At 50.8% G+C, this 57,671-nt stretch carries 46 protein-coding genes, 1 tRNA gene and 1 pseudogene (1 of these 48 running past the window's edge); 31 read left to right on the top strand and 17 right to left on the bottom strand.

Annotated features, from left to right (window positions below; all coding sequences use genetic code 11):
* Both B3A20_RS12980 and B3A20_RS12975 read left to right on the top strand, forming a co-directional pair.
* Positions 1 to 592, top strand: the final stretch of a protein-coding gene (locus B3A20_RS12980; RefSeq protein WP_290765572.1) for a hypothetical protein. It extends 668 nt beyond the left edge of the window; the window shows 592 of its 1,260 coding nt (coding positions 669–1,260); the start codon falls outside the window, past its left edge; its stop codon occupies positions 590 to 592.
* A 162-nt stretch (positions 593 to 754) separates the two neighbouring features.
* On the top strand, positions 755 to 1,996 hold the full coding sequence (locus B3A20_RS12975) for a hypothetical protein (protein WP_290765571.1): 1,242 nt from the start codon (positions 755 to 757) through the stop codon (positions 1,994 to 1,996).
* Positions 1,997 to 2,289: 293 nt separating this feature from the next.
* Here B3A20_RS12975 and B3A20_RS12970 read toward each other — a convergent pair whose 3' ends face one another.
* Entirely contained in the window at positions 2,290 to 3,726 is a 1,437-nt protein-coding gene (locus B3A20_RS12970) for an alanine/glycine:cation symporter family protein (protein WP_290765569.1), read from the bottom strand.
* Between the two features lie 43 nt (positions 3,727 to 3,769).
* Positions 3,770 to 4,987: an enoyl-ACP reductase FabV gene (gene fabV / locus B3A20_RS12965; RefSeq protein ID WP_290765567.1), complete on the bottom strand. Its 1,218-nt coding sequence runs from the start codon at positions 4,985 to 4,987 to the stop codon at positions 3,770 to 3,772.
* A gap of 245 nt (positions 4,988 to 5,232) precedes the next feature.
* Here fabV and gltX point away from each other — a divergent pair, with 245 nt between their 5' ends.
* The 4 genes from gltX (at position 5,233) to queA (ending at position 10,110) form a co-directional block, all read left to right on the top strand.
* Positions 5,233 to 6,693 (top strand): glutamate--tRNA ligase, encoded by a 1,461-nt coding sequence (gene gltX / locus B3A20_RS12960; protein WP_088661279.1) that lies wholly within the window; start codon positions 5,233 to 5,235, stop codon positions 6,691 to 6,693.
* 118 nt (positions 6,694 to 6,811) lie between these two features.
* Complete coding sequence (locus B3A20_RS12955; protein ID WP_290765566.1) at positions 6,812 to 8,059, top strand: BON domain-containing protein; 1,248 nt, start codon at positions 6,812 to 6,814, stop codon at positions 8,057 to 8,059.
* Between the two features lie 18 nt (positions 8,060 to 8,077).
* Positions 8,078 to 9,061, top strand: a complete 984-nt coding sequence (locus B3A20_RS12950) for a helix-turn-helix transcriptional regulator (protein WP_290765564.1) — start codon at positions 8,078 to 8,080, stop codon at positions 9,059 to 9,061.
* A 2-nt stretch (positions 9,062 to 9,063) separates the two neighbouring features.
* Positions 9,064 to 10,110, top strand: a complete 1,047-nt coding sequence (queA, locus tag B3A20_RS12945; RefSeq protein ID WP_290765562.1) for a tRNA preQ1(34) S-adenosylmethionine ribosyltransferase-isomerase QueA — start codon at positions 9,064 to 9,066, stop codon at positions 10,108 to 10,110.
* Between the two features lie 4 nt (positions 10,111 to 10,114).
* Here the strand turns inward: queA and B3A20_RS12940 are convergent, their stop codons facing one another.
* From B3A20_RS12940 to B3A20_RS12905, 8 genes are all read right to left on the bottom strand, one after another.
* On the bottom strand, positions 10,115 to 10,642 hold the full coding sequence (locus tag B3A20_RS12940) for a hypothetical protein (protein WP_290765561.1): 528 nt from the start codon (positions 10,640 to 10,642) through the stop codon (positions 10,115 to 10,117).
* A complete protein-coding gene (hpt, locus tag B3A20_RS12935) occupies positions 10,639 to 11,160 on the bottom strand; it encodes a hypoxanthine phosphoribosyltransferase (protein ID WP_290765559.1) in 522 nt (173 codons plus the stop codon). Before hpt ends, B3A20_RS12940 begins: the two co-directional genes overlap by 4 nt.
* On the bottom strand, positions 11,160 to 13,580 hold the full coding sequence (locus B3A20_RS12930) for a DUF3536 domain-containing protein (protein ID WP_290765557.1): 2,421 nt from the start codon (positions 13,578 to 13,580) through the stop codon (positions 11,160 to 11,162). Before B3A20_RS12930 ends, hpt begins: the two co-directional genes overlap by 1 nt.
* A gap of 65 nt (positions 13,581 to 13,645) precedes the next feature.
* Complete coding sequence (locus B3A20_RS12925) at positions 13,646 to 15,541, bottom strand: glycosyl hydrolase (RefSeq protein ID WP_290765555.1); 1,896 nt, start codon at positions 15,539 to 15,541, stop codon at positions 13,646 to 13,648.
* A gap of 104 nt (positions 15,542 to 15,645) precedes the next feature.
* The gene (locus B3A20_RS12920) at positions 15,646 to 17,448 is read right to left on the bottom strand and encodes a glycosyl hydrolase (RefSeq protein ID WP_290765553.1); all 1,803 of its coding nucleotides are present in this window, start codon (positions 17,446 to 17,448) and stop codon (positions 15,646 to 15,648) included.
* A 210-nt stretch (positions 17,449 to 17,658) separates the two neighbouring features.
* Positions 17,659 to 19,545: a T9SS type A sorting domain-containing protein gene (locus tag B3A20_RS12915; RefSeq protein WP_290765551.1), complete on the bottom strand. Its 1,887-nt coding sequence runs from the start codon at positions 19,543 to 19,545 to the stop codon at positions 17,659 to 17,661.
* Between the two features lie 315 nt (positions 19,546 to 19,860).
* A complete protein-coding gene (locus tag B3A20_RS12910) occupies positions 19,861 to 22,176 on the bottom strand; it encodes a glycosyl hydrolase (protein WP_290765549.1) in 2,316 nt (771 codons plus the stop codon).
* Between the two features lie 121 nt (positions 22,177 to 22,297).
* On the bottom strand, positions 22,298 to 23,296 hold the full coding sequence (locus tag B3A20_RS12905; protein WP_290765547.1) for an aldose 1-epimerase: 999 nt from the start codon (positions 23,294 to 23,296) through the stop codon (positions 22,298 to 22,300).
* Between the two features lie 578 nt (positions 23,297 to 23,874).
* Here B3A20_RS12905 and B3A20_RS12900 point away from each other — a divergent pair.
* From B3A20_RS12900 to B3A20_RS12885, 4 genes are all read left to right on the top strand, one after another.
* Positions 23,875 to 25,368: a tRNA modification GTPase gene (locus B3A20_RS12900; protein ID WP_290765545.1), complete on the top strand. Its 1,494-nt coding sequence runs from the start codon at positions 23,875 to 23,877 to the stop codon at positions 25,366 to 25,368.
* Entirely contained in the window at positions 25,358 to 26,212 is an 855-nt protein-coding gene (locus B3A20_RS12895; RefSeq protein ID WP_290765543.1) for a GRP family sugar transporter, read from the top strand. The genes B3A20_RS12900 and B3A20_RS12895 overlap by 11 nt, the downstream gene beginning before the upstream one ends.
* 137 nt (positions 26,213 to 26,349) lie before the next feature.
* Positions 26,350 to 28,539, top strand: coding sequence for a M6 family metalloprotease domain-containing protein (locus B3A20_RS12890; RefSeq protein ID WP_290765541.1), 2,190 nt, complete (start codon positions 26,350 to 26,352; stop codon positions 28,537 to 28,539).
* 140 nt (positions 28,540 to 28,679) lie between these two features.
* Positions 28,680 to 30,122: a M16 family metallopeptidase gene (locus B3A20_RS12885; protein WP_290765538.1), complete on the top strand. Its 1,443-nt coding sequence runs from the start codon at positions 28,680 to 28,682 to the stop codon at positions 30,120 to 30,122.
* Between the two features lie 98 nt (positions 30,123 to 30,220).
* On the opposite strand, the gene B3A20_RS12880 is transcribed toward B3A20_RS12885, so the two are convergent.
* The 4 genes from B3A20_RS12880 to B3A20_RS12865 form a co-directional block, all read right to left on the bottom strand.
* The gene (locus B3A20_RS12880; protein WP_290765535.1) at positions 30,221 to 31,408 is read right to left on the bottom strand and encodes an NAD(P)/FAD-dependent oxidoreductase; all 1,188 of its coding nucleotides are present in this window, start codon (positions 31,406 to 31,408) and stop codon (positions 30,221 to 30,223) included.
* Positions 31,398 to 31,592, bottom strand: coding sequence for a 4Fe-4S dicluster domain-containing protein (locus B3A20_RS12875; protein WP_014546771.1), 195 nt, complete (start codon positions 31,590 to 31,592; stop codon positions 31,398 to 31,400). The genes B3A20_RS12880 and B3A20_RS12875 overlap by 11 nt, the downstream gene beginning before the upstream one ends.
* A 153-nt stretch (positions 31,593 to 31,745) precedes the next feature.
* Positions 31,746 to 33,218 carry a carboxypeptidase-like regulatory domain-containing protein gene (locus tag B3A20_RS12870; RefSeq protein ID WP_290765532.1) on the bottom strand — a complete coding sequence of 491 codons (1,473 nt, stop codon included), beginning with the start codon at positions 33,216 to 33,218 and terminating at the stop codon, positions 31,746 to 31,748.
* Complete coding sequence (locus B3A20_RS12865; protein ID WP_041260474.1) at positions 33,215 to 34,054, bottom strand: TIGR02147 family protein; 840 nt, start codon at positions 34,052 to 34,054, stop codon at positions 33,215 to 33,217. Before B3A20_RS12865 ends, B3A20_RS12870 begins: the two co-directional genes overlap by 4 nt.
* A 473-nt stretch (positions 34,055 to 34,527) precedes the next feature.
* Here B3A20_RS12865 and B3A20_RS12860 point away from each other — a divergent pair.
* From B3A20_RS12860 to B3A20_RS12770, 19 genes and pseudogenes are all read left to right on the top strand, one after another.
* Positions 34,528 to 35,028 (top strand): annotated as a pseudogene (locus B3A20_RS12860) (NADH-quinone oxidoreductase subunit B); the annotation flags it as partial.
* A gap of 139 nt (positions 35,029 to 35,167) precedes the next feature.
* Positions 35,168 to 35,770: an NADH-quinone oxidoreductase subunit C gene (locus B3A20_RS12855; protein ID WP_290765527.1), complete on the top strand. Its 603-nt coding sequence runs from the start codon at positions 35,168 to 35,170 to the stop codon at positions 35,768 to 35,770.
* Positions 35,767 to 36,960, top strand: coding sequence for an NADH-quinone oxidoreductase subunit D (locus B3A20_RS12850; protein WP_290765525.1), 1,194 nt, complete (start codon positions 35,767 to 35,769; stop codon positions 36,958 to 36,960). Before B3A20_RS12855 ends, B3A20_RS12850 begins: the two co-directional genes overlap by 4 nt.
* Positions 36,957 to 38,018: a complex I 24 kDa subunit family protein gene (locus tag B3A20_RS12845; protein ID WP_290765522.1), complete on the top strand. Its 1,062-nt coding sequence runs from the start codon at positions 36,957 to 36,959 to the stop codon at positions 38,016 to 38,018. Before B3A20_RS12850 ends, B3A20_RS12845 begins: the two co-directional genes overlap by 4 nt.
* 2 nt (positions 38,019 to 38,020) lie before the next feature.
* A complete protein-coding gene (gene nuoF / locus B3A20_RS12840) occupies positions 38,021 to 39,328 on the top strand; it encodes an NADH-quinone oxidoreductase subunit NuoF (protein ID WP_290765520.1) in 1,308 nt (435 codons plus the stop codon).
* 4 nt (positions 39,329 to 39,332) lie between these two features.
* The gene (locus B3A20_RS12835; RefSeq protein ID WP_290765517.1) at positions 39,333 to 40,922 is read left to right on the top strand and encodes a 2Fe-2S iron-sulfur cluster-binding protein; all 1,590 of its coding nucleotides are present in this window, start codon (positions 39,333 to 39,335) and stop codon (positions 40,920 to 40,922) included.
* Entirely contained in the window at positions 40,922 to 42,277 is a 1,356-nt protein-coding gene (locus B3A20_RS12830; RefSeq protein WP_290765515.1) for a complex I subunit 1/NuoH family protein, read from the top strand. The genes B3A20_RS12835 and B3A20_RS12830 overlap by 1 nt, the downstream gene beginning before the upstream one ends.
* Positions 42,277 to 42,843, top strand: coding sequence for a NuoI/complex I 23 kDa subunit family protein (locus B3A20_RS12825; RefSeq protein WP_173563049.1), 567 nt, complete (start codon positions 42,277 to 42,279; stop codon positions 42,841 to 42,843). The genes B3A20_RS12830 and B3A20_RS12825 overlap by 1 nt, the downstream gene beginning before the upstream one ends.
* Positions 42,843 to 43,385: an NADH-quinone oxidoreductase subunit J gene (locus tag B3A20_RS12820; RefSeq protein WP_014546782.1), complete on the top strand. Its 543-nt coding sequence runs from the start codon at positions 42,843 to 42,845 to the stop codon at positions 43,383 to 43,385. The genes B3A20_RS12825 and B3A20_RS12820 overlap by 1 nt, the downstream gene beginning before the upstream one ends.
* Complete coding sequence (nuoK, locus tag B3A20_RS12815) at positions 43,385 to 43,699, top strand: NADH-quinone oxidoreductase subunit NuoK (protein ID WP_014546783.1); 315 nt, start codon at positions 43,385 to 43,387, stop codon at positions 43,697 to 43,699. Before B3A20_RS12820 ends, nuoK begins: the two co-directional genes overlap by 1 nt.
* Before the next feature lie 6 nt (positions 43,700 to 43,705).
* A complete protein-coding gene (nuoL, locus tag B3A20_RS12810; protein WP_290765511.1) occupies positions 43,706 to 45,649 on the top strand; it encodes an NADH-quinone oxidoreductase subunit L in 1,944 nt (647 codons plus the stop codon).
* Positions 45,649 to 47,289, top strand: a complete 1,641-nt coding sequence (locus B3A20_RS12805; protein ID WP_290765510.1) for a complex I subunit 4 family protein — start codon at positions 45,649 to 45,651, stop codon at positions 47,287 to 47,289. Before nuoL ends, B3A20_RS12805 begins: the two co-directional genes overlap by 1 nt.
* On the top strand, positions 47,279 to 48,763 hold the full coding sequence (locus B3A20_RS12800) for an NADH-quinone oxidoreductase subunit N (protein WP_290765509.1): 1,485 nt from the start codon (positions 47,279 to 47,281) through the stop codon (positions 48,761 to 48,763). Before B3A20_RS12805 ends, B3A20_RS12800 begins: the two co-directional genes overlap by 11 nt.
* 183 nt (positions 48,764 to 48,946) lie before the next feature.
* Positions 48,947 to 49,294: a type II toxin-antitoxin system RelE/ParE family toxin gene (locus B3A20_RS12795; RefSeq protein WP_290765507.1), complete on the top strand. Its 348-nt coding sequence runs from the start codon at positions 48,947 to 48,949 to the stop codon at positions 49,292 to 49,294.
* A complete protein-coding gene (locus tag B3A20_RS12790) occupies positions 49,291 to 49,620 on the top strand; it encodes a helix-turn-helix domain-containing protein (RefSeq protein ID WP_290765505.1) in 330 nt (109 codons plus the stop codon). The genes B3A20_RS12795 and B3A20_RS12790 overlap by 4 nt, the downstream gene beginning before the upstream one ends.
* Before the next feature lie 320 nt (positions 49,621 to 49,940).
* Entirely contained in the window at positions 49,941 to 50,696 is a 756-nt protein-coding gene (locus B3A20_RS12785; RefSeq protein ID WP_290765503.1) for a hypothetical protein, read from the top strand.
* Positions 50,697 to 50,751: 55 nt separating this feature from the next.
* Positions 50,752 to 51,240 (top strand): 2-C-methyl-D-erythritol 2,4-cyclodiphosphate synthase, encoded by a 489-nt coding sequence (gene ispF / locus B3A20_RS12780; RefSeq protein ID WP_290765501.1) that lies wholly within the window; start codon positions 50,752 to 50,754, stop codon positions 51,238 to 51,240.
* 187 nt (positions 51,241 to 51,427) lie between these two features.
* Positions 51,428 to 53,137 carry a Na/Pi cotransporter family protein gene (locus tag B3A20_RS12775; RefSeq protein WP_290765499.1) on the top strand — a complete coding sequence of 570 codons (1,710 nt, stop codon included), beginning with the start codon at positions 51,428 to 51,430 and terminating at the stop codon, positions 53,135 to 53,137.
* Between the two features lie 20 nt (positions 53,138 to 53,157).
* Positions 53,158 to 53,391 (top strand): hypothetical protein, encoded by a 234-nt coding sequence (locus B3A20_RS12770; RefSeq protein WP_290765497.1) that lies wholly within the window; start codon positions 53,158 to 53,160, stop codon positions 53,389 to 53,391.
* Between the two features lie 108 nt (positions 53,392 to 53,499).
* Here the strand turns inward: B3A20_RS12770 and B3A20_RS12765 are convergent, their stop codons facing one another.
* Together B3A20_RS12765 and B3A20_RS12760 are read right to left on the bottom strand one after the other, a co-directional pair.
* Complete coding sequence (locus B3A20_RS12765; RefSeq protein ID WP_290765495.1) at positions 53,500 to 55,275, bottom strand: DNA repair helicase XPB; 1,776 nt, start codon at positions 55,273 to 55,275, stop codon at positions 53,500 to 53,502.
* Positions 55,276 to 55,378: 103 nt separating this feature from the next.
* Positions 55,379 to 55,451: transfer RNA gene (locus B3A20_RS12760), tRNA-Thr, on the bottom strand.
* 112 nt (positions 55,452 to 55,563) lie between these two features.
* Between B3A20_RS12760 and B3A20_RS12755 the strand changes: the two genes are divergently transcribed.
* Together B3A20_RS12755 and B3A20_RS12750 are read left to right on the top strand one after the other, a co-directional pair.
* On the top strand, positions 55,564 to 56,250 hold the full coding sequence (locus B3A20_RS12755; protein ID WP_290765493.1) for a tetratricopeptide repeat protein: 687 nt from the start codon (positions 55,564 to 55,566) through the stop codon (positions 56,248 to 56,250).
* Between the two features lie 245 nt (positions 56,251 to 56,495).
* Positions 56,496 to 56,786, top strand: a complete 291-nt coding sequence (locus B3A20_RS12750; RefSeq protein ID WP_290765490.1) for a hypothetical protein — start codon at positions 56,496 to 56,498, stop codon at positions 56,784 to 56,786.
* 24 nt (positions 56,787 to 56,810) lie between these two features.
* Here the strand turns inward: B3A20_RS12750 and B3A20_RS12745 are convergent.
* Positions 56,811 to 57,671: rhomboid family intramembrane serine protease (locus tag B3A20_RS12745; RefSeq protein WP_290765487.1), on the bottom strand; the 861-nt coding region annotated here is incomplete at its 5' end.

Genomic DNA, 57,671 nt, shown 5'->3' with positions numbered 1-57,671 from the left:
TACATTTGCTGAGAAAAAAATCGATTGTGATGATGATTTCCGCGTCTATAAGGTTGAAGTCGAAGAAAGCTCTTCTTCGGAAGAAGAATCCTCGTCTTCGTCTGAACCGGAATCCTCGTCTTCTTCCAAGGCCGTGGTGAAGGGCTATTGCGCTGTTAGCAAGCGTGTGATACCTGCAGGTGAAACGGTGGAATGGTCAATTGTGGATGCCGAAGGCACTGTACTTGAAGGAACGCACAACTGGATGACTTTGGGAGATGCTTCTGCTGAACTCATCGATGGCCAGAAAAAAGGAAGCGGTTCTACAAAGATTGCCGTAAGGTACTCTCAACCGGGAGATATGACTGGTGACAGAGCTCCTATGGCAACTTGGGGAACGCAGACTGTTACCTGTGAATACAATGAGCTGGATGAAAACGATTCGGATCCACTCCTCCGTGTAGAGGCCTTGCCGGAAAGTTCTTCGTCCGAAGAATTGCCTGAGGAAAGTTCCTCGTCCTCGGATGAAAATTCGGATTCAAGTTCGTCTAGTTATAAGAAACCTATAGACTGTGTGGCGGATCCCTATGACCCGGCATGCCAAATATACTGATCTTAAAAAATCCTATAAAATACAATTTCTTGTATAATTAACTTTACAAACGCTCCGAGCCTCGTGTTCGGGGCGCTTTTTTGTGAATTTCCTCAATAAAAAACGCTTACAGTGTTTGCTTATTGGCACGATTTAATTTATTTTTCGTCTAAGAGGTTTTTTATGAATAGAAAGTTTTATGCTGGAATGATTGCATTCGGTGTTGCTACAGGTTTTTGGGCTTGTGGCGATGGTGAAATTGTTAAGGTAGATCCCAATTCGGATTCTGTGATGGCTTATACGGATCCATCTGACCCGACTTATGGTATTGATGTGGGCGCATTTAGAACGTATTGCCCGGAATGTGTGGTTGCAAAGAGCTCTTCTTCTTCTGCAACAACTCCGAGGCCGCCGAGATCATCGAGTTCTCAAAACTATTCGAGGCTATCTTCTTCTAGCCAGGTGATTATTATTAACACGTCGTCTTCTGCTGATGCCCCTGTAGTTTCTTCATCAAGCAATAGCGGTCCGGTTTTCATTTATTCGTCGTCTAGCAGTGCTCCGACTGTTGTGCCGGGTAATGATGCTGGAAAATGTATGCCGGCTAAAGCCTCTTATGAAAGAGGTGATAATGTGAATTGGACCTTTGAACGTGGTGCGGGTCTTGATCCTGCCACAATGCTTAAGTCAAAGTTCGTGTGGACAACCGCAGATGCATCCGTTCCTACAGCAACGGAAACCGGTATGAACGGTCGTACACATGTCGTGAGCTATGCAACTTCCGGAAAGCACTCTGCAACTCTCCAGATTACCACGGCAACTGGCGTTGTGCATAACCTCACCTGCGAGCCAGTGCAGATAAACGGTGCCCCGATTACGGGTTGTAAGTGCGCTGCCGAAGAAAAGAATCCGGATGTTAGCGTTGGCGCCGTGTGGAATGTCACGGGTTGCTCTTCTGTGGGTGCAGATATCGTGAGCTATACATGGGCTGGCGCTGTTGCAGATCCTACTACTTCGACTAAGGCTACTCAGGCTTTTGCCGCTAAGAATCAGGCCGCAGCTCCGATTGTGACTGTAGCCAACAACGACAATACGGAACAACAAGTCCAGTGCGATACGGTCGTTTCCGTGGATGCAACCGATCCGGACTACATTCTCACAGAACAGAATACGAAGATTGAATTGCCGAAGGGTGAATCGACTTTGGTGCTTGACTTGCCGTCTGGTTGGCATGGTGGCACTAATACAGGTACTTGCACCTTGAGATGCGATGATGCTGGTGGCCCTGTTACGATTACGGTCGGTACGCAATCTTCTAAGGCTGATTACTCTGCAACGCTTTCTATCCCTGTGGAAAACACGATGAATAAGAGCGCAATTGTGGTTGGTCTTGATCTTGCTGCAAAGTGCCAGATTGCTTACTAATCAAATAGCTTAGAAACGAATTTAAAAAGACCTCCCGCATAGGAGGTCTTTTTGCATGCTTCGTTATCCTGAGCGAAGCGAATACTACTCAGAAGGCGAGTGTTGCAAAAATGAGTAAACTCTTTTTTATAACCGAGCCAAGGAGTAGGGGCGTAGCCCCATCCAGTCATGTCTAGTTACAAGAAAAAACTGGATATTTCGTGGATTTGTTTTGCTTATAAAATGAAAGCCCGCTTTCGCGGGCCATCATATTAGCGTCTAATAATCAATAACTATTGACTAAAGACCAATGACTACTCTTTATCTCCCTTGAACTTGGCGAGGAACGTCTTTGTTTCGTTTGCCACGATTCCAGAGAGAAGGATTAGTGCAATGAGGTTCGGGAATGCCATCAAGCCGTTGAAGATGTCTGCGCTTGTCCAGACCGCGCTTACCGTGAGGTATGGTCCAACGAAAATCGCGAAGATGTAGAGCCAACGGTAGGTGAGTATTGCCTTCTTGTCCCTGCGACCAATCAAGTACTGCAAGCACTTTTCAGAGTAGTAGGCCCAGCCGAGAATTGTCGTGAAAGCAAAGAACACGAGAGCCGTGGCAAGGAAGTATGGAGCAATTACTGCGCCGCCCGGGATAATGGCAAGGCCGCGGGAGAATGCTTCCATCGTGATGTTCACGCCTTCGAGTCCGAGCTTCGGATCCCAAGCACCCGAGACCACAATGGCAAGGCCGGTCATCGTACAAATGATAATCGTATCGAAGAACGTACCCGTCATGCAGACGAGACCCTGACGTACAGGTTCCTTTGTCTTTGCGGCGGCTGCTGCAATCGGTGCAGAACCGAGACCCGCTTCGTTACTAAAGATACCGCGGGCGATACCTTTCTGCATTGCAATAAAGATGGAACCGACAACGCCGCCGGTGACTGCAGACGGATTAAACGCTGCCTTCACAATCGTTTCGATGGCAGAAGAAATGTGCGAGAAGTTGAGGAGCAAAAGGAGAATGCAGGCAATGATGTAGATGATTGCCATGATGGGGACAATGTACATCGAAACTTTTGCAATGCGCTTGAGACCGCCGATGATGACGGTTGCTGCAAAAATCGTGACGATGAGGCCTGCAATAGCGGTCGTGACGCTCACGGAGTTTCCGCCGATGTTGACAAATTCAGCTGCGTTCGGGGTGAGGCGAGCCATAGCGCTCGTGATGCCGTTGACCTGCGTGATGGTGCCAATGCCGAGGAGGCCTGCGCACATACCGAAAATGGCAAAGATCACGGCGAGCCATTTCATGTTCCAGCCAAAGCGTTCCTTGATACCCGTTTCAATGTAATAGAACGGACCGCCGAGAACCTTGCCTTCCTTATCGACTGTGCGGTACTTGACGGCGAGCAAACCTTCGGCGTACTTTGTTGCCATGCCGAGGAATGCGGCGACTTCCATCCAGAAAAGGGCGCCAGGGCCACCGGTGCCGATTGCGGTTGCCACACCGACGATGTTACCCGTACCGATTGTGGCGGCGAGAGCCGTGCAGAGCGCTCCGAAGCTGGATACTTCGCCTGCGCCGTCTTTTTCGCTGTGCGCCATGAAGCGGAGCGCGTTGTGCAAGTTCATGACCTGCAGACAGCCGAGACGAATGGTGAGGAGGATACCTACAAAGAGGATGATGACAATGAGGGGAACGCCCCAGACGTACCCATCGATAGCATCGAGAATGGAATTGAGTGTTTCCATAAGTTGTCCTTGATGTTAAGGGGTTTTGCCCCAAAAATAGAAACTATATGCTCGTTAGCGTTTGGACTTCGGCTTCATAGTCCACACCATCAATATCGAAACCGTTTGTCGCGAGAAAATCGTGGCGGTATCCTTCGAGGTCGCCCACTTCGGCGAGGTTCTCTTGCGTGACGGTTGCCATGCGCTTGTCCACTTCTGCCTGGACTTTCGGATCTAATTCATAATCGTCGATGCGGATGAGGTGATTCTCGTCCGTCGGGACTTTGGAACCCGTATAAAGTCTTTCGGTCATCAAGCGTTCCATCTGCTCGATGCAACCTTCGTGATTTCCCATTTCCTTCATGACCTTGAAGAGCACGGAAATGTACATCGGGATGATGGGAATGACGGCGCTAGATCGCGTGACAAGTCCTTTGTTCACAGAGACATAGGCTTCGCCGTGGAGGTCGTTTTGCAGTTCCTTGTGGAGTTCAAGAGCGGTAGCTTCGAGATGCTTCTTGGCGCCACCGATTGTACCGTCGCGGTAGATGGCGTGCGAAAGTTTTGGACCGATATATGAATAAGCGACGGTCTTCACGCCTTCGGCGAGAACGCCTGCCTCCTTGAGCTTGCGTACCCAAAGTGCCCAGTCTTCACCGCCCATGACTTTGACTGTGTTGGCCGCTTCTTCGGCGGTGGCGGGTTCTGCGCTGATGTTGCTGATTTTACCGCTGAGGCAGTCAATCGTAGCGCCTGTGAATACTTGACCGATGGGCTTTAAGACGCTGCGGTAGATGGTACCGTTGTCTGGATCAACGCGCACGGAGCTTGCGACACTGTAAACGAGTAAATCGACTTTCTTGCCCATCTTCTTGAGTGTGTCGATAACATTTTGGCGCATTTCGTGCGAGAACGCGTCACCGTTGAACGTCACGGCATCTAGGCCCGCTTCTTTTGCGAACTTGTCGAAAGCCATGTTGTTGTACCAACCCGGCGTACCTGTCTTTTCGCGGGATTCGCCGACTCCGCCGTCGGAACCTTCCTTTTCGAACGAAACGCCGATGGTTGCTGCCTTGTAGCCAAAAGCAGTAACGATGCGGCTTGCAAGTCCGTAACCGGTAGAGCATCCGAGAACGAGTGCGGTCTTCGGTGCATCGGCAGGGATGTTGCGCGTAGAAAACTTATTTTCGATATATTCAATCTGATGTTTGACATCGGCAGCGCAGCCCTTCGGGTGGGCATTAATGCACATGTTGCTACGAATGAGCGGTTTAATAATCATAATGACTCCTATTTTGACGCCCGCAACTTAGCAATAAACAGGAGACTCCGCTGGTTTCTTGATAAAAAAGAGCTTCTAGAAAAGCAACTTTGTAATATTGCCGTAGTATTTTTGGAAGTAAATTGAGCCCGCAAACTGTTAAGCCATCCAATATGGAGCTTAATTGCAAAGATTCAATTTAATTTTATATGACTCAATTTGCTATTTTTTGTCATAAAAGAAAATATGGTTTTATAGAGGAAATTATGACTGAAAAAAGTCCTGTTCGAGTACGCTTTGCTCCGAGCCCCACGGGTTATTTGCACGTTGGTGGTGCACGCACGGCAATCTACAACTACTTTTTTGCCAAGCACATGGGCGGCACATTCTACCTGCGCATCGAAGATACTGACCGTAAGCGCTATAACGAAACGGCTCTCCACGACTTGATGCGCGACCTCAAGTGGCTTGGCCTCCAGTGGGATGAAGGTCCGGGTTGCGAAGGCGACTGCGGTCCATATTTCCAGAGCGAACGTTTGGACATCTACCACCGCGAAATCAAGAAGCTCCTGGATGCGGGTTGCGCTTACTATTGCTTCTGCACCGAAGAACGCTTGCAAGAAGTCCGCGCTGAACAAGAAAAGTCTCACGTGCCGGTTACCGGTTATGACCGCCACTGCCGTAACATCAGCCGCGAAGAAGCCGAAGCCCGCATTGCCGCTGGCGAAAAGGCTGTCATCCGCTTTAAGGTCCCGGAAACGGGCGTCACGGAATTCGATGACATGATCCGTGGCCACATCAGCTACCAGAATGAACTTTTGGATGACCTCGTGCTCATCAAGCGCGACGGTTACCCGACCTATCACTTTGCAAGCGTTGTCGATGACCATTACATGGGCACGACGCATGTGCTCCGCGGTGATGAATGGATCAGCTCCACGCCGAAGCACGAACTCTTGTACAAGGCTTTCGGTTGGCAACCGCCTGTCTGGTGCCATCTGCCGGTGATTCTCGACAAGAACGGCGGTAAGCTATCCAAGCGCAAGGGCGCCGCTTCCGTGGGCGATTTCCGCGACCTCGGCTATTTGCCGGAAACGCTCGTGAACTACCTTGCGCTCCTCGGCTGGAACCCGGGTGATGACCGCGAAGTGATGAGCGTCAAGGAAATGATTGATTGCTTTACGCTCGAACGCATCAACCCGAAGTCTGCAAGCTTCGATGAAAAGAAGCTCCAGTGGATGAACGGTCAGCACATCCACATGTGCGACGATGCATTCCTCAAGGACATCATGGTTGATGGCCTCAAGGCGATGGGCGTTGATACAAGTGCCGAACCGAACGAACGCTTGCTCGAAATTGTGAAGCAACTCAAGCCGCGTGCGCATTTTGTGCAGGACCTCGCTACAATGGCGAAGTACTTCTTTGTCGCACCAACGGAATACGACGAAAAGGGTGCGAAGAAGCATTTCGGTGAAGGCTCCAAGGAAGTCGCAACGCTCGTACGCGATATGCTCGCCTCCATCGAAGACTTCAAGACCCCGGTGATCGAGAAGGGCTTCTATGAGCTTGCCGAACGCTGTGGTCACAAGGTCGGTGAACTGGTGGGCGCTCCGCGCCTTGCCGTGTCCGGCGTGACTGCAGGTCCTGGCCTCTGGGAAATGTTCGAAATTATCGGTAAGGAAGAAGTGCTCCGCCGCATCGACGTGGCGCTCCCGCTGATGAAATAAAAAGAGAACTTAGAACTTAGATCTTAGAACTTAGAGTAACGTCATTGTGAGCGAAGCGTGGCAATCTCTCTAAGTTCTGCCAACTAAGTTCTGCCAACTGCGGCGGAGCCGCTAAAAAATGCGTCAATATTTTCCATACAGATTATACTCGCAGCAGCTGTTCTGCCGGCATTGCCAGCAGGCAGTTCGCCATGACGTCTGCGCCATGGAAGAGTATTCGACGTATGGGGGTATTGAACGCGGAATCCCGCTACTTTGTGTTTGCACTCATTGCGGAACGTACCATGTGGCTTTCTCGCAGGAATTTGCGTTTTGCCATAAGGATGATCCGCAATCCGAGTATGCAAAGGTCTATGGGCACAACCGAATTTTTCCAGGCGATTGGCTCTACTTTGATGGGGCAACCCGTCCTTGTATCGTCAAGAGTTTTTTCCAGTCTAGGGATAAGGAAGTTGTCGTCTATAAAAATGGACCTGCGGATGCAAAGTTCGAGGGTCCAAAAATTCCGATAGACCATGAGGTATCGCCCAATGGCTATCGGCTATTGCCTGCCCAGTGTGTGAACACCTTGTTGGGAGACCATGTCTACCATGTCATCCGTAAACAGTTTGGTATTGCCATTGGAGTCGTCAAAGACGAAACCAAGGACAAGCTTGTGGTGAAGATGGATGACGGATTAATCGTCTTTATGAGCTATCCGCGTTATGCGGAAAATCCTTCGAATCAAGAAGTCATTTCTGTTGTGCGTAAGCATCTGGAACTTTTGTCTGATGGGCTTAGTGAAGATGTTTCCGTTGAAGCGGGGCAGGGAATTGTTTATTTGCGAGGCTTTGTGGATAGCCTTGCGACAAAGCGAAAAATACAGACCAAAATTGGCGAAATTGCAGGACTGCGCGGCTGCGTGAACATGGTTCGCGTCCGCAAGAATTCCAAGGTTTCCGACGAGGACTTGGAGCGACAAATATGGGATGTCTTGGATGATATTGCTCATCCGATTTTCAAGTACAGCGTCAAGGTGAAATCTGGAGTTGCAAAGGTGACGTTCTATTACGAAGATGAAGTTTATCCTGATGAACTGAAATCGCGTATTGAAAGTATTCCAGGCGTTGTCTCCTTGAATATGCATGGAACTGCGATTCTAAAAAAGAATCTTGGCAAAAAAGACCTTTGCCGGAAAATTATGGATAAGCTTGCGTCATACAGCTTCTTGAAAAATTCATTTGTTCATGTCACGTATGTGGGCAAGCGATTCCTGGTCGAGGGGCGTGTGGCAAATATTATACAGAGAGAGTTTGCGCTATTGGCTGTTGCCGGTTTTGCACGGTCGGTAGCGGTGGGTAACCGTCTAAGAATTTTAAAAACTTAGGAAAAAGAGGAGTGAAAAATGGCTACAGGATATGAAAAGATAAATAAGATTAAATGCAAACTTCGTGTGCCGATGACGGTGTCGATGCTTGCACAGGCGATGGATTGCGGACCGAGAACTATTTTCCGCCATTTAAATGCACTAGAACAGGAAAATTGTGGTCTCCATAAGTTCAAAAAGGATGGCGAAACTTTTTACGTTATTCAAACCGAACAGAAGGTGGACTTTAACCAGAAAATCGTCAAGCAACTTGAAAAGTTGAAAAAGACGATGAACGATACAACGCCTTTGGACTTGAAAAACCGTAAGCTCATCGATAGCGTTATTTCGTCCATGCAGACAACGGACCCGGATGGATTCAAGGCCGAAGCGATTACACTTGACCCGAACTACATTATGGATTATGGCCCGTTCTGCGACCATAAGGCTCAAGATACGATGGTATCAAAGCTTTTGTCTGCAATTCGTGAAGGCTTTAAGATTCGCATTGTGTACAGAAGTACGAACGAAGAAACTGAAAAGAAAACCATTGAAGTTTGCCCGATTAAGCTTGTGATGCGCATTGATACGCTTTATCTGATTGCTGCTGATGAAACGTATGCAGAAACACATGTCTTCAAAAATTATCTTGTCGAAAATATCATGAGCGTTGTCCAGACGAATAACTGCGCCATGACGCTTCGTGAACCGTTCTGTGTTTATGAGCATTACAAGTATGCCTTTGGCAAATATGTTTCTGCAGAAGATCCGCAAACGGTGACACTCCTTATCAAGACGGGCTGGCTTAAGACTCAGTTCAACAAGTCTCGTTTCTCTCCGGCTGCCGAAATCACCGAAGATAAAGACGGCAATATGATTGTGACGCTGAAGCTCCGCTTGACTCCGGACTTTAAGACATGGCTGTTTGGCGTGTTGCCGGACGTGAAAATTCTGAAGCCGGAATCTCTGCGCACAGAAATGATTGAAAAATTGAAAAATACATTGAAGGACATGAAGGCGTAGTAATGGATTACCGTCTTTCTGATTACAACTTTGAATTCCCGAAAGAATTGATTGCCTCCCGCACGGCGGGCAAGGGCAAGACGCATATTCTGTATTGCCCCAAAAATGGCGGCGAACGCCGCATCATGAAGGCTCCTGAAATTGTTGACCTGTTCCGCCCAGGCGATTGCCTCGTGGTGAACAATACGAAGGTGATTCCGGCTCGTCTGTATGGCGAAACGCAATTTGGCGGTCAGGTCGAAGTTCTCTTGGTGCAGGCGTTAAATCCCTCCGAAGCAGGCGAGGCCCGCTTTGAAGCCAAGGTGCATCCGGGTAAGGCTTTCCAGGTCGGGCGGGAACTCAAGCTTGCTGGTGTGCGCACGTTCGTGGAAGAAGTTCATGAAGAAGACGGAAACCGCGTTCTTCGTTTTGAAAAGACTCCTGCCGAGATGGAAGAGGTCATGAACAAGGAAGGGCACGTTCCGCTGCCGCCCTACATTGACCGCCCCGATGACGAAGACGACAAGAAAGCGTACCAGACGATTTTCGCAAAGTACGCTGGCGCTGTGGCTGCGCCGACCGCAAGCCTCCACTTTAGCGAACAAATGCTCAACGACTTGAAGGCGAAGGGCGTCTACGTTGCAGAAGTCACGCTCCATGTGGGGCCGGGAACGTTCCAGAACATCTCCGTCGAAGATTTCACAAAGCATAAAATGCATGGCGAGCATTACGAGCTCACCAAGGAAAACGCCGACATCATCAACAAGGCAAAGCGCGAAGGCGGCCGCATTGTAACAGTCGGTACTACAAGTACGCGAGTGGTTGAGACTATTGCCGATGCCAACGGGTTCTTGAAACCGCAAAAGGGCGTGACATACGCGTTCTTCTATCCGGGATACAAGTACAAGATTGTGGATGGTCTCTTAACTAATTTCCATTGGCCAAAGAGCTCTCTCATTTTGCTTGTGTCGGCATTTTATGGTCGTGAAAACACGCTCGACGCATACAAAATGGCCGTAGAGAACAAACTTAAATTGTTCAGCTACGGCGACGGAATGTTGATATTGTAAGGGATTATTTTGCAGGCGTTTCAGATTCCATTTCGAGCGCTTGCGGAATCTTTTCGTCCTTGCAAAGGATTTCTTCGCGAATCTTAAATGTGAAGTCCTCCAGATTGTTTTCAAACATCTTCTGGAAGGGCTTCTTTTTTTGTACGCGTTCCAAGGCGCAAGAGCAGTAATTGATGCGCTGGATCAGCTTGACTTCGTCTGTCGGCGTGTCATGCGAGAAAACGCATTCGTGCATGATGGCGTATTCCATGGAACGGTCGTAACGGAACTTGCACTTGTTCGGAAGGTCTGGCTGGGCTGCAATTTTTTCGATGATTTTTTCGGTCGGAATCTTGCTGCTAAACCAGTTGTTGGCCTGGTAGCCTAAGAAAAAGAACAGCAAGCAGACGATGATGCGAATGGTGTTTCTTCTGCGGTAAGCCATTCTGTTGAAACTGCGCTCGAGCGCGGCGAACGTCATGGTCGCATGTTTCTTGACTTCGTTCAAGTCATCGTTTTCGTTATTGTTTATGTTATTGTTGTTTTCAATCATGCTTCTTCAAGTGCCCATACTTCTGGATAGGTGCGGTATGCGTTTGCATAATCCAAACCGTAACCTACCACAAATTTATCTTCAATTTCAAAACCAACATAATCAGCATGGAAATCTACGATTCGACGTGATTCCTTGTTCAACAGTACGCAAGTCGTGATGGAAGCGGGGGAGTAGTCCGCGAGGGCTTTCACGAGAGAATACATCGTGTTGCCAGTGTCAAGAATGTCATCAATCAGCAAAACGCGCTTGCCTTTGATGTCGAGACCTTCAAGGCCCGAAATATGGACATTTGCGTTTGGTTTGTCGGAATCGCCGTAGCTTGAAGCCTTGATAAATGCTATGCGCAATTTCGGAGTCGCGATACGGCGAGACAAATCGGCGGTAAACATGTAGCTGCCAGTGAGTGCAGATAAAATCACGTCGAAACCAAACGCCTTCAGTTCAGAGGCGAGTGAATCCAGACGCGCATTTATCTGTTGCGCTGTAATGAGTGGAGCACTTGGCAGCTTGTACATTAAACCACCTCAAAGTTTAGCCATTGGAACATCGGCTTGAGGGCCGCAAACTTTCCGTCAGGTTCTGCCTTGTATTGCTTGTAGATGCCAAAGACGTGGTTTTCAAGAGAAGTCTTGTTGATGAAAATCTTCAGCCAATCGGCGACTGTGATGAGGTCGGTGATGTAGTTGAGCGTTTCTTCGTTGAACTTCTTCGCAACTTCGTCAATGAGGAGCGTGAGCTTGTGGAAGAACATGTGACCAAGCCCGCCAAAGCTGAAGTGCGTGTTGAGCGCTGTTGCTTCGGTGATGAGCTCGTGAATTTCTTCGATTGTAGCCTTGTTGTGCTCGTTTAGCAACTGCAAAGCGGCATGGTGGATACGTGCGTTGATTTCCACAGTGAGGATCTTTCTCATGGTGTCCGGCAAAGTGTGGTCCGGGTCGGCAAGGCTGTCGATGGAAATTCCATGGTTCAGCGCAAAGCCGGAGAACGACTTCGTGATGTTCTCGAGGTGCATCTGCGTTGAAAGTTGGTTGATGCGCTTTAAGGAATCGCTCGCAAGGTTGCTCATGCGGACAACGTATGCTGTCGGGTAGAGCTCGTGGAGTTGTTCCGTTGTCATGTTCGTATTTTCAACAAACGTGAGTCCGCTTTCCTTTTCTTCGCCCATCGCAACGACGATGTTCACACGGCTGAGCTGGTCTGTGACGACCAAGTTCGTGGTCACGCAAGATTCGCCGAGATCGTTGTCCTCGTAAGATGTGCGCACGAGCGTCTGGCGACGGCGGGATGCAATCTTTGTGGCGGTGATGCGGGAATCCTTGTTGAGGTAGTCTTCTTCGAGTTCGAGGTGATAAATTGCGGCACGTTCTGCCATCTGCTTGATGACGGACGGGACGTTTTCTTCGGCGTACTTCGTGAAGACTTCGGCGCCGTTCCACTTGTGTTCGTTACTTGTGGCGCGGGCGAGAATGTACAGAATTTCGCTCTTGAGGTTGTCTCCCATCGGGAGGAACGGCTTTAAAAGCTGCATCGCGCGGAGGGCATAACGCATGTTCTGCACCGGTTCGAGCCCTTCGATATCGTTGAAGAACCAGCCGCAGCTGGTGAAGCTGAACAGGCAGAACTTCTGGATTTCGAGAAGTCGAATGGCCTTAGCGCGGTCTTCTTGCTTTTCGTAATCCTTGAGCGTATCCTTGAGGTACTGTTCCTTGCGGGATTCGTCTTCGGGCGCGACAATCACCTGAATGTAGTTGTTGCGTGCTTCCCACGGGTCAATCTTTGAAATCTTTTCGAATTCGCGAACGAAGATGTTGTCGGCGACTTCCTTAAGGTGGTTGAAGGCGTCGCGGAGCGGGCCTCTCCATTTCTGGTTCCAGTCGGCGCCACCGCCGGTGGAGCAACCGCAGTCTCTGTACCAGCGGCCTACGCCGTGAGCACAGCTCCAGGCGCAGCCTTCACCGTAGAAATTCTTGAGTTCGACTTCGTGCTTGGGCGGGAACTTTTCGAGGAACCAGCCGTAGTTCACCGGAACCATGTTGTTCTGCGGTGCAAACTTATTGTAGAGCCATGCGGCGCACATGTCGCCAAATGGTTCGTGGTGACCGTAGGATTCTCCGTCAGTGCCAATGCTTACGAGCTGCGGATCGCTGCGGTTTGCGTCCCAGGCGCTTTCAATGCGGTGGCCGAAAGTGCCTGCATCGCGGAGTAAATGTTCAAAGCCGACGGCACTCGAAAGCCATGGGTTGTAGAAGAACACGTCGAGGTAACCGTCACAGACGAGGTTGCCTTCCTTGTCGCGCGGGTAAATGCGGTACGGGCGCGTGGTATCGATATTTGTGTTGCTGCAGTCGGTCCACTTCTTGTCGCCAAACTTGCGGAACTTGTCAGCCTGCGTGGGCGAGAGAATCGTGTATTTGATGCCTGCCTTGATGAGCTCGACAACTGTTTCAAAGTTGATGGCTGTTTCGGCAAGCCACATGGCTTCGGGCATGCGACCGAAATGGAACTTGAAATCTTCGATGCCCCAGCGGATTTGCGTACGCTTGTCTTGTGCGCTTGCAAGCGGCATGATGATATGGTTGTAAACTTGAGCAATCGCATTGCCGTGCCCGTTCATGCGTTCCTGGCTGCGCTTGTCGGCATCCTGGATGCGCTTGTAGGTGTCGGGCGTGTTGGTGCGAATCCAGCCCATGAGAGTCGGGCCGATGTTGAAGTTCATGAAATCGTAGTTGTTTACGATATCGACAATTTTGCCTTTGGAATTTAAAATACGGCTTGCGGAGTTCGGGCTATAGCACTCGCTGGCAATGCGTTCGTTCCAGTCGTGGAACGGGCGTGCGCTCGGCTGGTTCTCGATAACGCCAGTCCAAGGGTTTTCGCGAGGGGGCTGATAAAAATGTCCGTGAATGGTAAAGTAAAGGGGGTTCTTTTCGGTCATGGTTTAAAAATAGAAAAAAGGTTCAAAAGTGAACCTTTTTTTTAAAATACATGTTGCGACGCGCACTATTTTAAGCGTAAAACCTGCATGGTATTGTGATGTCCGACACTTGCCTTGACAATGTAGTTGCCGGCGGCGAGCGATTGGAGGCTTAAGCTATGCGTTCCTGCCGAAATTTGACCTTGCAAAAGTGTAGCAACTCGGTGTCCGGTCAGGTCAAAAACAGTAACTGTGGCGTTGCCGTTTTGATTCGTGGATAGCGAAAGCGACTTGCCGTTTATGGTAATATTTACTTTGTTTGCTGTAATGCGTTTTGCTATGGGATTGCGGACAGAAATTTTATCCCAGCCAGGCATATCGTCAAGAGCGATGATGCGCTTGTCATCGAGATTCTTCTTCCACATTTCTGTGGTAGTCTTTTCCAAGAAGTTTCCGCTCCAGGTCTGGCTCCATGTCATCCAATAGCTCCAATTGGCCTTGTCTTCGGCAATGCTGTCAACGTCTGGGATGGCGCCGTTTTCGCTCAATGCAATCATCTTGTTCGTGCCGACATCGCTCACGATTTTGTTGTAGTAATTCGCGCCGGAATTGTGGTTGTTGAGCGGGTCGTAAATGTCAACCGCAACGATGTCCACGTATTCGTCGCCCGGGTACCAGCTTGCGTTGAGGGCCGAATAATCGTAACCAAATTGCGGGTCCGTATTGATGTTCCAGACCCAAAGCAAATTCTTGAGGCCGTTTGTTTTCACCATGCGGTTAAAGACGAGACGGTAAAGTTGTTTGTAACAATCGCCACTGCCGACACCCCACCAGAACCAGCCACCGCTAGCTTCGTGAAGTGGGCGCCACACGACAGCGATTCCCTTTTCTTGCAGTTGCTTGAAGTAGCCTGATACGATATCGACATCAGCTACAATGTCCTTGTATTCCTGCGAGGTCTCGTCGATGTCTTCGCATTTGTCGCCCTTGAATGCCTTGGTGTAGTTAAAGCAGGTGTTGTTCTCGCTTGTGCCCTTGACGCCTTCGGTGCATCCGCTTGCTTTGTAGCCGTTGTTCGGATAGGCGTCCTTGGTGTAGAAAACTGTGTCTTCGCCGACTTTCCAGTGCCAGGTATAAGTCGGAATGCCGCCCATTTTCCACAGGTCTTCGGTCATTAAGAGGTTGTTTTCGGTGTAGCCCTTGAACCAGCCTTCTTCATGGTGGCCTCCTGCTGCAAAGAGCATGTCAAAACCGCCAATGGCGGGGTAGTGGCCGCTGCGCTTGTAGAATTCGGCAATATCCGTCTGGCCTTTCCACGAGACTTCTGCGTCGGTGTACTTGCAGGAATCGGCAGGAGTGCAGCCTCCCGGTGGAATGAGCCGCATGTTGCCGTAATCGTAGTTGAAATTCTGGTCGCTAATCATCATGCCGCTGATGGTGCTCTTGCCAAAGTTTTCACGGAGGAAGCTGTAAACTTTGCGGGCTGATTCCGTTGCATTTGGGGTTACTGGCGACTCGCTGATTGTGTAAGTTGGATCCGGGTGGCGTTCGACGGTGATGTAGTCTACGCCAAGAGCGCCGCCGTTACCGACAGTGATGGTATTTTCGCCTGCGCGCATTTTGGCGGAAGCGGTAATCACGAATGCGGAATCACAAGTGCGCGGCTTGGTGAGCAATGAGCCTGCTTCTGTGCCGTTCACGGCAATCTTCGATTCAAACCAGTCGTATTGTTTAATCAGGACTTTTGTGGTGAAGTCGTAGACGGCGGTTTCTTTGACTTTTACTTTGAATGTAAAACCGTCAGAGCCCGGTTTTACGTACTTGCCGCCGGAAAATCCTTCGGCAGATACGATTGAAGATGCGTCAACGCCAGGTTGACTTTCGGCCTCGTAAGTTGTCGGTGCGGCATAAACTGATGTTGCCGCGATTGCTGTGGCAAAAGCCATTGCGGAGCGTGCGCCCGCGAATAATTTACATCCCATAATCATACACTCCATTTTTTTTGCATTGTCATCCCGGCCTTGTGCCGGGAACGTTGTTTTTTGCATTGTCATCCCGGACTCTGTTCCGGGATCAGTATTCTCTATTACTTAACCAGAATCCTTCCGTTCGGCGCAAAACCTTTGCCTTGCACTTTCACGATGTACTGCCCGGCTGCAATTCCGCTCAAGTTGATGCTTGCTTTTGTGCCGTTGATAGTGCGGCTCATCACCTGATTGCCCTGCATGTCGAAAATTACGACTCTTGCGTTGGCACTTGCGGCGTTTAAAACCGGTACGCTAATTTGCAAATTCTTGCCGATAACAGACAAACTTGCTGCAATGTTTTGCGAGCGTAACGAATTTTTGAATCCCGTTGTTGGCGGTGGGACGATTTCGTACTTGTCCCAGCCCGGCATGTCTTCGAGCGTCAAGGTGTATTCGTTGTTCATCACGATTTTCCAGCTTTCGGCATTGTTGTCGTTTGCCCAGCCTTCCATCGCATAGTCGCCATACCACGGCATAAACCAGCTCCAGTTGGCGCCATCGGCCTTCATTTCGTCGGGGTAGGGAACAGAACCGTTTTCGCTGAGCGTTACAATCTTTCTGCCACCGAATATTTCCTTGACTGTTTCAAAGCTGCCAATAAGGCTAGAGTGGTTGGATTCGCGCGGGTAGTAATAGTAGTCGCGACCGACAACATCCACGTATTCGTCGCCCGGGTACCAGTCGAGCGCATCGTTTGCTTCGTCGGTGGTCCAAACCCAAATCAAGTTGTGCAATCCTTTCTGATTCACGAAAATATCAAACATTAGCTTGTACAAAGCAACGCACGGTTTTGCGCCATCGGTACCCCACCAGAACCACTTTCCGCTAGCTTCGTGGAGCGGGCGCCAAAGAACGGCGACGCCTTCTTTTTGCAAAGTCAAGAGCGAGTCGGCAATCATTTCCATATCGCGGACCATTGCCTTGTATTCTGCACTTTCTGTTTTCCACTTGTTGGAGGCCTCATCGTAAGCCTTGGTAATGCTGAATTCCGTGAAAGGTGTGTTACCGCTAGATTCGGTGTAGAATGCTTCTACATCGTGCATCGGGTCTTTCCAATGCCAGTTGAATTGCGGAATGCCGCCTGCTTTCCAGATGGTCTTTGCCATTTCGAGTGAAGCGTGCGTGTAACCCTGATACCACAGCTGGTCAGAATTCTTGCCCGAGGCGTGCAAAAAGTCAAAACCCACGAGAACCACGTTCTTGCCGCTTGCCTTGTTGATGTAGCTGAGTTCGGTTTGTGTTTCGTAGTTTTGCGGGGTGTACTGACCGTTATTTTCGAACGGGCGTTCCGTCATGACGCCGCTAATCACGTGCTTGCCGAAGTTGTTGAGCAAAAAGTTGTAGAGTTTCTGTGCGCTTTCGGTAGGCTCCGGCGTGACAGGCTTCGGTGAAATGTTCCACGGGCTTGCTTCGTATTCCGTGAGCTCAATGTAGTCGAGGTTGACCCAGCCCCAGCTATGCACAATGCCGATTTTGTTTTCGCCTGCGGTGAGCTTGATTTTTCCCGCACCTTTGATGGTCTTGAAATCATCGGATGTGCCGAAAGAAATCTGCCCGGCAGAAATGTCGTTGACCGTCAAGTTCTGGATTTTGTTCCCGGAGGCTGTCGGCAATTGGTAATTGGCCCAAAGCGTGTAATAGCCTGTGGCGGTTACAGTCACCTTGAATTCCAGGTTGCCTTCTTTCATCTGGACGAACTTTCCACCCGATGCATTTGCATCTTCGGAAACGACGACTTTGTGATCATCGGCAAGGACGGCGTCTTCGGCTTCTAAGCGGATGGGGGTGGCTGCAAAAGCGGAGCCCGCAAGTGCTGCGACAGTTGCCGTAGCGACAAAATTTGTGTAATTAAAAGCCTTCATAAACATTCCATATCTCCACTTCTAAATCTATATTCTTGTGCCCTAAATTCAAAGGATTTTCGTCAAGTACTTGCATTGTCATGCCCGCCACCGAGCGGGCACCTCCATCTTGTGAACGCAAAAAAGCCCCGTTTTTCGCGGGACTCCTTTGCATTGTCATACCCGGCTGGAGTTTGCCCCAAACTGTTTTTTTTGGGGCTGGGCGCTTTTTTACTTGATTATCACGGGCTGCGTCGTGGTGATTCCAGCACCCTTCATGCGGATGATGTACTGGCCCTTCGGCATGTCGGCAAGGCTGAACACGTAATTGCCTGCGCCTAGCATTCCGTTAAAGAGGGTCGCGACGATTCTTCCGTTCATGCCGAATACGTCAACGCTGACTTGGCCCTTTGATTTTGTGTTGAGCATAATCTTGTCGCCGTTGACGGTGAACTTGGATGTAGCTGCGAACTTGCTCTTGGAAATGGAAGTCTTGCCATAAATGTAGTTTTCATCGAAGACAATCTTGATTTCCGGAATCATTTCTTCGGTGTTCTCGTAACCGCGCTTAAAGGCGTCGTATTTGTCGGTGTTGAAATCAAAAAGCGTCAAATCGCCAGCTTTGATATCGTCGTAAATCACCGTGCCGGTGTAGCCGGAGGCGTAGTTTGCAAATGTGATGCTAAGCGTCTTATTGCGGTCAGCATGTTCCGAAATATCGATGGAGCATGTGACTTTTTCGCCAGCCGGAACCTTGCAGCTGCCGCTCGTTTCGGTCCATGTCCAAGAATCCGTGAGCTTGAAAATCAAATAGAGGTCAGCGTCCGATGCGCCGTTGTTCTTGGCTGTCCAAGTGAAAGTTGTTGCGCCGGAGAGGTCCCAGCCGCCCTTGTTTTGGTATTCCACCTGGGCGTTATCTCCACCGTAAGTGACTGCCATCATGCCGTTTCCGCCGGAACCGCCTTCAATGTTCACGTCCTTGATCTTGATGCTTGCCTCTTCTTTTGCGGCGAGAGCAGTCATTGCCTTGAGCGCCGGATCAATCGTGTAGCTGTAGCCACCAAAGTTAGCTTCGGTCTTGTCGCCGATGTACTGCCAGGCGAGAGCGCCTGCGTAACCGCCGTCAAAAGCCTTGCGGTAGCATTCTTCCGTGGTAATCTGTGTCTTGGCAGCCATGCTTGCCGTATAGGTGTCGCCTGCCCAGCCGCTTGCCGGGAATTCGCCAATAATCATCGGCTTGCTGTCGTAGCTGTACTTTGTTGCCATTTGGGCCGCCGTATTCACGAACGGACTCACAGCATCGTTTTGCCAGTACGGGTAGTAATGTGTCTGGAAAAAGTCGAGCGTACCGTTTGCCTCGCCGCCCGCAGCGATAAGCGCTGCATCGTTCCAGTGCTTTTGATACTGGATGTTCACGCTACCTGTCGAAACGAGAAGTTCCGGGTTCGTCGTGTGAATTGCCGCTGCGACCTTGTTCGTAAACTTCTGGATTTTGGCAAGAGCCATCTTCTTGGTGGTCCAGCCGCTGCATTCGCTCGTCATGCCTTCCGGCTCGTTAAAGACTTCCCAAGTCATGAGCGCTTTGTGGTTGCCAATGGCTTTCACGACCGGAATCAAAACGTTGTCTATAAAAGCCTTCGTTCCTTCGTCTTCGAAAAGGAGCGTATTTGCCGTGATGTCAAGCTTTTCGTTGTAAAGACCCCACTGGTTCGGTTCCATCAAGTTGTGGCTGAAAAGGCACATCGAGACCATTACGCCGTATTCTTCGGCGATGTCCAAAGCCTTCTTCATGTTCGCAATAGTGTTTTCCTTAGGACCCGTGACCAAGTGTGTTTCTTCGTCAATAGTCGGGCTCTGGCTCATGTTGTTGAAAAGCCACCAGCGGATTGCGTTACCGCCTGCGGCTCGCGTGCCTTCCACTGCTTTGCGCCAAGCATTTTCGTCAAGCGGGGAGGCTCCTACGTCAGAGTTGTAGTCGCTCCAGGCGAGGTTTGTACCCGAGAAGAAAATCTTCTTGCCGTTGTATTGCAAATCGGTTCCGCTTACCGTGAGACCCGGGGCTGCAAATGCGGCCGTTCCGAGGAGCGATGTTACGAGCAAAGTCTTGAAGTTGATCATTGGGTATCCCTTGATATGTTTTTGCTGAAACTAAATAAAAAAGTTAAAATAAGCTATTTTAGAATCGCGGGAGTGTTGACAAAACCGTCAAAAATGTCCACACTCCAAACATCCAAACAACTATATTGAAAAATAGATTTGATAAAATAGAAGTCAATAAGCACTGTGAGAAAGTACAATATTTTCACGGAAATGTAAGATAAATAAACGTTTTATTTTGGCTGTTCGGGGCAAAAAGTGACGGAATGCACATGACAAGGAAAGGCGACCGCTTATGCGATCGCCTTTAGGTATTTGGCTTTTTTGTGTTATAATCTACTTGATGAGAACCTTCTGGGTGGCATTGAGTCCGGCGCCCTTCACGCGGATGATGTACTGACCCTTGTTGAGGTTCTGGAGGCTGAACGTGCGGCTGCCTGCGCTGAGGTTTCCGCGGTGGAGTGTAGCGATGCGCTTGCCGATCATGTTGAACACGTCGATGCTTGCGAAACCGGGAACGTTTGCGGTGAGCGAGAGGTTGCCGTTCTTGACGCTCATGCCAGCCTTCTTTGCGGCGGCAATCGGCTTGATGGCGTTCGGAGTGACCGGCGTACCGTCCTTATTGAAGAGTTCAATACTTGCGATGTGTCCCTTGCTCTGGTCTGCGGCGGTGAAGAGTTCGGTCTTCTTGTTGAATCCGTTGATGATGATGCCGTTGTCCGTGACCATGTTGTCGAAGAGGACGGTGCCTTCGAATCCGTTAGCGCCTGCCAAGATGAAGGTGACGGAGAAGAGGTTGTCGAGGTCCATCGGGTGTTCGACGCCTGCGTCATCGGTGTAAGTCTCGATAGCGAATTCGCAAGTAGCCTTGGCGCCGTCGTTGAGCCAGCAACCATCAGACGGGGACTGTTCCCAAGTCCAAGCCTTGTCCTTGGAACCGTCGCGGACGAATGCCATGCCGATCCAGATGCCGTTCATTTCGCCACCGGAACCCTTGTTTTCGATCGTGACGGCGATGCTCTTTGCACTGGTCAAGTTCGGAACCTTCTTGAATTCGATATTTGCGCCGCTATCGTTGATGGCCTTGTAGGTCACGCCCATGAGAAGGTCTACGTTTTCAGAATTTGCCTTGGCAGTATCTGCACCGAACTTGGCGTTCTGCGTAGAAGTCGGGCAAGCGTTAGTTGCTGCGGCTGCTTCGTTGTAGTTGTCCCAACCTGGCATTTCGTCGAGGGTGATGATGCGTTCGTCAGCGAGATTCTTCTGCCATACGCTTGCTGCGGTCTGGCTTACAAAACCTCCGGACCAGGATTCGTACCACGGCATCCACCAGCTCCAGGTTGCGCCATCCTCGTACATCTTGTCGACGTCAGGAATCGGGCCGTTTTCGCTGAGGGTGATAATCTTGTTGGTGCCAGCCTTGTTCGTGAGGTCGATGAATGCGGAGCTGTTGCTCTGGTGATCGTTGGCTGCATTGTAAATGTCGACGCTCAAAATGTCATAGTAGGTTTCGCCCGGAGTCCAGGACATTGTAGCGGCGTCCTTCGGGTTGAAGTCCCAAATGAGGTTGTTCACGCCGTTCGTGAAGACCATGCGTTCGTAGAGCAACTGGTAGAGTGCGGCGAACTGCTTGCCTGTGTGGGTGCTCCACCAGAACCAGTTACCACCGGATTCATGGAGCGGGCGGAAGATGGCTGCAACGCCTTCTTTCTGGAGGTCAAGGAAAATCTTGGAAACGAGGTCAATGTCTGCGACGATTGCCTTGTAAGCCGTAGAGAGCGTATCCCAAGTGGTTGTGCCTGTGACGAATGCTTCGGTAAAGTCGAATTCGGTGTAGGTGTCGTGAGCACCCTTGACGTAGAATTCCACTTCGTCTCCCGGACGCCAATGCCATGTGAATGCCGGAATGCCGCCCTTCTTCCAGGTGCTCTTGGCGATATCGATTGCCTTTTCGGTGTATTCCTGGAACCAGCCGTCGTTCTTGTTAGCGCCGGTGGCGTTCATGAGGTCGGTGCCGATGAGTGCCGGGTACTTGCCGCCAGCCTTGAATACCGCCTGAACGTCTTCGTGCTGGGTGGCGTCTCCCTTGGTGTAGGCGTCCATGTTGCCGGTCATCACGCCAGAAATGGTCTTCTTGCCAAAGTTATTGACGAGGAAGTTGTAGAGCTTGACGGCGGACGGGGTTGCCGTTTTTGTGATTGGAGTGTTGCAGAGGTTGAATGCCTTGGCTTCGTATCCCTTGACTTCTATGTAGTCGAGGTCGATCCAGCCCCAGCTATTGGTGATGGCGATGGTGTTTTCGCCGGCTGCGAGGTTCATGACCGTTTCAACGTCGGCAAATTTGCCCTTGTCGGTCACGTCGAATGTCACCGCAGAGGAGGCTCCGCCAACTTCGACGTTGTTAATCTTGGATCCACCATAATTGTTCATGTAGTGGAGAACGATGGTGTATTTGCCTGCTTTCTCGACGGTCACCTTGGAAAAAGTGATGTCACCGCCGTTCATCTTGACGTATTTGCCGCCAGAAGCTGCGGTGTTTGTGGCGACAGCTGCGTCTTTTGTAAGTGTAGCGTCTTCCGCTTCATACGGGGCCGCAAAGACGGAATAGGCTGCGGACAGTCCGAAAGCGAGGAATACTTTTTTGAAATCCATGTTCACTCCTTAAATTCTTTGTTCTCAAAATATAATGAAAAAATCGAAAATGCAAGAGCATTTTCGATTGAAAGGAAAAAATATGTTTACAGACACTTTTTAAATGCCAAATTAGCCTTTTTTAGCACTTTTGGAACTTTGCCCCAAAAATGAATGTACGGCTTTCGCCTGGCTTAATCACAATTAAATCGCGGTGATGGTTTAAAGTATCGGGTTCCGCGGTCATTGGCTCGATTGCGATGCTCATATGGTCAGGCGGTGTGTAAATTTGGATCGCATTATATTGCTTGTCGCCTGCTTTTTGCCAAATTTGGAGCGATTTGGCATCACTTTTCAGTTCTACAATCGCTAAAATGTTCTCAAAATTTTTCTTGTTTTTGCTTACAAAGGTGTTTTCACCCTGATTCAGGCAGAAACAGTCGTTGATGAACTCGTCGTTGATGAGCCTGCCGCCCACGAAACGGGTATCCGGCTTGAATTCACCTGTCGGGATGTCGGCCTTGTCGAGAATTGCGAGATTCGATTCCGGGAGAGTCATTTGGAGACCGTTGATTTTTTCGCCGAGCGTGTAATAGGGGTGCCAGCCTTCGGAGTAGGGGAGGTCCTTGGGGCCGATGTTCGTGACGGTCGATTCGACGGTGTAGCTTTCGCCTGTGAACGTAATCTTGTTGATGGCACGGAAGGGGAACGGGAATCCTGTAAATGCACCCGGCCAGTCGATTCCGAGTGTTGCAACGCATTTTTCGCTATCGCTTTCGAAGCTCAGGAGGTTCCATTCCTTGTTCTGCAAAAAGCCGTGGAGGGCGTGCGGTGCCCAGCTCACATTGTTGACGAGCTGGTAGTCATTGCCGTTCCAGTTGAATTTGGCGTAGGCTACGCGTCCCGGAAACGGGGCGAGTCTGCAACCCGCGTTTGTGTCGGGACCCATCTTGAAAATGTCGTCGCCTTCGCGGTAGCCGAAAAGGAGGTCTTGGAGCTTGCCGCTATTGTCGGGGATGCGCCAGGCGTTGAGGCCTGCGCCGTAACCGCTCAAAATTTCAAATTCAGCGCCGTCGTCACGCTGCAAAACAAAGCACTGCACAGTGCCCAAAGGACGGGAAATAAGTTTAAACTTGGTCATTGGTTGTTCGTCATTGGTCAATAGTTGTTCGTTGCTAGAGAATTTAGTAATTAGACGAGAGAACGCTCAACGTTCGCAGGCTCGCTACAGACGAGAGACGAAAGAATGTGGGGCAATCTAGAAAACGCAGTCTGGGAGTTGTTGGCTTAATTTGTATAAATTTCTGCATTTTTCTCTTGATTTTGATTTTTTGACGTTTTTTACGTCAAAATGATGGAAAATTTTCGTTTTTTGACGTAAAATTTTATACAAATTAACTATTTTTGGCTGAAAAAGCCCGATTTTGGTGGCGCCAGGCTGCTTTTTCCTTCAAAAAATTGCCTGTTTCGTCAGTTTTTTGAAAAATTTGCCTCTAATATTTCGCAAATTTCTCAAAATGTTACAGACAACGTTGAAATTTTACGTCAATTTATTTTAATATTCACCATTTTTGACGTAAATTTTGACCTTTTTTCGATTTCACTCCTTTTTAGATTGCTGAACTCAAAGTTCTGCCGACTGCGGTAAAATCGCGATTATTATCTAACGACCAAAGACTAATGACCAATGACTAACTGCTAATTACTATCTTTTTCTTCATGGATTCTCAGACGATTGTTGCTCCGATGACGCCTGCGGGCGTGAGTGCCGTTGCCGCTATCCGCGTGAGCGGCTCGAAGGTGCGCGAAGTGGTGCGCCTCTTGTTTGGCGAATCGGCAATCAAGAATTTGAAGCCTCGCGAAGCTAAACTTGCGACCGCTAGGGATTACCGTACGATGGTCGGCGAAGACCGCGCAACAGCATTGGTCATCGATAGCCTCCTCTACATCTTTTTTGAAGGTCCGAATTCCTATACCGGCGAAGACGTGCTGGAACTTTACCCGCACGGAAACCCGATTATCGTCCGTGAACTGATTCAGGTTATCAAGAGCGTCGATGGCGTGCGCTTGGCAGAACCGGGTGAATACACGCGCCGTGCTTTCTTGAACGGCCGTATGGACTTGGTACAGGCGGAATCTGTGGCGGATGTCATCCACAGCGCAAACCGAGACGAACTCAAGAACGCCCATCGCTTGCTTGGCGGTGCGCTCTCGAAAAAAGTCAAGACGCTCACGGAGCAGGTCATGGACATTTCGGCGCGCCTCGAACTGGACGTCGATTTCTCCGAAGAAGAAGCCGACCCGGATTATGCGACTTGGGGCGTGAAAATTTCTGCGATTCGCGAAAGCGTAGAATCCATCTTGAAAAGTTTTAAGGGCAAGGCGGCGGTCAGCCGTTTGCCGCTCGCAGTTCTGTACGGCGCTCCGAATGCGGGCAAGTCTAGCCTTGTCAATGCGCTCCTCGGCGAAGACCGTATTCTCGTGAGCAGCATCCCTGGCACGACCCGCGACTTTGTCGAAGTCCGCTTGTTTTTAGATGGTGGCGAAATCCGCCTTGTCGATACTGCCGGTATCGCAGACAAGGCGACCGACGCTCTCGATGCACTAAGCATGGAAAAGAGCAAGGAAATCCTCGCCGAAGCGGACATGAAGATTCTCGTGGTGGACGGAAGTTTAGGCGAAAGGCTAGAGACGAAAGACGAAAGAGGCGAATGCTGCGGGGATGCTTGTGTACCCATAGCTGAGCCGACAGGTCTTGGCACGAAGTGCAAAGACGAAAGTTGCGCATCTTGTCATCCTGAGCGAAACGAAGTGGAGTCGAAGGATCTCCATCCGGATTTTGTCGTCATTTCGAAGAGTGATTTATTAGACGAAAGACGAGTGACGAGAGACGAAAGAGGCGAGAGCATTCGCATTTCCTCCAAAACTGGTGAGGGCCTTGCGGATCTCAAGCGCGCCATGAACGCCGCCCTTTTCAAAAAAACAGAAAATTCCGAAGACCTCTGGATTACGAGCGAGCGCGAAAAGACCTGCCTCGAAGAAGCTCTTGCGGGCATCGACCGTGCGCTGAACCTTATCCGCACGAATCCGGCGGTGGAACTTTTGGCTTTCGAAATGCAACTGGTGCGCCGTTCGCTCCAGAGCATAACGGGCGAAATCTCGTCCGAAGACGTTTTACAACAAATATTTGCGGGGTTCTGCATTGGGAAATAGTTACGTTGGTCTCGTCCTTGCCGTCTTTGCGTTCGGCACTTACATGGTCCCTCTCAAGGCTTGGTCCAAGTTTTCGTCATGGGCATACCTCTCTTGCATGGCCTTGGGCATGTTCATCGGCCAGCTTTGCATTTCGTTTGCGACGGACTCGTTCCGCTTCTTGCCGGTCGGTATCCTTTGCGGATTCCTTTGGGTTTGCGCAGGCGCGTTCTGCTTCTGGGCGGTCAAGGCTGAACAGGACTTGACTGGTGCTGGTGTGCGCTCAATGGGCGTGAGTATCCTTGCCTCGTTTGTGACGGGCGTGCTCATTTTCTCGGAATCGACCTTGCTTTATTTCTCGATCCCGGCAATCCTTCTTTTGCTTTTTGGCCTAAGTAGGCTAGCTCCTCCTCAGGGCAATGTCTTTAGAAATTGGCGCTCGCTTTTGGGCGGTCTCATCTTTGGGCTCTTCCTCATTCCTTACAAGTTTGCAGAAGTCCCTATACTCGAGTTCATGAGTTCTTTTTCGTTAGGCATTTTTATTTCTGCAGAACTCTTGGTTGCAATTTTGAGTATAAAGCGCCGTGCTCTTTTTGAATATGGCCTTGCGCCGTCTGTGACGTCTATGTTTATGGGTGTCCTCTGGGTCATTGGGCAACATGGCTGTTTTTGGGCGATTGATTCAAACGGAGCCTTGGGCTATGCCGTTGGCTATCCGCTTACGCAGTTAAACCTTTTGGTGAACTTGCTTTGGGGGGTGGTTGTTTTCCACGAGTACCCGACAAAACCGGAGCGAATTAAGCTTGCTATAGCGGTTTCTGTCATTATTTGCGGTGGCGCCTTGCTTGCGCTATCTAAAATGTAACGCGCTGTAACTTTTTGTTGCCGTTGTGGGTGCCCGTTGGCGTTCTGTCAACGAAAAACTTGTAAAAAACATCTTGCTTTTTTGCAATTCCCTCATTCATTGTATATGTTTATGGTATGAGATGGTGGAAGTGTTTTTTGATTGGGTCGTTGGCCGGTGCAGCATCTGCATGGGCTGTAAAAGCAGCACCTTTTTTAATCAGTTCAACGCAGCCGGATGGCTCTGTCGTGCAGATTCGAAAGGTCGGTAACGAGCATTTTAACTATACCCTTACGGGTGAAGATAGCGTGCTTGTAGTTCGCGATTCCGCGGGTTACTGGAACTATGCCGATGAAGATGGAAAAAAGACTGGCATGAGGGTCCATGCTAAGTCGAAACGCGGCAAAAAAGAACATGACTTCCTTAAAAAACGCAATTCTCGCCAAATTCTCGACAAATTCCGCGAAAATCGTCTGAAAAAGCTCCAGGAAAAGCGTGAACAGGAGGCTTCTAGACCCATGATGCTTCAGTCTTCTACAGATGATCCGCAAATGGCTAATGAATGGGGCGGCTGGGGTGGCTGGGGCGGTTGGACCGAACCGCCTTCTAATACAGGCTCTCCGATGCGGCCTGCCTTGAATTCCGTCCGCAAAGAAGGTGACGTTCGTGGACTTGTCATTCTAGTGCAGTTTAGCGACATCAAGTTCAAGAGGGACAACGCCAACGAAGAATACCTGAACTACTTGAATCAGGAAGGTTATTCCAATTACAACATGAGCGGGAGCGTTAGAGATTTCTTTATCGTAAACTCGAACGGAAAGTACCGCCCGACCTTTGATGTCGTTGGCCCGATAACGCTTAAGGGGAACCGTGATTCGTATGGAGCGCTTGTTGATTCTCGCAATATGGCTACGGGCGCGGTTTATGCCGTAAGCGAAGCGATGGACAAGCTTGTTGCCGAAAACTTTGATTTTACGCCGTATGATAGCGATAACGACAGAGTTGTAGATTTTGTCTACATGATTTATGCTGGAGTGGGTTCGGCAGATACGGATGTGCAGTCTGCGATTTGGCCGCATTCCTATAATGTCCAGAAGCGCCTTACCCGTAACATGTCCATGAACCGTTATGCCTGTTCCCCTGAAATTGATGGCCAAGCCTACATGTATCGCAAGACTACGGATGCACTGAACGGCATAGGGACTTTTTGCCATGAGTTTAGCCATGTGCTTGGCCTTCAGGACCATTACGATGTGACCGTAAACGAAACTGGGAAAAAAGTTCGCTACACGCCGGGGCCGTGGGATTTGATGGATGCTGGTTCCTATAACTGTCCGCAGAACTACAACAGGACCACATCGTGCTCGCCTGCGAATTTGTCTATATTTGAAAAGTTTAGCTTGGGCTGGCTTGAACCGCGCCGTCTGGAAATTTCGGATACGACTTTTGTTCTGAAAAAAGTCCTGGAAAACGATGGCCTTGTATTGACTTCGAGTAACGATAAAGAATATTACATGCTCGATTTCCGTATGCGGGAAGGCTTTGATAAAGGACTTCCGAATCAGGGCTTGCTCATTTGGCATATCAATTACGATCAATATGCCTGGTCTTATAACAATGTCAATTCGTCCGATCCGATGCGAGTGGACTTGATTGAAGCCGATGGGCGTGCGGACGCTTACACGGTTACTTACGATGCGTTCCCGTCAAATCGCGTCAATGGATTTAATGGCTTTGTGACTTGGAGCGGCGATAGCCTTGGACTTGAAATTTACGATATCAAGATTGTTGATGACCATGTAGAATTTAAAACGCGCGGAAACCGAGTCTCTCCGGTGTCTTCGTCAAGTTCTGCAAAGTCCTCGTCCAGCTCCGCTAAGTCTTCATCGAGTTCGTTGAAAACCTCATCGAGTTCTGCGAAATCGTCGTCCAGCTCAGCTAAGTCTTCTTCGAGTGAGACTGAATCGGCTTCTAGCAATACCCCAATACAGGGGACATCGAGCAGTTCAGAATCCGGTGCAAGCGCGTTTGGTGAAAAGAGTTCTTCGAGTGCTGCTGATATCCAAAACAGTTCTTCGTCTGAAGGTTTTATGGAATTGACAAAGCCGGTATTTGCCTCCTCCGTGAAATTCTTTGTAAAGAATAAGGTTCTGAGGATTGAAGCTAAATTGAATGGCAATAAGACTGTTCGCCTGTTTGATGCCAATGGAGCCCTTCTGATGACAAAGGCTTTTGATGGCGAATCCTGCGAAATTCACATGGACGCATTGTTGAAAAATTCGCTAGTCTTTGCAACACTGGAACGTGGCGGAAGGCTTGTGAAATCGTACAAAGTTCGCGTGAACTAAAAATTGGGGCGAAAGCCCCTTTTTTTGTAATATGCCATCTCCGCTATGGCAAAATGTCATCCCCGCCTCGAGCGGGGATCTCCTTTTTATAGAAAATATCTAAATTGTTCAACATGAGAAAGATTTTCGCTAGAATTGCTATGAGCTGCGCGCTTGTCCCGGCACTGTTGGCGGGGACGTCTAAGGCCGCAGTAAACTTGCCCGTGCATAAGGAAGTCCTTGACAATGGACTCACGGTGCTTTTGTATCCGAACAAGCAAGCTCCGACGGTGAGCTTCCGCCTGTTTTATGTGACGGGTTCCGTTCATGAAGTTCCCGGCAAGTCTGGGCTTGCGCACATCTTGGAACACGAACTTTTCAAGGGTACGAAAAAAGTCGGCATTATGGACAGTGTTGCAGATGCCCGGTTTATAGAAAAGCAGGATTCCTTGCAGGCGTTAATTCGTCCGACAAAAATTGCCGGTGATACGGCCCTCCTGAAAAAACTTACGGCCGAACACGATTCCGTGTTGAACGAACACCGCAAGATTTTTGTCAAGGACGAACTGTGGGGCGCCTACCAGGCTGCTGGCGGAACTGGACTCAACGCCTTTACGAGCGATCTGCTCACGGCGTATACGGTGACGCTTCCGAAGAATAAGATAGAACTCTTTATGTGGCTGGAATCGGACCGCATGCAGAATGCCGTTTTGCGCGAGTTCTATTCGGAACGATCTGTGGTGCGCGAAGAGCGCCGCATGCGTTATGACGACCGTCCGACAGGCCGCTTTTACGAGACTCTCAATTCCATGATTTACGAGGCGTTCCCGTACCGCGTGCCGACAATTGGCTGGCCTAGTGATATCGAAAACCTGACTCGCGAACAGGCTGACGAACATTATCGCAAGTATTACAAGCCTCGCAATGCTATTCTCGTCATGGCCGGTGACTTGGATACGCTTGAGACGATGTCTCTTGTGAAAAAGTATTTTGGCCCTATACCGACTGGCGATGCGTTCTCTCCGCTTACGGTTCGCGATCCGGAGCAGGCCGGTGAAAAGCGTTTGGTCGTAAAGCGCAAAGATGCCCCGAATCTGTATACGCTTGTGTTTAAGACTCCCGCAGTGGGGGATAGCACGCTTTACGCTCTAGATATTGCTGAGGGCGTATTAAATGGTCGCTCGGGCAGGCTTTATAAACGTCTTGTTGAAGAGGAAAAGCTCGCCGTCGGTGTCAGTGCAAGCAACAGCCCGAACAAGTATGTTTCTGAATTCTCCGTCCGCGTGAATTTGCGACCGGATGCCAACCGTGAAAAAGTTGAAAAAATTGTTTGGGAAGAACTTGAAAAACTCAAGAATGAACAGGTCAGCGAACGCGAATTCCAGAAGGTCAAGAACCGCGCGTATGCAGGACTCGTCCGTAGTTTGACGGATATGGAAAATGTTGCGACGATGCTAGGCTGGTATGAAGTCTATGGCGATTACCGCATCTTCCTCAACTGGGCCGATAATTTGGACAAAGTCAATGTCCGTGATGTGCAAAACGTTGCAAAGAAGACGTTTATCCGTGATAAGTCTGTAGCCGGTTTCTTGGTGAAAGAATAATAATCGTACTGATAAAAAAATCCAGACACTGTCTGGATTTTTTTACTCTTCAGATTTCAATTGATGGTCGGTCAATGGTTGTTGACCTATGACGTTGACTATTTGAACCTCATGAACTTGTAAAGCATTTTCGCAGAGGAAACAGGCGTTTGCAAGAAGGCGCGCTTTTTGCAGCCGTGCTTCGCGAAGTTCTGGAGAACCTTGTAGAGTTCCGTCTGTTCGTCCTTGTTCACGTTAAGGAGAAATCTGCGGAACTTGTATTCAAAGTCGTGCATGCGACCAAAGTAATCGTAGCAGCGCTTTTCGTACGTCTTGAGGAATTCCTTGCTCAAGTTACCGCATTCGAGGCCCTCGTGGACGGTCTGGGCGCAGAACCGTCCAGCACGCATGGCGGCCGCGATGCCGCCACCGGTAAGCGGGTTTGTGTGATGGGCGGCGTCGCCAACGAGGGCAAAGCGGTCCAGCGTGTAATCTTTCAGAACGCTCGAAACTGGAATGACGCCTCCGACAACGTGATTGATTTGCGCTCCCGGGAAGAGCTTGTAGAGCCATTCCATCGTGATGTCCAAGACGTTTGAGCCGTGGTTGTTCGAAATCAGGAATCCTGCGCCGAAGTTCGTGACGTTAGATTTGACCTTCGGGAAACTCCAGATGTAACCGTCATTGATAAAGTCGTGACCTTGCCAGAACGTGAGGTAGTCCGGCTTGGTGAGGATGCCTTGCACCTGGATATCGACACCGGTGCAGGTGAATGCAGGCTTCTGGAGGCAATCGAGTCCGACTTGGCGACCGATGCGGCTTTCGACACCGTCTGCGGCAATGACCATCTTGGCGCGGACTTCTTCGGTCGATTCACCGGCGCCTTCGCCGAGCTTTACGCGCACGAGACGGGTTCCACTTTCGACATCTCCGACAAATTCTGCACGGGCGCGAGTGACGACTTCTACGCCGTCGTTTGCGGCGAGGTGGGCGAGCCACGGGTCGAACTTTTCGCGGTTGAGCATGATGCCCGTGCCCTTTTGCGAAAGGTCGATGTTCACGCCGTTCGGGCCGTAAATATAAAGTCCGTTGATAATCGTTTCGATGCAGTCTTCGTCAATCGGGCCGTAAGTCTGCAAGTCCGAAAGCTTGGTGCTCGCTTCGCCGCAGCGCACAGGGTAGCCAATCTTCTCGCGCTTTTCGAGAAGGAGAACTTTGTGGCCCGCACGGGAAAGATTCCTGGCGGCAACGCTTCCGCCGGGACCTGCGCCAATGACGACGACATCGTATTCGCTATTACAGAACATCGTTCAACTCCTGGATCTTGAGGGCGCCTGCGGGGCATGCTCTTGTGCAGAGACCGCACTTGATGCACTTTTCCTGATCGATTTGCAAATCTAGACCGTACATGTCTAGCGCCATCTTGGGACACACGCCGACGCAACCGGCGCATTCCAGGCAAACACCTCTGTTGTGAACGAGAACTTTCATAAGTGGGAATATATAAAAATAGTTATTAGTTATTAGTTACTAGTTACTAGAAAAAATCGTATTTCGCAAAAAAAGGAGATGCCCCGTCGGAGCGGGGCATGGCATCTTTCGTCTGTAGCCACATCGTGGCGTTCTTTCGTCTCTCGTCTGTTATTACTTCTGCAACAAGTAGTAGGCGGAGAGCCAGGCTTGCAGGCGTTCCCAGCCACTGTCGTCGCTTTGGGCGATTGCGGATTGCTTGAGCGAGAATACGGTCAGGTTCTTGAGCTTGTGGTTTCCTGTGACGAAGCCCGGGAATATGATGAAGGCGTTTTTCATCTTGGTGTCTTCGACGGTCTTTCCGTCAATGGCGATAACGACATGGTTTGCCTTGATGTACAAGGCGTAGTGATGGCGTTCCCCGTCCAAGACATCGTGGCAGTAAGAGTTACCGAGTTCAGGGAACGAATCCGTATACGTCGAGTCTTTTGAGACTCTCCTGTAGAAGTTGGTGCAGAGCTGCTCAGGCTTTTCACCTACCCTCAGACGGTATGTGACATCGTTTTCTTTTGAATCAATAATCAAAGAGTCGGCTTCTGCGATTTTGCTGCCGTCTTCTTCAATCCAGAAGCTGATGCCGAGGCTATTGCTTGTCGTATCCGTGATGAATGTATTCATGAAATCACCTTCGGTGACGGACAAACCTGATTTGGATTCGGCAAACACTCTGGAAATTGCGGAAGCCTTGTATGCGGTTTCGCTTGATACGGTTGTGAATTTGTATGTACCTGCGTCAATGCTTGGGATTGCCGTGAAGTAAAGCGACGAGTCCGCATCGTTTTCGGCTTTAAAGACTGCGAGCGAGTCTCCGTTGTTGTCAATGAGAACCGGGTTCTTGACCTTCGTGGGGATCGTTACCGGAACAATCATGGATTCAAGAGTCTTCTCGCCGTTCAGCTTCTTTGCGGCGCTCAAGGCTTCTTCCGGAACGGTGACCGTTACGAATTCTGAAGAGACTTCGAGCTTTTCGCCAGGGACAAAGTCCCACTTGACGTTGCGCGTCGAGGTGTCGCGACCGGCGCCTCGGATGAGGATGATGTTCGTGAATTCTGCAGGCGGAATTTCATCGAGCTTGACGGTTCCCGACTTGAGGTCGCTTTCGCTGACTGCGGTGCAGTTTAGCGTACCCGTGATGCAGAGCGTGTCGCCCTTGTCAAGATCGTACGTGCCGAGGTCAAGTTCGAGGCTTGCATTCTCTTCGAGCTTTGCTTCGGGGACGTTGAGCGTCTGTAGGTCGGTCTTGGAGTCTTTGACTGTGAGCGTCTGGTAGGCGGACTGTGTGTGTTCCGTATTGCTAATCTGCAAAGCGTATTCGCCAGCAGCGACGCTGTCAATGGTGTATTTGCCGTTTTCGTCCGTCGTGGCGGTCTTGATGGGGGCCATGCGCGTGGCGACGTGGTTTGCCGAAAGTAGGCTTACTCTTGCGCTTACGACCGGGGATCCACTTCCGTCGATGACGATGCTTGCGATGGTCGTGCCGGATTCAGTTTCTGTGAGCACGCCGGCATGGTTTTCGTCGGTACAGGCGGAGAAAAGCGATGCGAGGGCAAAAATCCCTGCTGTATTTAAAATCTTAAAGTTCATCATGCCTTAACCTCCGGATCGAGGTTAGAGAACAAGTGCAGGTTCATCTGGTAAACGCCGTTTGCCTTTTCGTTATCTTCGCTGATGATGCGTCTTGCCTTCGCCTTGAATTCCTGGAGTTCGGATTCAAGTTTCTTGTAGGCGTTGTTCGAGATGCTGAAGGTGAGCGTGCTCATGACGGTCGGCATCTTGGGGCGCGTGATGAGCGCCTGCTTCGAAAGTTCAAAACATTGCAGTTGGTACTGCTTGATGAGTTCCGCATTGTTGTACGGACCGCTGGAGATGGATTCCTTGGTCGGCTTCCAGAAACCAGATTCGTTCTTGCGGGCGAGGCCCAGCTTTTCCAAAAGAGACAACGAGTCCTTAATCTTTCCGAGTGGAATTTTCGGGAAGATTCTCTTTTGCACCGGTGTCAAGTCATCTGTAACGTCCATAGCATCAAGAATAGCAAACATTGCGCTATGGTACCAATGGTTATAGTATTCGTAGGTGTTCGAATCGAGGATATGCTGCGGATTGGGGTGCAGGTGCAACAGTTCTTCCATGGCGGCGCTACGGGCGGTTTCGGTTTTTGCCTGGTCGAGCTTCACCATGGTCTCGAAGTACTTGGCGGCCTTCTTGTTGAGGCCGAGGACTTCGATAAACTTGGCTGTCATGCGGGGGCTGACCTTTTTCCCTCTGAGAACATCGGCAAAGTAGCTGCGCGTCTTGGGGAGGCCGAGCATATTGCAAATTCCGGTACGGGTGAATTCCGGGTCGGACTGGACTCTGGCCGCCTGGTATTCTTCCAAGTACTTGCGGAAGTGCGTAAACTGGTAAATGTCGATATAGTTTTCCACGAGGATAATATAATATTTATGAGAACTAAGGTGAGAACATTTTTTGAGAAATAGCATTAAAATGTGATGTATGTCCGCTTGACTGTTTCTTACTTTTTTATTACGATAAAGCCGGGCGTTGCGGGCTGGCGTCTGAAGCCCGCTCGAAGGGGTAGCAAAAGACGAGGCTTTTGCGAGGGGGACGCTTCCCCCCACCTAACTACCAACCACTATCTACTGCCTACTTGTAAATTCGCTACGCTCATTTACCAAATACTAGGCTCGGAAATGTCGGTGCGAGCACCGCCGCTTCTCTCGCCTTACGTATTTGTCCTACTTCCTACCGCCTACTTCTTACATTTTTGTTGCATTTAAAAAATTGACGTGTCTGAAGCGAAAAACAGCTTTTTCCCAAAGTATCTACTGCCTACTGCCAACTGCCTACTGCCAACTATTTTTCTATCTTTAGGCGCGAATTTTATGAGGTAACTCCTATGGGTAATGAGGCAGAAAAGCCGAATATCATTACGTCCTCGCTTGACTTTTTGGTCAATTGGGGGCGCTCCAATTCCTTGTGGCCGTTCCCTTACGGTACGGCTTGTTGTGCAATCGAATTCATGAGTACGGAAGTGGGTCGTTACGACCTTTCACGTATCGGTTCTGAATACGTGCGTTTTACGCCGCGTCAGTCCGATGTACTGCTTGTTTCCGGTACGATCACTTACAAACAGGCTCCGATCTTGAAGCGCATCTACGAACAGATGGCTGAACCTCGTTGGGTGATTGCCATGGGCGCTTGCGCTTGCTCAGGCGGTTTCTACGACTGCTACTGCACGGTTCCTGGTATTGACCACATTATCCCGGTGGACGTCTATATTGGCGGTTGCCCATCCCGTCCGGAAGCCTTCTTCGATGCCATGTTTGACTTGCAGAAGAAGATTAAAGACGAATCCTACATGAAGCAGCGTGCCGAAAGCGTCAAGGAACAGCTTGAAATGATCAAGGTGAAGACTGCCGAAGCGAAGTGCGAAGCCAAGACTGCTATTCACGAAAAGGTCGTGGACATCAAGGACTTCATGAAAGAAAAACAAGAAAATCTTGTAAAGAAAGCTCAGTTCTGGAAGGAGTAGAAGAATGACTGTTGAAGAAATCTTCGCCGCCCTTGAAGGAAAGTTTGACGTCAAGCGCGAACCGCTCGACAAGTGGGGTGTCACGGCTGTCGTTGCTGCTCCCTATCTGCATAACGCAGTCCAGTTCCTCAAGGAAGAATCCGGCATCAAGTTCGATATGCTCGTGGACATTGCCGGTATCGACTACTTGACTTACCCGAATCACGAAGGCCCTCGCTTTGCGGTCTCTTATGCTTTCAAGAGCATGAAGAATCCGGGTGCCCGCATCCGTCTTAAGGTGCTGGTGTCCGAAGAAAACCTCAAGGTCCCGACGATTAGCGACCTCTATGCCAATGCGAACTGGTACGAACGCGAAGTCTATGACCAGTTCGGTGTGATTTTTGAAGGTCATCCGGACCTCCGCCGCCTGTTGAACCACGTTGAATTTGTTGGCCATCCGCTGCGCAAGGATTACCCTGCCCAGAAGCGCCAGTGGCTTTCGACAAACGACTACCTGCTTCCGGAACTCGAAAAGCGCCTCGAAGAACTTGGCTACAAGGTCATCCAGCGCTCTAAGGAAGTGGAAACGAACGACAATGAATTTTTGGAAGGGAGTATCAAGGAATGATCGTATTAGATCCGAATGGCGAAAAGCTGAATTTGATGCCCTTGAACGTTGGGCCTAGCCACCCGGCGACTCACGGTTGCTTGCGCTTCTTGACCGCTTTGGATGGCGAAACCATCGTGGCATCCGTCGAAGAAATCGGCTACCTGCACCGCGGGTTCGAAAAGATGGTGGAACGCGGTACTTGGCAGCAAGTCGTTCCGTACACGGACCGCTTGAACTACTGCTCTGCTATCATGAACAACATTGCGTTCTGCCGCACTGTCGAAAACATGTTCGGTGTTGAAATCCCGGAACGCTGCAAGGTGCTCCGCGTGATTGTGAACGAACTTAGCCGTATCAACGACCACTTTGTGTGCGTTGCTGCTGCGTTCCAGGACTTGGGCGGTACGACTCCGTTCATGTACGCCTTCAACCCGCGTGAAGAAATCATGTGCATCTGGGAAAGGCTCACAGGTGCTCGCCTTACGAACAGCTTTGCACGCATTGGCGGTCTCTACCGCGATAGCTACGACGGTTTTGAACAGGACGTTCTCGCTGCCCTCAATTCTACCGAAAAGGCATTGAAGGACTTGCACGCCTGCTTGGACAGAAACCGCATATTCCTCGACCGTACGGTGGGTATCGGCAAGATTTCTGCCGAAAAGGCTATCAGCTACGGCTGGACGGGCCCCTGCCTCCGTGCATCCGGTGTTGCCTCTGACCTCCGCAAGGACGAACCGTACTACGATTATGAAACCTACGACTGGGAAGTCGTGGTCGGCACTCAGGGCGACTGCAACGACCGTCTGCAGGTTCGTTTGGCTGAAATTGAAGAATCCGTGAAGATTGTGCGCCAGGCTTTGAAGCGCCTCGCTCCGGGCCCGGTCGATATCGTTGATCCGCGTATCCGCGTGCCGTCTCACAAGCTCGCTTACCAGGATATGGAAGGCCTTATCGGTCGCTTCAAGAGCGTTTACGAAGGCATCCGCGTTCCGGAAGGCGAATACTACTGCGGGAGCGAATGCGCTAACGGTGAACTTGGCTTCACGATTATTTCTGACGGCTCTGGCCATCCGTACCGTATCAAGGTGCGTCCGCCTTGCCTCACGCAGTTTGCTGCATTCCATGAACTCGTCGAAGGCGGTCTCTTGGCTGACTCCATGGCCGTGCTTTCGGGTCTCAACATTATTGCTGGAGAACTTGACCGATGAGAGAACATATTACTGGCGCTGTCCAATTTGTCTCGAACAATCATTTGAAGTTCGACCGTCCGGCGCAGCCGATTGATGCTTTGCCGGATCCGGGCCAGAAGTTTGGCTATGTGAACAAGCCTGTGCCGCAGCCGCCTACGGCTGAAGTGCTCGCGAAGCTCAATACGCCTGAAATCAAGGAACGCTGCGCTGATTTGCTCAGCCGCTATCCGGTGGGTCAGGCTGCACTCCTCGAAGTGCTTTGGCTCGTGCAGGGCGTGTTTGGCTGGGTGCCGCGTGAAGGTATCCGCTGGGCTGCAAACGTCTGCGGTTGCGCTCCGGCTCATGCTCTTGGCGTTGCTACGTTCTACACAATGTACAACCACGCTCCGAAGGGCAAGTTCCTCTTGCAGTTCTGCCGTAACATCAGCTGCACCATCAAGGGCGCTCCGAGTTTAATCGCTTATGTGGAACATGCTTTGAATATCAAGACGGGCGAAACGACTCCGGATGGTCTCTTTACGATCCTCCAGGTGGAATGCCTCGGTTCTTGCGGCAACGGCCCGATGATGCTCGTGAACGACGACTTCGCTACAGACGCTGATGGCGACGTGCTCACGATGAAGCCGGGTACAAAGCTTACGACCGACAGCATCGACCGCATCCTCAAGTGGTGCTATGCTCATGAAAACAACATCCCGAAGCACGATGTGCTCGGCGGTACGGTGAAGGGCCACTGCGGTCATCCGGGTGCTCCGGGTGCTATTGCAAAGCCGCAGGTAGCTGACTACGCTCCGCCTTCTCCGGTTTTGAATGTCAAGTCCGAAGCTGACGAAACGGGCGCCACCCTCACTTGGAAGGGCGCTCCGGAATTCACGAAGATTGTCGTCGAAAAGAAGAACGGCAACGACTGGGTCGCCGTGGGCGAGCCGGGCGTGAAGGACAAGGCTTTTGTGGACCCGAACGGAAAGGTCGGCGACGAATACCGTATGATTGCGACCTCCGGTGAACGTGTTGCTAAACCCTCGGCTGTTGCTGTGACTAAGCAGAAGTCCGCACCGGAACAAAAGGCGGTTTAATTATGGCTGAATGTGTAAAAGTTTGTACGCAGAACTTTGGCAAGGGCGCCCAGGACATCAAAGTCTATAAGAAGCTGGGTGGCTACTCCAACATTTCTGAACGCTTGTTCAACATGAGCCAGTTTGAGCTCATTGATTACGTGCAACGTTCTAACCTCCGCGGACGCGGTGGTGCAGGCTTCCCGACCGGCATGAAGTGGAGCTTTGTGCCGCGTGGTACGGGCAAGCCGGTTTACATTGTCGTAAACGCTGATGAAGGCGAAGGCGGTACCTTTAAGGACCACTTCCTCATGCTCGAAGATCCGCACCGCTTGATTGAAGGCCTTATCATTGCAGCTTGGGCACTCGGTTCTCGCGCGGCCTACATCTACTGCCGTGGCGAATTCCTCCCGTGCATCGAGGCCTTGAACAAGGCCTTGAACCAGGCTTATGCTGCTGGCTATCTCGGCGAAAACATTTGCGGCACGAAGTTCAGCTTTGATATCTTTGTGCATCGCGGTGCTGGCGCCTACATTTGCGGTGAAGAAACTGCTCTTATTAACTCTCTTGAAGGCCAGAAGGGCCAGCCGCGCCTTAAGCCGCCGTTCCCGGCTGTTTGCGGTGCCTGGAAGTCCCCGACCTGCGTGAACAACGTCGAAACCATCATGTCGCTTCCGTGGATTTTGAGCCACGATCCGAGCGAATACGCCAAGATGGGTACGCCTCGCGCCGGTGGTACGAAGGTGTTCTGCATTTCCGGTGACGTGAAGAACCCGGGCGTGTACGAAGCTCCTCTCGGCACTCCGATGATGACTATGATTAACGATTACGCCGGTGGCGTTGTGGGTGGCAAGCTCAAGGCTGTGCTCCCGGGCGGTTCCTCTTGCGCTCCCTTGACGGCTGAAGAAGCTGCAGTCGCCACGATGGACTACGAATGCCTCGCCTCCATGAAGACGATGTTCGGTTCTGGCGCCATGATTATCATCAACGATACGCACAACATGGCAGACCTCTTGAATTGCCTCGGCAACTTCTACAGCCATGAATCTTGCGGCCAGTGCACGCCGTGCCGTGAAGGTACAGGCCTCTTGCACCGCATCTTGAACCAGATGGTGGCCGGCAATGGTCACGATGGCGATGTGGAACTGATGCAGAGCCTTTCTAGCGGATTTGGTGGCGTGACGATTTGCCCGCTTTCGATTTCTCTCGGTGGCCCGGTTTCGAGCTACACTGCAAAGTTCCGTGCGGACTTTGACGAATATATCGCTAAGAACCCCGAACATGCAAAACCGCGTGTTCAGGAAAACTATCGTCCTGGAATTTTCTGGTAATAATATGAGTAACTACTATAACATGCCGAAACTCCCGACTGAGAACAGCCCGAAGGTGGAAATCTTCGTGGATGATCGTGCCGTGATGGTTCCTGGCGATACCAACCTCCTCGAAGCCTTGAAGGCTGTCGGGATTGAAACTCCTCACGTATGTTATCATCCGTATTTGCCGGTGTCGGGTAACTGCCGTCAGTGCCTGGTAGAGCAGGAAGGCCCGCGCGGTCGCATGCTCGTGATTTCGTGCTATACTCCTGTGACTCCGGGTATGAAGATTTATACCCCGGCCTCCAGCGCACGCGTGAAAAACGCTCGCAAGGCTACACAGGAATTCATGCTGGTGAATCACCCGCTCGATTGCCCGATTTGCGACAAGGCCGGTGAATGCACCTTGCAGGAAAACTACATGGAAGCAGGCCAGAACGAAGGCCGCCTCCGTCCGGAATACGGCAAGAATTACCATGGCAATCCGGAACATCAGTTCATTGATGCGAAGGGTCAGCTCCGTGGCGGTAAGCATGTGGACATTGGTCCGCGCATTTTGCTCGACGAAGAACGTTGCGTGCAGTGCGACCGTTGCGTACGCTTTATGCGTAGCATCGCGAAGGACGAACAGCTCCAGCTTGCTGGCCGTGCCGACCATACTTACATTACGACTTTCCCGGGCGAAAAGCTCGACCACGAATACGACCTCTGCGTTACGGATGTATGCCCGACGGGCGCCATGACGGCAAAGTACTTCCGCTTCCAGAAGCGCGTTTGGCTCCTTGCCCATACGCCGACGATTTCGATGGACGACTCCCTCGGTGCAAACATCTGGCTTGACCACGCCGATGGCCGCATCTACCGTGTGATGCCGCGTTGCAACCCGGAAGTGAACCGCAGCTGGCTCTCCAATACGAGCCGTCTCGCTTTCCAGCAGTTTGACAAGAACCGCTTGCCAGCAATTGACGCTTCCGCTATCCAGATTAGCGGTGGCAAGGTCGCTCTCGTTGCAGGTGGCGCTTGCACGAACGAAGACCTCGCTGCTCTCAAGATGCTCAAGGAAGCTCTCGGTGACCGCGCTGAACTCTTCGGTGGTTCCCTCCTCAAGGTGAACGCTCCGGACGGTATCGCCAAGAGCGGTGACCCGGTGGCAAACCGCGCAGGCATGCAGCTCATGGGCTTTGCTGACGTTGCAGAACTCCTCAAGCGCGCAGGCGAATTCAGCAACCTCATCACGGTGAATGCTGACCTCTACGGCGAAGACGCTGCTGCTGCCAAGGCGCTCGACAAGATTTCGAACCGTATTGCCCTTTCTGCTTTCGATGACGCAACCGCGAAGAAGGCCAAGGTCGCTTTCGGTATCCGCCACTGGAGCGAAGTCCAGGGCACGATGGTCAACAGCCTCAACATCTTGCAGAAGCTCTCTGCTGCTCCGACTTGCCCGGACGAAAAGCTTGCCCCGGCCTACGAAGTGATTTCCGCTTTGGCTGGCAACAAGTTCAATTCGGCTTGCGAAGCTTTCAAGAAGGCTCGTGAATACGTGCCGGCTTTCGCCGACATTACCTATGATGCCATCAAGAGCACAGGAAAGCTCCTGGGAGGTAACGCATAATGGATATTATTGAATCCAAAACCTGGATTGAATGGGCAATTACGATTGCGAAATTCGCTTTCTGCTTCGTACCTGTCCTTTACATCCTCCTTTTAATCCCGATGGAACGTCGTGGCGCGGGCTTCATGCAAGACCGTCAGGGTCCGAACCGCTCCTACATCAAGATCCCGTACTTCGGCAAGATCCGCTTGCTCGGTTACGTGCAGAACATGTGCGACGGTACGAAGCTCTTCTTCAAGGAAATGTTTGCTCCTGCAGGCGTGAACAAGCTCCTTTACTATGTAGCTCCGGCAATCCCGTTCGCTATCGTGTTCCTCTCTCCGTGCGTGATCCCGTGGTTTGGACCGATGATCTTTGACTGGGGTGGCGAAACGGTGCGCATTGCTGGTTCCATCATCGATTCCGATGTGGGCGTGCTCTTGCTCTTCGGTTTCTCTTCCATCTCGGCTTACGGTGCCATGCTCGCTGGTTGGGCTTCCAAGTCCAAGTACAGCTTCTTGGGCGCTCTCCGTACGAGCTCCATGACCATCAGCTACGAAGTCTGCCTCGGACTTTCGCTCATGGGCATTTTGCTCCTCGCCGGTTCTTTCAACCTCACGGACATTGTGCAGTGGCAGGAAAATCACGTGTGGGGCATCGTTGCCCAGCCGGTCGCATTCTTCTGCTTCCTCATTGCAAGCATTGCTGAAACGGGCCGTGCTCCGTTCGACGTTGCCGAAGGTGAACCTGAACTCGTTGCCGGTTACCATACGGAATATGGTGCTATGCAGTTCGGTCTCTTCTACATGGGCGAATACTCGCACATCTGCATCAACAGCTTCCTCATTGCGACGCTGTTCCTTGGCGGTTATGCAGTTCCGTTTGTGACGACCGAAACGATGCAGGAACACATGGGTGGCTCCCTTGCCATTCTCTGTGGCGTACTCGCTTTCATCGCTCTCGCTTTCCTCCACATGATCTACCGCTATTCCCGCAAGCTCAAGGCAACGAATCTTACACACCGCTTTGAAGTCCTTAGGGAATACAAGCTTTACAAGATTGTGGCTTGGGTCGCTGCTGCAGCATTTATTGCTCTCGGTGTTTGCGCCTGGTTCTTCTACAATCCTGAAAACTTCGTGGTGAACGGCCTCGCTGTCGGTAGCTTTGCAACCGCAGTCGGTACGGCACTCATCCACTTGCTCGTTCTTGTGGCAAAGAGCCTCATCTTCTGCTGGGTCTGGATTTGGGTCCGCTGGACGCTCCCGCGCTTCCGCTATGACCACGTGATGCACCTCGGCTGGAAGATTATCTTGAATATCGCCCTCATCAACCTCGTGGTGACTGCGGTCATTGCAAAACTCTTAGGGGGTAACTAATGCGCGTTATTAAGCAAAAACCGATGACCGTTATCGAACGCCTTTACATTTTCGAGGCGATTCGCGGTCTGTGGACAACCCTTAAGCATGCGGCTCGCGGCTTGTTCCGTTATGAAACGCTTCCGACGATTTCTTATCCGGAAGGTCAGCCCGAAATCCGCAACACCTACCGTGCCAAGCACCGCTTGATGCTTCGCCCGGATGGTACGCCTCGCTGTGTCGCCTGCGGCATGTGCGCTGCGGCTTGCCCTGCCCACTGCATCTTCATTGAAGCAACGCAGAGCGATGACCCGCGTATCGAAAAGCGCGTGATGCGCTTTGACATCGACCACTTGACTTGCGTGTTCTGCGGTCTTTGCGCCGAAGCCTGCCCGGTCGATGCCCTCCGCATGGATACGAAGCAAATCATTTTCGAACACCGTTCCCGCGAAGACTTCGTGGCACACCTTTACGATCTCACCAACTGGGATCCGAAGGATTACCCGAATGACGAACAGAGCCAGATGGCTCCGGGCGGTACAAAGAATGCCGAGGCCCGCAAGGTCTGGGGCATGGAGGTCAAATAATGCTTGCATTGATTTATTTCATTGTCCTCGCAGTGATCGCAGTCGGCAGTGCCGTTTGCGTGCTCCTCTCTAGACACCCGCTTTATGGCGCCCTTTCGCTGGTCGCCTCGATGGTGTCTCTTGCCGGTATCTACGGCCTTCTCGGAAGCCCGTTCCTCGGCGTCGTGCAGATCATGGTCTACGCAGGTGCAATCATGATGCTCCTCACGTTCGTGATCATGGTCTTGAATGGCGCCCGTGACTCCCACACGCCGATGTTTGACAAGGTTTCGCTCTTTGTGATTCCTGCCGTCATCGTGCTTGCCGGTCTCGTGGGCTTTGCCCTCGTCCGCGCTCCGATCGCTTTCGATGCTGCAACGGTTCGCGGTTCTGTGGCAATCACTTCCAAGACTCTCTTTGATGTAGCTCAGAGCGGCCCTGGTTACTTCGTGCTTTTCGAAGTCCTCGGTGTGCTTCTGCTTTCTGCCATGGGTGCCGCAGTGCTTCTCGCCAAGAAGCGCCTTGGTTCTGTGGAATCCGAAAAAACGGAGGATAAACACTAATGGAACTCCAAGCTATATATGTTCAGATCTTGGCCCTGGTCATTTTCGCCATCGGCCTCATGGTCGCGGTCTCTCGCCGCAATGTGTTCTTTGTGCTGATGGGTGTTGAACTCGCCCTGAACGCCGTGAACCTCTCCTTCGTGGGCTTTGCAAAGACTTTGCCCGGGGACGCAAGCATTGTGGGTCAGGTGGTTCCGCTGTTCTCAATCGCAGTCGCTGCCGCTGAAGCTTGCGTCGGCCTTGCCATGGTCATCCTCATTTTCCGCAACCGTGAAAGCGTTGACGCCGACACGTATTCTAACATGAAGGGGTAATAAACAATGATTTCTCTTGGTTTGATACCTCTCTTCCCGTTGTTGGGATGCATTATCCTCGGTGCTATCGCCGTCATTTCTTCGGGTAGCAAGAAGGGACCTGCTGAAGGTTTCGTTGGAACTCTCGCAGTCCTCTTCCCGGCTCTCTCCTTTGCTGGTGTTGCACTCCTTTCGCTCAATATGCCGGAAGGCGGCGTTCGTGAAACGCTCTGCAACTGGATTGACATCCCGATGTTCCGCGTGGATATCGGATTCCTGTTCGATGGTCTTTCCCGCATCATGCTTTTGTTCGTGACAGGCATCGGCTCTCTCATTGCTCTCTACTCGATCGGTTACATGCACGGTGACCGCGGCTTTGCCCGTTACTTCGCCTACATCAACCTCTTCTTGTTCAGCATGATCGTGCTCGTGCTCTCGGACAACTTGCTCCTCACGTTCCTCGGTTGGGAAGGCGTGGGTCTCTGCTCCTACCTCCTCATCGGTTTCTGGAACAAGGATATCAAGAATTGCCATGCCGCTAACAAGGCTTTCATCGTGAACCGCGTGGGCGATATCGGCTTCTTGCTCGGTATGCTCTGCCTCGTGACGATCGGTGGCTCTGCTATCCTCAACTACGATGTGCTTACGAATTTCATCAGCATGGTCATCAGCGGTAACCACGTTGACCTGGTTATCCCGGTTCTCTCTATCGCTGGTATCCTCTTCTTCATCGGTTGCACGGGTAAGTCCGCTCAGATTCCGCTTCTCACCTGGCTTCCAGATGCTATGGCGGGTCCGACTCCGGTTTCTGCCTTGATCCATGCCGCAACGATGGTGACTTCTGGCGTCTACTTGCTCGCCCGTCTCGGTAGCATGTTTGCTCTCCTCCCGGTGGTGCTCGACATTATCGTGGTGATCGGTATGCTCACTGCTTTCTGGGCTGCTGTTGCAGGTCTTTTCCAGAACGACATCAAGAAGGTGCTTGCTTACTCTACCATTAGCCAGCTCGGTTACATGTTCATGGCTTCTGGTGTTTGCGCCTTTGACGCTTCTATCTTCCACGTGTTTACGCACGCCTTCTTCAAGGCTGCACTCTTCCTTGGCGCTGGTGCTGTGATTCACGCTCTCTCGGGCGAACAGGACATGCGCAAGATGGGTGGCCTTTTGAAGAAGACTCCGGTGACCGCCTGCGTGATGATCTTTGCGTTCCTCGCGATTGTCGGCTTCCCGGGATTCTCCGGTTTCTGGTCTAAGGACCTGATTCTCGAAAAGATTTTCATGAGTGGCACGATGGGCCAGGCTGTTTACGTCGTGGGCCTCATTACGGCTGTGATTACCGCTGTCTACATGGGTCGCCTCATTATCCTTACGTTCTTCGGTAGCTACCGCGGTTCCAAGGAAAGTGAAGAACACATCCACGAAGCTCCGGCTGTCATGCTCATCCCGATGGTGATTCTTGCCTTCGGTGCTGTGTTTGCCGGTTACCTTTGGGCTGATTCCATCGGCATCAAGTTCTTTGCCGAAACGCTCGCTCCGGTCGTTGGCGCCGCCCAGGCTTACAACACTCCGGCTGTGGTCGCCCACGTGAACCCGGTGGTCTTTGCTGCTCTCGGTACGGTGGCAGCCCTCCTCGGTATGTTCATCGCTTACAAGATTTACGCCAATGCCCGTATCCCGGCTGCTAAGGGTAGCTCCGCTCCTGAAGGTGGCAAGGCTACGTGGACGTTCCTGTTCGATTCCATCCATAAGTACGTGGGTATCATCCCGGTTAACGTGCTTGCATGGATCTGCGATGTCGTTGTCGACAAGATTCTCGCGGCTGCCCAGTGGACGATTGGTGCAATCGCAACGATTCTCGGTGACGGCGCCGCCTCGTTCCAGGTGCGCAAGGTTCGCCTCCAGATTGCCCTTAGCATTCTTGGTCTGGTGGCGTTGTTGGCTATTGTTATTTTGACTGGAGGTACTCTCTAATGCTGTTACATCTCCTTGTCCTCGCCCCGTTCGTTGCCGCCATCCTCATGGTGATGACGTCCAAGGAAGACTCCAAGTCTTCTTCCCGCCTTGCCATTTTGATGGGCATCGGCTTTACGGCCATGTCTGTCGCCTTGATTGCTGGCGGTAGCGTTTCGACGGATGCTATTGAATGGTTCCAGATTCCTGGTTGCAAGGGACCTGTCTACTACTACCTCACAAGTCACGGACTTGCCTCCTGGATGGTGTTCCTCTCCAGCGGGCTTTCTCTCGTGTCCTTGATTTCTGCACGTGCAATTACTTGCAGAAGCTATCGCAACTTCGCTATCGGCATCTTCTCCTTGATGGGTGCCATGAACGGCACCTTCCTTGCGGCTGATGCTGTGCTCTTCTTCTTCTTCTTCGAAGCCATGGTGATCCCGGCTGCGGTTCTCATTGCTGGTTTCGGTGGCAAGGACAGAATGAAGGCCGCGATGACATTTGCGATTTACACATTGGTCGGTTCTGCTCCGATGATGGTCGCTCTCTGGTATATCCTTACGATTGCCGATAACTCGACGCTCATCTCCATTGCTGTTGCCGTTCAGGGCCTCCCGGAAGCAACGCAGAACGTGCTTCTCGTGTGCTTTATGCTCGCTTTCCTCGTGAAGACTCCGATTTTCCCGTTCCACGGCTGGCAGGCGATTACTTACGCCGAAGCTCCGGCTCCGCTTTCTGCAATCCTCACGGGTGCAATGAGTAAGGCTGGCGTGTTTGGCTTTATCGTCTGGATTCTCCCGATTTTCCCGCTTTCGATGAACGCAGTCTCCTGCATGATGTGGCTTGGCCTCTTCACTGCAGTCTATGGTGCTCTCATGGCTCTCCGCGCAACGGATGGCAAGAAGCTCCTCGCATTCAGCTCCATGGGCCACCTTGGCCTTGCTGTGGCGGGTGTGTTTAGCCTCTCCGAAGCAATGCTTCCGGCTGTGCTCGTGTTGCTCGTCGCTCACGGCATTTCGGCTGGCGCTCAGTTCTACCTCATGGGTATTGCAGAACGCATGGCGGGTACGCGCGAACTCGATAAGCTTGGCGGTCTTTCTTCCAAGAATCCGGTGTTCTCGACGCTCTTTGGCTTTGCCGGCGTGATGGCTCTCGCCGTTCCTGGTACGGCAGGCTTTGTCGGTGAATTCTCCGTGCTCCTCGCTTTGTGGGACATGGGCCCGCTCCCGGCTCTCGTGGCAGGATTTACCTTGATCCTCTCCGCTGCATACATGCTCCGCTTCATCCAGAAGGTTATTTTCGGTAAGCAGGCCCGTGAATACGAAGAAGGCCGTCGCACGATGCCGCTCGAAGGCGTTAGCATCGCTGTGATGCTCTTGCTCCTCCTCGTGTTCGGTTTCCACCCGGCATACGTGACGGATACCCTCAACGAAGCTGACGTGAACGAAGATCCGGCTGCAGTCCAGGTGCTGAACAGTGCTGCTCTCAACAACGGCGAAGCTCCGATGACGGCCGAAGAAATCCACCAGCTGGATTCGACGCTTGCCGCAGCAGGCTTTAAGGATGACGAACGCGCTTCGATCATCGCTCAGATGAAGGGCGACGCTTCCGTTGATGCAAAATCTGAAAAATCTGTGAAGGAGGCTTCCGATGCTAAGTAATCTTGTTTATCTCTTGCCGGTGATCTTCGTGGTCTTGGGCGGCATGGTGGCTCTCGCTGCTGAACCGTTCTTGCGCGACGAAAACAAGCACAAGGTTCTTCCTTGGGTGGCTGCTTTCTTCATTGCTCTTAGCGTAGCCGCTTTGTACTACGCAAAGACCGAAGCTCTCTTGAACCTTTACGCGATGGACCCGGTTCGCCGCGTGCTTTGCGCTGCAATCCTCCTTTGCGGTTTCCTCGGTATTTCGGGCCTCCAGTGGACTCTTGGCCGAGAACAGTTCAAGGGCGGTGAAGCTTATGGCCTCATGATGCTTGCCACTAGCGGTGCTATGCTCATGACCCAGGCTATCGACTTTGTGGCTTTGTTCATTGCAATGGAACTCACGAGCTTCCCGATTTACGCTCTTGTGGGCATTCGCCGTAAAGATGTGAATGCAAACGAAGGCGTTTTCAAGTACTTTGTCTCGGGTGCTGTTTTCAGTGCCATCTTCCTCTACGGTGTTTCGCTCATTTACGGTGCCACGGGTTCGACGCATTTCTGCGGTCACGTGCTCGAAGGCCGTATGGCAATCTACAGCGTCGGTATGCTCTTTGTGATTGCTGGCCTCCTCTTCAAGGCTGGCGCTGCTCCGCTCCACTTCTGGGTGGCTGATGTCTATACGGGCGCCTCTGTCGCCGTGACGGGCTTTATGGCCGCTGTCGTGAAGGTCGGTGCTCTTGCCGCTCTCGGTACGGTCTGGGTAAGCGTTCTCGTGACGCGCTCCGGTGCCGAAGCGGTGTGGAACCTCGCCGAAAAGGTGACTGTCGCAAATCCGTCTAAGCCGCTCTTCTACGTGGTCTTGGTGGTTGCTCTCCTCTCCATGGTGATAGGTGCATTTAGTGGCCTTGCTCAAAAGTCTGTGCGTCGCATCTTGGCATTCTCTGCTGTGATGAACGCTGGCTTTATCGTGATTGGCCTCTTGGTCCCGAATTACCTCGGCAAGGGCGAAATCCAGATGGGCCCGATGTTCTACTTCCTCATCACTTATGCGATTGCCTCTGCGGGCGCCTTGACGGGTATTGCCTACATGTCGGGCAAGGATGATTGCAAGGAAAATCTCGAAGACCTCCAGGGGGCAGGCCGTCGCCGTCCGTTTGTGGCTCTTGGTGTTGCCGTTTGCCTTGCTTCGCTTGCTGGTCTCCCGCCGGTTGCAGGTTTCCTCGCCAAGTTCACGCTGTTCACCGAAGCCTTCAATGCTGACCTCGGCTGGCTTGCCGCTATCGGCTTTGGCCTCTCCTTGGTGGCTGCTGTTTACTACCTCCGCATCGCCTACGTGCTCTTCGCCCCGGCAAAGGACGACAAGTGCTGTGGTGGCGATCATATCTGCTGCAAGTCGAACTACGCATACGTTTACTTGCTTCGCTTTGCTGTTGCCGTGTCCGCTATCGCACTCCTCGTGATTAGCGCTCGCCCGGCACTTGCACTGATCGGCTAGTAAATCACCATTACCAAATTGAAAAACGTCCCGGCTGAAAAAGTCGGGATGTTTTTTTTGTAATTGAAAAGTTTACGCATTTTCCCTGAGACAAATGCACTAAAAAAGCGTGTTAATATAAGTGAAAACACAACATTTTCCAAAAGGGCTTGACACCCTACTGAATAGGGTGTATATTGTATTATGACAAGAGAGTTTATCATCACAAAGGAATTTGACCAAATATGGAAAAATCTGGGTTTGACAGATTCTGACCTCAGCGAACTTCAGGCTTTTCTCTGCGAAAATCCAGATGCTGGCGATATCATGGAAGGAACTGCGGGTGTAAGAAAATTGCGGTGGGCCCTAAAGGGACGAGGGAAAAGTGGAGGAGCGAGGGTTGTTTATTTGGATATTCTTTTTTCAGAACGTATATATTTGATAACGGTTTTTCCAAAGAATGAAAAGGCGAATTTAAGTAAGCAAGAAAGAAATGCAATAAAAACATTGGTTCTGGCTATAAAAAGGGCTGAAAGGGAGTTAAAAAAATGAAGGAAAATAAAGCTTTTGAAAGCATGATGAAGGGACTTTCTGAAAGCCTTGAATATGCGAAAGGCGATTCGTCCAAAGCACGAAGAATGAGCGTGACTGTATCCGCTCTTCCGTCTTATCGTGACAAAGAAATAAAAGAAATTCGCAAAAAATTGAATCTTTCGCAAAAAAATTTTGCTTTTGTTTTGGGTGTTTCACCCAAAACAGTTGAAGCTTGGGAATCGGGAAGGAATATTCCACAAGGACCTGTTCAACGTTTTTTGCAAATGCTGAAATCAGGTGGGAAAAAATTGCTGCAAGACTACAATGTTATTTCGGTAGCCTGATAAATAGGTCTGAGGTCGAGGTCGCGTCTGCGACGCTCTGAGATCGGCTTGCAAAGGCAAGCCTTTGAGGAGTGAAAAACTTCTTTAAAGAACATCTCGGCGTGAATGCCGGGATGTTTTTTTTTGTATCTGCAATTCCTATTATCCTCGAATTATATTTATTTATCCTTGGTGAATGAGGTTTGTCGGAAAAGCGGAAACGATAAGTCTGAGCAAAGAAAAAATGAATTTATATTTGAAGTAATGAAATTTTCAAGAATTTTTTGTTTTTTCGGCATTTTGCTTGTGTCCATTTTTTTGAAGGATGTGGCGGGGTCCAAGTGCATCGGGGTTCTTTTGAAGCCTTGGTTCCTGATGCGTATGTAGGTCCTGCAATTGCTTTAAAAAATGACTCGAATATGCGAAAAGTCAGTATTTCTGCTCGGATTCCCAATAACAAACATTTGCATTTAGATGGAATTGAAAATGATTCCGTTGAAGGGTTTGAGTACTCTTTTGAACCAACTGAAGCGGATATTTATTATGATTTCAAAATTTTCCCCGTGACAGCTTCTTATGATTATTATGTAAAAAAGAGAGCTATGCTTGGTGGTATCGGATTTGGATTTAATCCATATCCGTATTTTCGGTTTACTGGTGGATTTAATGTGCATTATCTTGAAATGGGTGCATTCATGTCGATAGGATTTGGAAGAGTAACGTATTCCGCCTATGCTCCCTATATAAAGGATCAAGGAAATATGGCAGGGGCAGGAACGAGTACGAAGGGGGTTATAGAATGCGACGAGTGTTATGAATTTAAGTTTAACGGAAATATTGGATTATATATAAATGCGTTTCTGCCTAATGATTTTGCTCTTTCATATTCCATATCTGCATACAATCCATGGTTGCGTAGTGATTTGCAAGGTTATCCGTTAGCTTTTGATTTTCCTTCTATATTCTCTCAATATTTTGGCGGGAGCTATTTGTTTGCTCGTCATTATCAAGTGTCTTTAGGCGCGAATGTTCATTGGTGTAATTCCTTTAGCGAAATAATCTGGAATGTCGAAAGTAAAATCTCATTTTTGTTTTAGTTGTTTAGGTGAATTTTTTCTACTTTTCCAAGCGTAGATAAAAAAAGGAATTATTATGGACAAAATTTATCGTTCAGGTATTGGTTTTGATGTTCACAAGTTGGTGGATGGTCGCAAGTGCATTATCGGCGGCGTGGACATCCCGTACGAAAAGGGTTTGCTCGGCCACAGCGACGCAGACGTGCTTTTGCATGCGATTAGCGATGCTTTGCTCGGGGCTGCAGGCCTCGGCGACATCGGCACTTACTTCCCGGATACGGATCCGGCATTCAAGGGAGCTGACAGCTTGGAACTTTTGCGCAAGGTTGGCGAAGAAGTCAAGAAGGCCGGTTACGAAATCATCAATATCGATAGCATTGTGATGTGCGAACGCCCGAAGGTGAACCCGCACAAGGACCAGATGAAGGCTAATATCGCCCGCGTGCTCGGTCTTGATGTGAAGCAGATTGGCATCAAGGGCACGACAACGGAAAAACTCGGATTCACGGGCCGTGGCGAAGGTATCGCAAGCCAGGCTATCGCGATGGTTGCAACGAAGGCTTAATAGCAGTCCGCTTGAGCCAAATAAAAATTCCTACTAAAAATGTAAGCTTCCCCCCTTTGACGAATCAGAGGGGGATTTCTATTTTTTACATAGTTCTAAAAAACAGAAACAACTACGTCTCGAATCCGGACTAGCTGAAAGGCAGCGACGATGACCCCGGTAAGAGGTGCTTTTATAGGATTGACCTATGACTCTTATGATTCTCAAGATGTTCGGTTGCCTCGCTCTCCTTATGTTCGGCATGAAGACGATGAGTGAAGGCTTGCAGAAACTTACTGGTGGACACCTCCGTACGGTTCTTGGTACTATGACCAAGCATAGGCTTGGCGGACTTATTACAGGTACTGCCGTTACTGCTGCTGTGCAGTCTTCGACTGCGACTACCGTCATGACTGTTAGTTTTGTGAACGCTGGCTTGCTTACTCTTAGGCAGGCCATTCCTGTTATTATGGGCGCAAATATCGGTACGACGGCAACGGCGTGGCTCATGTCCATCTTCGGATTCCAGTTCAACATGAGTAACGTGGTGTGGCCGTTCTTTGCGCTTGGCATTGTGCTAACCTACGTCCGCAAGAACAGTGTCAAGAGCTTTGGCGAATTCGTGTTCGGCTTCTCGTTTATGTTCCTCGGGCTTACAACGCTCCGTGAAAACGCGGTGGCGATGGACCTTTCGCACAACCAGACGATTATTGATTTCTTTGCCTCGACGGGCGGCTACGGCATCTGGAGCACGCTTTTGTTCTTGCTTTTGGGCGGTATCCTTACGATGTGCGTGCAGTCTTCGGCGGCCATCATGGCGATTACGCTTATCCTCTGCTCTAGCGGCGTGCTCCCGATTTACCAGGGCATTGCGCTTGTGATGGGCGAAAACATCGGTACGACGGTCACTTCGAACTTGGCGGCGCTATCGGCAAGTACGCAGGCTAGGCGTGCGGCTTTGGCGCACATGCTCTTTAACGTGTTCGGCGTGGTGTGGGTGCTGATTTTGTTCCACCCGTTTGTGAACATGGTTTGCCATTTTGTTGGATTTGACCCGACATTTGTGCCGCAGACGCAAGAAGAAATTGCCCATGCAAGTGTGCGTGTGACGTATGCACTTTCTGGATTCCACACGGCATTTAACCTGTGCAACGTGCTTCTCCTCATCTGGTTCATCAAGCCGATGGAAACGCTCATCTGCAAGATTATCAAGGAAAAAGACGACGGCGAAGATTTCCGCATCCAGTTTATCAGCGGCGGCCTCATGAGTACGGCCGAACTTTCGCTCTTTGAAGCTCGCAAGGAAATCAACGTCTTTGCAGAACGCACTCTCAAGATGTTCCGCTTTTTGCCGGACCTCCTCAAGATGAAAAATGAAGAGGACTTTGTAAAGCTGTTCGCCCGCATCGAAAAGTACGAAGGTATCAGCGACAGATTTGAAATTGAAATTGGTGAATACTTGAACAAGGTCAGTGGCGGTCGCTTGAGTATCGAAAGTAAGACGATGTTGCAGTGCATGCAGAAGGAAATTTCTGAAATCGAAAGTATCGGCGATGCTTGCTACAACATGGCTCGCGCCATCAACCGCAAGTTCCATCTTGAGGAAGATTTTACCGAGGAACAGTACAGCCGCATAGAAAACATGATGAAACTTTGCGACCAGGCGCTAGTGCAGATGGTGGATGTTATCGAGGACAAGCCGCATACGAAGGCTTCGAATACGATGACGCTGGAATTTGAAATCAACGACTACCGCAAGATGCTCAAGGACTTGAATATCGAAGATATCAATGCGCAGCGCTACAGCTACCAGATTGGCGTGCATTACATGGATGTGGTGAACGACTGCGAAAAGCTTGGCGACTATGTGGTGAACGTCGTCGAAGCGCACGTGAACCACAGATTGCTCGGAAAGTAATCGGAATGGAGCCGCAGAGAATGTGGCTCTTTCAATATTTTTATACCGTCTATTACAAGGTCGAAGGAAGTGACAACTGGAACGCATTCGAAGCGAAAAAGGTTGAAGTGGTAATTGCGAAATCTACAGCTATCGGTCGCATGAATACACGCGCGGGTAGGGTCACAATAGTTGGCTCGGATCGCACCTTTGACCTCAAGGGTCGCCCGGCCCGTGGCTCGTCGAATGCCCGAGGTGCTTACTACAAGAAGTAACCTCGCTATCCTCGCTCTCCCTGCTTAACGGGGAATGCTTGGAACAAAACAAAAAAGCTCCGCGATGGCGGAGCTTTTTGCGTTTGCTAGACGCCGCTTCTGACGAGACTATGCTCTTGCGGCGAGTTCTTCGGGCGACCTCATGAGAATGTCCCAGTCGCCGCGCTTGATGATTTTATAGGCGTAGCCCTGTTCCGTGAGGAACAGCTGGCGGTTCATGGCGAATTCCTGTTCCTTGGAGTCCTGCGTCACGATGCTGTAGAAGTGGGCGGCGCCGCCGTCGCTCTTGGGGCGCAATACACGGCCGAGGCGCTGTGCTTCTTCCTGACGGCTACCGAACGTACCCGAAATCTGGATAAGCACGTTGGCGTCCGGCAAGTCGATAGCGAAGTTACCGACCTTCGAGACCATGAGGTTCTTCTGTGTGCCCGAACGGAAGGCTCCATAGAGCTTTTCGCGTTCCTTGTTCGGAGTCTTGCCGGTGATCAGCGGAATTTGGAGGTCTTCGGAGAGCGCTTCGAGCTGGTCGATGTACTGGCCGATGATGAGCACGCGGTCATCCGGCTTGCTGAAGTACTTGAGCAAGCGTTCGACGATGTCCGTCTTTTCGGGGTTCGTGCTTGCGAGTGTAATCTTGTCGCGCACGGGGGCAAGCGCATACTTCATCTTGAGTTCCGGATCCATCGGGATGCGGATTTCGTTACAGTCGGCAGTAGCAATCCAGCCCTGTGCTTCCAAGATGCGCCACGGGATATCGAACTTTTTCGGTCCGATCAAACTGAAAACTTCGGTTTCCTTATGGTCTTCACGGACCAGCGTTGCCGTAAGGCCCAAGCGGCGGGTGGCCTGCATTTCGGTACTCAGGCGGAACACCGGAGCCGGGAGCAAGTGGACTTCGTCGTAAATCATGAGGCCCCACTTTTCCTGGCTAAAGAGCGGGAAGTTGGCAAGTTCCTTCTTGACCTCTTCTTCGGTCATTTCCGGTTCCTTGCCTTCCTTGTTTTCGTCGCCCTTCTTGGCGCGCTTGCGTTGCGTCAAAATTTGGTAAGTGGCAACTGTCACCGGACCGATTTCTTTCACTTCGCCGGAGTATTCCTTGACTTGGTCAAGCGTAAGGTTTGTCTTGTCGCAGATTTCGCGGATCCACTGGCGCGAAGACGAGATGTTCGGTGTTAAAATCAATGTCTTAGTTTGTACCAAAGCCATGGTGGCAAGGCCAATCACGGTCTTACCGGAACCGCAGGGGAGAACGATCACGCCGGAACCGCCCTTTTCGCTACCGCTGGCGTAGAACACCTGTGCGGCATCCTTCTGGTAATCGCGGAGGTTAAACGGCTTTCCGGAAACGGTTGTTTCGCGGAGCTGGATGGGGAGCGGGTCGCCAACGGTGTAACCGGCCAAGTCTTCGACCGGGAAGCCTGCATTGGTGAGGACCATCTTCAGGTGGCCGCGGCGTTCGGGGTCAACAACAACGTGCGTATCGTCGATGTATTCGATGATGAACGGTTCCACGTCCTTCAACTTGCAAATTTCGAGGAACATTAATTTGTCATCAGATTCCATCGTCAAGCGTCCGTCTTCTTTTTTGAGACGAAGCAAGCCGTAACGAGCCATGTAGTCTTCGATTTCCGTGACGACCGTCGGCGGAATGGGGTAGCGGCTCTGGCTCTCGAGTCTTTCGAGAACTTCGGGAGCGCGGAGACCTGTTGCGGCTGCGTTCCACAAGCTCAAATGAGAAATCTTGTATGTGTGCAGGTGCTCCGGGCTTTTGACAAGCTCTGTAAAAGGAGCGATTGCGTCACGTGCTGTAGTGTAATTAGGATTATCGACCTCGACCATGATTTCGAGGTTACTTTGTACAATAATTGCGCCATTCGGATTCATAGAGTGCCAAATTTAGTTATTTAGGGCGCATTTCGCAAGTCGTACGTTTTTGCTGAAAATCTTACAAAAAAACTCCCCGGACTTGTGTCCGAGGAGTCTTTCGAGCCGCCCAGCAGATTTGAACTGCCGACCTGCTGATTACGAATCAGCTGCTCTACCAGCTGAGCTAGAGCGGCGAACGGGGACAAATATAGTAAAACGATTATTTCTTGTCAAGATTTACTGACAACCTTTATTTTTTTTTCTATGATTGGTCTACGAGAAAAATTTTAACATGGAAGCTTAACTATGGCTAACGAATCTAATAACAATAATTCTGAACTTAAAGCCTTCTTTGTCCAGCATGGTACAAAGATTGCTGTGGCGTTTGTCATCCTCTTCGCAATTATTGCTGGCATTGTCCAGTATAAGGAAGCTCGCAAGGTTGCCGCTGCCGAACAGAGCGAACTCATCGGCTTGGGTCTCACTTACCTCTATGCTGGTGAAAAAGACAGCGCCCTCGTGGAATTTGAAGGCAAGATTGCCTCTGGTAAGCTCGAAGGCCTTGCACTTGCTAAGGCTTCGCTCCTTGCCGGTAACATCAAGTTCGAAAAGAAGGACTTTGATGGTGCTGCCCTCCTCTTCCAGAATGCTCTTGATAACGCTGGTTCTGTGGCTCTCGTCCGTTCGGCTGCCATGCATGGTCTTGCCGCGGTGAAGATGGAAAAGGGCGACTTCTCTGCCGCTGCAAACTTCCTCGAAAAGTACGTTGCTGAATTCGGCAAGCGCACTGGCGACAAGGAAGACCGCTACCAGAAGGACGAACCGGCTGACGAGGTCCCGATGGTTGCAGACGCCATGTGGAAGCTCACTCTCGTGTACCAGCAGCTTGGCGCAAGTGACAAGGCAAAGGTCACTGCCGAACGTCTCCTCCAGATTTATGGCGACAACCGCGCCTTTGCTGACAAGGCTCGCAAGTTCCTCGCAGCTCTCTAATTAGTTACTAGATACTAGTTAGTAGAACTTAGACCTTAGAGGTGTCATCCTGAGCGAAAGGCGTAGCCTGTAGCCGAAGGATCCAGTGACGTTCTCTAGAATCTCATAAAAGCGTTTATAGCTCGTTCCTTGATGGGGACGGGCTTTTTTTATGGTTTTAGATTCCTTAAAAATCAATTTACAAACGGGCGCGCTTTTAAAAAGTATATTGATATTATACACAACCTAAAATGGGAGGGTGGGCCATGAAAATATTTTTATGGGCTTTAGCAATGGCTTTTTTGTCATTGTCTTTCACTGCATGTGGTGATTCCCCGGAAAAGTTTGTGAACGATGTGGTTAATAGCGGTATCAAGTGCGAAACGCACGAATACGACAAGGCTAAGTGCGATGAACTTGCAGTCGAGTTCAGGGCGCGTAACCATAATTTTAGTGAAGACGAACAGAGGCGGATCCAGAAGCTGGTTGTCGAAAAGTTCTTTATCGAACTGAAAAAGCTAAACGAAAAAAATGCGAAAGATGGGCCTACGCTGTAGTGTTTAGTGGCTTTGCGAGACTTGCTAAAAGGTCAGAGTCCAGCCTACGGCAAACAATGCGTAGTAGGCGAGGATTCCAAAAATGTCTGCTGCGACCGTTGGCGCTCCCCAGCGGAGCGCTTTTTTTGTGGGGATAAATCCGCAAAGGAGCCCCGCGATGAATCCGTACAAGTGCCCGAGGATGTCGGCATTTTCGCCAAGACCGAGGAATACGGCGAGCGAGGCCGCGCCGCAGAGCGGCGCAAAGCGACGGAGCATGCCGTGCGTTTCGCGCGGCATGAGACGGAACTCGATGACGGCGAGGCAACCGATGGTTGCAAATACGAAGCCGGAAAAGCCGAGCGAACGGAAGCTTGTCTGCACTGTAAGCGCAACGAAGAAGTTGGCAACAGCACTTGCGACCGCTAGGAACGGCACGAGCTTTGCAAGCGGGATGCGGTAGTGCAAAAGGCTCAGCGCCAAGAATCCCGAGACGAGGTTTGATGCGAGATGGCGGCTGTCGGCATGGAGCGTCATGGCGGTTATGGTGCGCCACCATTCTCCGCGAAGGATTTTTGATGCATCGGCAATGCCTGCATTGTGCATCTGGATGGAAATGTCGGAGAAGTCCAACAGCGTACAGGCGATGGGTATGGCGAGCACCCAGAGCGGTTGTAGCGAGAACTTTAGCGGAAGCGGCGGGTTCTCGTCACGCGGTGGATTCTCGCGGTGGTAGAGGCGAATCTGGAATTGCGCGGCACGGCGTTTTTCGGGTTCCACAAAAATCTGGAACGGGCCCTCTTCGGAGCGCTCGATGCGGTGCGTAATGCCCTGTGACAAAAGCACGAGACTCTCGTCGCGGATTTGCCTAAAACCGCCCTCGCTCACGCGGACATCGGGCGGAAT

This window comes from Fibrobacter sp. UBA4297 (assembly GCF_002394865.1).
GTDB lineage: Bacteria > Fibrobacterota > Fibrobacteria > Fibrobacterales > Fibrobacteraceae > Fibrobacter.
This window is presented reverse-complemented; position numbering and strand designations above follow the sequence as displayed.

Coding starts and splice junctions, on each gene's coding strand:
- B3A20_RS12910 (WP_290765549.1), bottom strand. CDS start 22,176: ATGGATTTCAAAAAAGTATTCCTCGCTTTCGGACTGTCCGCAGCCTAT.
- B3A20_RS12775 (WP_290765499.1), top strand. CDS start 51,428: ATGACTCTTATGATTCTCAAGATGTTCGGTTGCCTCGCTCTCCTTATG.
- B3A20_RS12850 (WP_290765525.1), top strand. CDS start 35,767: ATGATCGTATTAGATCCGAATGGCGAAAAGCTGAATTTGATGCCCTTG.
- B3A20_RS12770 (WP_290765497.1), top strand. CDS start 53,158: ATGTGGCTCTTTCAATATTTTTATACCGTCTATTACAAGGTCGAAGGA.
- B3A20_RS12915 (WP_290765551.1), bottom strand. CDS start 19,545: ATGATCAACTTCAAGACTTTGCTCGTAACATCGCTCCTCGGAACGGCC.
- queA (WP_290765562.1), top strand. CDS start 9,064: ATGGATTACCGTCTTTCTGATTACAACTTTGAATTCCCGAAAGAATTG.
- gltX (WP_088661279.1), top strand. CDS start 5,233: ATGACTGAAAAAAGTCCTGTTCGAGTACGCTTTGCTCCGAGCCCCACG.
- B3A20_RS12870 (WP_290765532.1), bottom strand. CDS start 33,218: ATGATGAACTTTAAGATTTTAAATACAGCAGGGATTTTTGCCCTCGCA.
- B3A20_RS12825 (WP_173563049.1), top strand. CDS start 42,277: ATGCGCGTTATTAAGCAAAAACCGATGACCGTTATCGAACGCCTTTAC.
- hpt (WP_290765559.1), bottom strand. CDS start 11,160: ATGTACAAGCTGCCAAGTGCTCCACTCATTACAGCGCAACAGATAAAT.
- B3A20_RS12940 (WP_290765561.1), bottom strand. CDS start 10,642: ATGATTGAAAACAACAATAACATAAACAATAACGAAAACGATGACTTG.
- ispF (WP_290765501.1), top strand. CDS start 50,752: ATGGACAAAATTTATCGTTCAGGTATTGGTTTTGATGTTCACAAGTTG.
- fabV (WP_290765567.1), bottom strand. CDS start 4,987: ATGATTATTAAACCGCTCATTCGTAGCAACATGTGCATTAATGCCCAC.
- B3A20_RS12975 (WP_290765571.1), top strand. CDS start 755: ATGAATAGAAAGTTTTATGCTGGAATGATTGCATTCGGTGTTGCTACA.
- B3A20_RS12830 (WP_290765515.1), top strand. CDS start 40,922: ATGGATATTATTGAATCCAAAACCTGGATTGAATGGGCAATTACGATT.
- nuoL (WP_290765511.1), top strand. CDS start 43,706: ATGATTTCTCTTGGTTTGATACCTCTCTTCCCGTTGTTGGGATGCATT.
- B3A20_RS12835 (WP_290765517.1), top strand. CDS start 39,333: ATGAGTAACTACTATAACATGCCGAAACTCCCGACTGAGAACAGCCCG.
- B3A20_RS12970 (WP_290765569.1), bottom strand. CDS start 3,726: ATGGAAACACTCAATTCCATTCTCGATGCTATCGATGGGTACGTCTGG.
- B3A20_RS12790 (WP_290765505.1), top strand. CDS start 49,291: ATGAAGGAAAATAAAGCTTTTGAAAGCATGATGAAGGGACTTTCTGAA.
- B3A20_RS12755 (WP_290765493.1), top strand. CDS start 55,564: ATGGCTAACGAATCTAATAACAATAATTCTGAACTTAAAGCCTTCTTT.
- nuoF (WP_290765520.1), top strand. CDS start 38,021: ATGGCTGAATGTGTAAAAGTTTGTACGCAGAACTTTGGCAAGGGCGCC.
- nuoK (WP_014546783.1), top strand. CDS start 43,385: ATGGAACTCCAAGCTATATATGTTCAGATCTTGGCCCTGGTCATTTTC.
- B3A20_RS12905 (WP_290765547.1), bottom strand. CDS start 23,296: ATGACCAAGTTTAAACTTATTTCCCGTCCTTTGGGCACTGTGCAGTGC.
- B3A20_RS12925 (WP_290765555.1), bottom strand. CDS start 15,541: ATGGGATGTAAATTATTCGCGGGCGCACGCTCCGCAATGGCTTTTGCC.
- B3A20_RS12765 (WP_290765495.1), bottom strand. CDS start 55,275: ATGAATCCGAATGGCGCAATTATTGTACAAAGTAACCTCGAAATCATG.
- B3A20_RS12950 (WP_290765564.1), top strand. CDS start 8,078: ATGGCTACAGGATATGAAAAGATAAATAAGATTAAATGCAAACTTCGT.
- B3A20_RS12885 (WP_290765538.1), top strand. CDS start 28,680: ATGAGCTGCGCGCTTGTCCCGGCACTGTTGGCGGGGACGTCTAAGGCC.
- B3A20_RS12955 (WP_290765566.1), top strand. CDS start 6,812: ATGCGTCAATATTTTCCATACAGATTATACTCGCAGCAGCTGTTCTGC.
- B3A20_RS12900 (WP_290765545.1), top strand. CDS start 23,875: ATGGATTCTCAGACGATTGTTGCTCCGATGACGCCTGCGGGCGTGAGT.
- B3A20_RS12800 (WP_290765509.1), top strand. CDS start 47,279: ATGCTAAGTAATCTTGTTTATCTCTTGCCGGTGATCTTCGTGGTCTTG.
- B3A20_RS12920 (WP_290765553.1), bottom strand. CDS start 17,448: ATGAAGGCTTTTAATTACACAAATTTTGTCGCTACGGCAACTGTCGCA.
- B3A20_RS12750 (WP_290765490.1), top strand. CDS start 56,496: ATGAAAATATTTTTATGGGCTTTAGCAATGGCTTTTTTGTCATTGTCT.
- B3A20_RS12880 (WP_290765535.1), bottom strand. CDS start 31,408: ATGTTCTGTAATAGCGAATACGATGTCGTCGTCATTGGCGCAGGTCCC.
- B3A20_RS12805 (WP_290765510.1), top strand. CDS start 45,649: ATGCTGTTACATCTCCTTGTCCTCGCCCCGTTCGTTGCCGCCATCCTC.
- B3A20_RS12845 (WP_290765522.1), top strand. CDS start 36,957: ATGAGAGAACATATTACTGGCGCTGTCCAATTTGTCTCGAACAATCAT.
- B3A20_RS12795 (WP_290765507.1), top strand. CDS start 48,947: ATGACAAGAGAGTTTATCATCACAAAGGAATTTGACCAAATATGGAAA.
- B3A20_RS12820 (WP_014546782.1), top strand. CDS start 42,843: ATGCTTGCATTGATTTATTTCATTGTCCTCGCAGTGATCGCAGTCGGC.
- B3A20_RS12930 (WP_290765557.1), bottom strand. CDS start 13,580: ATGACCGAAAAGAACCCCCTTTACTTTACCATTCACGGACATTTTTAT.
- B3A20_RS12855 (WP_290765527.1), top strand. CDS start 35,168: ATGACTGTTGAAGAAATCTTCGCCGCCCTTGAAGGAAAGTTTGACGTC.
- B3A20_RS12875 (WP_014546771.1), bottom strand. CDS start 31,592: ATGAAAGTTCTCGTTCACAACAGAGGTGTTTGCCTGGAATGCGCCGGT.